Origin of the sequence: Treponema sp. C6A8, assembly GCF_000619925.1 — a bacterium.
Classification (GTDB): Bacteria; Spirochaetota; Spirochaetia; order Treponematales; family Treponemataceae; genus Treponema_D.
Genome location: NZ_KK211042.1, coordinates 197654 through 255235 on the forward strand (window position 1 = coordinate 197654; position 57582 = coordinate 255235).

Genomic DNA, 57582 nt, shown 5'->3' on the forward strand with positions numbered 1-57582 from the left:
CTTTTTTCCCAAATATCCGTGCCAATCCGCGTTCATCCGTGCTATCCGTGTCAAAAATATCTGTGTTCATCTGTGTGAATCTGTGGCTATTATTTACACAGTTACAGCTTCTTTAGCATGAGCTGAAACAATTTCCTTTACCTGCTCTTCTGTCATTTTAAGAGACTTGGCAATCAGTTCAATTGAAACGCCGTTTTCATAAAGGGAACGGGCGGCATCAATGGCTTTTTCCTGGGCACCTTCTTCTCGGCCTTCCTTTTTTGCCATCCTCATAATATCTCGATCATGTAAATTCATAGCGGCGTAATCACTCCTGAATTTTTCGTTTTCTTTTATCTTTTCAACGATTTCCGAAAGACGATTTGTAAAAGCATCTTTACCAGGCTCGTTCGTGCTTATATATTGCAGCAATGTTCTGATTTTTTCATCCTTTACTGACTTATATGCCTTTGAATTATAAATCACCTTTACACTTTTGTCATTCAAATTAACATCAGCGTTTTCTGCACAGGTGTTTTTGAAAGTATAGCACGGAAGTCCGTACGGCTTTTTCTTTTCTTCATCAGCAAAAAACGGCTCCTGCTTACAGATGAAAAGCACATAACTTTCTTTTAGTTCTGTATAATCCTGCCCCTTCATAAGGGTATCCATGTCTAACATCGATTGATAATATCTTGTACGTTTACCAAGTGCATCCTGCGGGTAGCATTGTAATTCTACGTCAATAACTTTTTCATTGTCTTTCAGATAAACATCCAGGCGGACACCTTTTGTCGTATAGAAAGGTTTTATCTGCTTTTCAAGTTCAGGGTATTCGACATGCCCTACTTTTATATGAAGGAGTCTTTCTATAAGCTCTGCACAAATTTGCGGCTCTCTCATTACTTCCTGAAACATTCCATCGTCTGCAAAAGTCAGTTCATCGACAGGCTTTCTGTCATAAATTTTGTTTGTCATTAAATAACCTCGTAATATAGTTTTAATGGAATGAAATTCCTTTACTATATACTTTCCACGCTTGTCAAATTTTGACAAAATTTTACGCTTAAATTTTGAAAAAATTTAAGCAGGAAAGGTTAATTACACTAACAACTGTAGAGTAAATTACGACCTTTCCAGTTTTGACAAAAATTCCGAAAAAAAGTTTAAGAATTTTGGAGAAAATTTTAAGATAAACTATACATTAATATCAGTTTTACGTCTGGGTCTTAGACTGGGGTAGCAAAATCCTTAAAAATGACTGAAGGACTGGTAAAAGAGATTGGTCGTCTTGCCCCACGTGTTTGAATGTACTTACGGACGCTTCGCACCACGCTGTGTGCGAGACAGGGTGGCCCACAATCCACGTTCATCCGTGCTATCCGTGTCAAAAATATCTGTGTTCATCTGTGTGAATCTGTGGCTATTGTCTTTCTATCCTGGCTAACCACTTTGTTTGACTTTTTGGTGGTATGTGGTATATTTAATAAATATAGGGCACGCGCGACATGCGTCTTGCCCCCAGTTGAAGATTTACGTCTTTACAGACGCCGCTCCATTCTGTGTGGGTCAATACGACAGGGTGGAGCTATTTTTATTACTCTTTTTTCCCAAATATCCGTGCCAATCCGCGTTCATCCGTGCTATCCGTGTCAAAAATATCTGTGTTCATCTGTGTGAATCTGTGGCTATTATTTTTCTTCTTAGATTAACCAACCTCAAGCTTTTCGCCCGTTCTGTGGTCTAGACAGAGTGGGCGTTTTTTTTACTATAGTTGATTATATTAAATTTTCAGAAATACAAGTGCATGCACTCCACTCGCTGAAATTATTTTATTTCTAAATCAATGCCATAAGTGCATCCTGCAAAATCTGTGAACAGTTAAAATGGCGCTTATCGGCAATCTTTGAAAGCCAGGCCGGAAGAGAAACATTTTTTCTGACAGATCTTGTATCTGTAAGCGCACGATATTTTAAGGTATCAGCATTAATAAGGGAGAGCTCTTCGCCACTGTTGTAAGAAATCTTTGCCTGTGGAGTTGGAGCGGGAATAGGCATACCCTCATCTTCAGCAACGCAAAGCCAGGCAGACATTGCATCAACTGTCTGTTCAATTGCATCAGATAAAGTTTTTCCAGTTGTAATGCAGCCAGCAAGATCAGGAACCCTGGCATAAAACTTTCCGTCTTTCTCTGTAAAAACTGCTGTATAGGTATATCTCATTTTTTTTCTCCCTGTTCAATTTCTTTTTCAATATAGCGTAAATCATCCTCATCAAAATCATGCCTTTTTAATGAAATCATTACTCCACGTTTCGAATTGAAAAAGATATCATGATTTGCACCATGTCTTCTAAATTCGTATCCAGCCGCTTTGAGCGCTTTCTCAGCCTTTTTGCGAGCGTTCATTCATACCTCCAATGATACACACTTTTACACAATAATTCAATTTTGAATTATCGTATTTCACATATATATACTTTCCACGCTTGTCGAATTTTGACAAAATTTTACGCTTAAATTTTGAAAAAATTTAAGCAGGAAAGGTTAATTACACTTACAACTGTAGAGTAAATTACAACCTTTCCAGTTTTGACAAAAATTTTGAAAAAAAGTTTGGGAATTTTTAATGTTTTTATCAGAGATACTATATTATTTACCAGGAAGAAAAAATCTGTGTTTATCTGTGTGAATCTGCGGTTATTACATAATTTCATTCGACCGGGGGAAAAGTTTCCTTCGGACGGGTGCAAAGTTGCACCAAGCCGATGTAAGGGTTGCCCATAAGTTAGCGGCAACTTTCCCATAAGTTATGGGCAACTTGCCCATAAGCGGATGCAGACTTTCCCATAAGCGGGTGCAAAGTTTCCCATAGCTTATGGGAAACTTTTACTTGCGACTTATATTACTATTCAATATGAGCGGCGCCGACTTTACGGATGTTCATCAGGTAAACGTTCTTTTCGCCAACGAATTTACCCATGTATTTGATGTATTCCTGAACGCTTTCACTTGGAAGAATTGCCATGATTACACCTGCAAAACCGCCACCATGAACGCGGCAAACACCCTTTCCAATCTTATTAATAAACTGAGTTGTAAGGGCAAGACAAAGGGAAATCTTCTGTTCTTCCGGATGAGCGTTTACATAGCAGTTCTGCAAGAGTTCAAATGATGAGCGGCCGGAAGCATCAACAAGCTTAAGAATCTTTTCGCCGTCGTCTTTTTCAATTGCGTCAGCCATCTGCTCTACGCGGTTAGTTTCATTAAAGAAGTGGAAGGCACGAAGAAGGGCACGATCGTTTTTAAGTTTTCCGATAAGCTCAGGTGTTTTTTCAAGCAGCTTTTCTACGTTTGATTCACAGAGATTTTTTACACCAAGTTCTTTTGCAACAAGGCGCATTTCACCAGGAACGCTTGAATATTCAGCGCTCAAATCTGCATGTCCCTTTCCTGTATTTACGATTACGATGTCATAGCCGTATTTCTTGAAGTCCAGGTCGATTTTTTCATAGTCTACTGTACCGTTGTTAAAGCTGTGAGAAAAATCAAGCTTGATTGCTCCGCCAGCCGCACAAGCCATCTGATCCATAAGACCGGAAGCCTTGCACCAGTAAACGTTTTCTGCGCTCTGTCCGATTTTTGCATAATCAACGATGCTGAGTTTACTGTCATTAAAGAAATAGTTGATTACAGAACATACAAGCATTTCAAATGCAGCCGAAGAGCTTACACCGGCGCTTGCAATTACAGTTGTAGAAGTATAAAGATTAAAGCCGCCAACCTTGTGACCAAAGTTCTGAATCGCCTTTACCATTCCGGCAACCAGAGAGAGGCTTCCCTGGCACTTAGGAACATTGTCTACGTCCTTAATATTAAATTTTACAACTTCATCAAAGCCTTCGCTCAGGATATTGATTTCATCACTTCCGTTTGGATAAGCGGCACCGATTGTATCAAGAGTGATGCTGCCGGCAATTACCTTACCGCCGTTGTGGTCTGTGTGGTTTCCGATAACTTCTGTACGGCCAGGAGCAGTAAAAAACTCCATTTTGTCTGAACCAAATGATTTAGTAAAAAGTGAAGAGAGCTTTTCAAAGCGGGCTTCTGCTTCAGCGGCATTGCCGTAAATATTTTCCAGTGCTTTTTTTGATGGTGTCATATAATCTCCTTTTTTTCCTGTCATTATTATTATAAGTGCAATCTTGCGCATTTCCATAATAAAATTAGTAAGAAAGGGGTATTATATTGAGAAAGTTATTTTGTAAGGGCTTTTTCTACCTGTTCAATGATTACGTCAGGGGTTGAAGCACCGGCGGTAATTCCTACCCTTTCAAAGGCAAAAAAGTCTGCAGGGATTTCTTCTGCACTCTGAATGTGGGCTGCATGAGGGCAGTTTTTCTGGGCAGTCTGAAAGAGTCTTATTGTATTTGCGCTGTTTTTTCCGCCTATTACAAGAACGCCGTCAACGCGGGAACACAAATCTATCAAAGAATCCTGACGTTCTTTTGTAGCCGGGCAGATAGTATTGTTTATTTTAAGGTTTTTATATTTCTGTCCCACAATCTGAGAGATTTTTTCAAACTGAACGGGACTGAAGGTTGTCTGGCTTAATAAAATTGCCTCACCATCATCTTCCGGCAGGGAGAGTGCATCAGCTTCATTTTCCAGAAGAATGAACTTTCCCTGGGCATAACCTGCTACACCTTTTACCTCGCCATGATTACTGTCGCCTGTAAGAATGATTGTTTTTCCTTTTGAAGAAGCCTTCTGAACTGTAATCTGATTGGCATTTACGCGGGGGCAGGTGGCGTTAATTATGACGCAGTCCTTATCTTCCAGAGCCTTTGTAACATCCGGGGAAACTCCGTGAGCCCTGATAATCACTACGCTTTTTGCTTCAACCTTTTCAAGTTCGTCTTCTGAAAGGATTTCCAGTCCCTTGTTCTTAAGATTCTGCAATACAATTTCGTTATGAATAAGCGGCCCCAGGGAATAGACCTTTTTACCGCTGTAATCTTCCAGCGCCTTTTCTGCATATTCCACGGCGCGGCGAACACCAAAACAAAAGCCTAATACGCTAGCTCTTTTTACTTCCATAAGTAAATTATAGCAAAAAAAAAGGGCAGAAGAAACATCTTCTGCCCTTTTCATTTTTTATCCGGCGATTACTCGTCTGCCTTTACGTTTTTAAGCGAGTGGTGAACACCAAACTCTGGGCGCCAAGTGCGGCGGAAGAGCTGGATGAATCCGCTTGAAATAAAGATAGAAGAGTACATACCACTGAGCAAACCAACAATCAAAGCCAAAGAGAAGTCTTTAATGCTTCCTGTTGTGAATACGTACAATGAAACTACTGCGAACAAAGTTGTAACAGTTGTCAAAATTGAGCGTACAAGAGTGTCAGAAAGTGACTGGTTCAAAATCGGTGTAAAGGATTTTACGTCATTCATGTAAGTAAGGTTATAACGGATACGGTCAAGGATAACGACTGTAGCGTTGATAGAGTAACCGATAATTGTAAGAACGGCAGCCAGAACAGTAGTTGTGAATTCCATCTGTGTCCAGACGATGAAAGTAATCATAATCAATGTATCGTGGATCAAGGCAATTACCGAACCAAGAGCGAAGTCCCAGTGGAAGCGGAATGCAGCATAAATCCAGATCAAAGCAACTGTAAGAACAAACATCAAAAGTGATTTGTAAGCAATTGAGTTTGACATGCTTGAACCGATGAAGTCAGTTTTTACGATTGCAACATTTGATTCAGTGAATGCAGTATAAAGGTGCTGATTTACAGCTTCCTGCATATCATTCTGAGAAGAACCTTCAGAAGTTCCCATTCGGATCTGATAACTTGCATCTGCACCCTGACCAAGCTGTTTTACATCAATACCCTGAAGATCTGACAAAGCAGAACGAACATCATCAGTTGTAATTTCAGATGTTCCTGCAGGATAAATGTACAAAACTGAGTTTGTAAGCTGGTTAGTAGCAGCTGAGTTCAAGAAAAGTTTTGTTGATGGGAAAGATCCGTTTTTAACAGCAACTTTTACACCAGAAACCTTGTTCATTTCGTTTGCAAGAGCTTCAACAGTTGTGAATTCAGCAAAGTTGAAAGAACGGGTTTCGTTTACAGCACCAAGACCAGAAATTACCAGGTCAAGCTGGCCAGCGCTGAGTTCCATAGCAACCTTTGCAGAACCACTGTATGTAACTTCCGCAACAGGAGGAGCTACGCGAACCTCTTCAATAAGACCAGGTTTAAAGTCGATACCAAAGTTAATTCCCTTTGTGATAAAGCCTGCAATTCCAAAAACAATTACGATAATGCTCAAAACTGCGCAAGGAATAAAACCTTTATTAAAATTCATTCTTTTCATTGTTTAATCCCCCAGCCGATGCTTACTTTTTTAGCATGCAGCACATCTGTATCAAAGTCGAACATAAGGCGTGATACAAACAATGCTGTAAATACAGAAGAAACAACACCGATTGCAAGTGAAACAGCGAATCCCTGAATAGCGCCAGTTCCTAACTGTGAAAGGAAGATAGCAGCGATAAAGGTTGTGATGTTAGAGTCCATAATTGCCCAGAAGGCATTGTCAAAACCGATAGAGATTGCAGCAACGCGAGATTTTCCCTGACGCAATTCCTCTTTAATGCGTTCAAAAATAAGAACGTTAGCATCTACTGCCATACCGATTGTAAGAATCATACCGGCAATAGAAGAAAGTGTAAGAGTCAAATTGAAAGCAGAAAGAACCGAGAACATGATGTAAAGGTTCAAAATCTGAGCTACTACAGCGTTGATACCTGACAAGTGATAGAAGAACAAAAGGAATACAAGAATCAAACCAAGACCAAGACAGATAGCAAAGATACCCTGATGGATAGCCTGCTCACCAAGGCTTGCGCCGATTACCTGCTGGCTTTCTACTTCAAGAGGAACTTCAAGCCAAGCTGACTGCAAAACTTTCTTGATGTTGTTAGCTTCTTCGTAGCTGAATCCACCGCTCAAAGAAACGCTTCCGCCTGTAATTGCAGTTTTGATTGTTGCGTTAGATTTTACTTTATTGTCGCTTACGATAGCCAGGTTCTGACCAACGTGTGCGCCTGTAAAATCTGCAAAGATTTCTGCACCTTCATCATCAAGCATGAATGCAACTTCAGGCTGATTTGTGATTGTGTCTGCGCGAACTTCTGCAGATTTAATGTGTTTACCTTCAAGAGCAATTTCCTTCTTTACAACAACGTAGTCATAGCGTTCATCAAGACCGTAAGCATCTTTTGTGTATTCACCAAATACTTCGCAGTCTTCAGGAATGATAGATTTGTCCATCAATTCACCAACAGCGTTGAATGTAGAAGTTGGGTGCTGATAATAGTAAGTTTTGAACATCTGAGTTGCTTCTGAATCAACAAGACGGAAGTTCAAAAGACCTTTACCCATAATCAATGTTGTGATTGTGTCTGCCTGAGCAGCACCAGGAATTTCAATATAAATGCGGTCTTCACCCTGCTGGCGAACAGTAGGAGAAGTAAGACCGAATTTGTCGATACGGCTTGTAAGGTTTTCAATAGCGTTAGCCATTGCTTCCTTTTTGAAATCAGCAACAGGCTGGTGAATGTTTTCAACGCCAGTTGCTTCTACAGCTGCATCCAGATCAGCGCGAACGATAACGTTCATACCACCAGAAAGGTCAAGACCAAGCTTTACAGAGTTTTCATAGTAAGACTTAGCTTTAAGAATTCTGTCGCGGTAGCGGGCCTGAATTACATTAAGGATTTCAAGTTCGCTGTCATAAGCAGAAACAACATCAATTACTGTCATTTCTGAAGGAACTTTCTTTCCAATTAACTTATATTTCTTAGCTGCGTCTTTTTCCAGCCAAGAGTATTCTTCAGGAAGTTTTGCTGAAGAATCGTTTGATGCAAGTGCCTTGATTGCCTTTACATCTTCACCAGCTTTAGCAGTTGCAAAGTCTTTGATGTTTTCTGTTGAACCAAGAGCCAGTGCCTGAACTTCTTTTGGAGTTCTTCCATACCAGCTGATAGATGGCCAAAGGAAAACAAAACAAAGAGCAAGTACTACAAGCAGGAGCAGTAAACGTGATCGTTTGTTCATTTTTTTATTTTCCCCACTTATTTATTTTCTTCAGAGCTTTCAGTTGCAGGAGCTTCTGCTGTTTCTGAAGATTTTTTACCTTTTTTTGCTGCCTTTGTGTCGGCTTCTGCTGCTTTTTCAGCATCAGTTTTTTCTACACTTGAGATTGCAGAGCGGTTGAATTCAAGTTTTACGTTTTCGTCAACTTTTACAATTACAGTCTTTTCTTTTACAGAAGAGATTGTTCCGTGAATACCACCGATTGTGATTACCTTATCACCCTTTTTCAATGCTGCGAGCATTCTTTCAGTTTCTTTCTGTTTCTTATTCTGTGGACGAATCAAGAAGAAATAGAAGATAACGATGATTAATAAAAATGGTAAGAGAGTGCCAGTTAAAGCACCTGTTGTTGAAGCACTTCCTGCAGTTCCTGCTGCCTGAAGCAATGAAACGAATGACATATGTCCCATCCTAAATTTTTAAAATATGACCCAATTTTGACAATTGTATCAGGATATAAAAATATCATTTATGGGCTATTTTATCAACTGAGTAAGGGCCTCATTCAAACGGCGGATTGAAGAATCGTTGGGTTTTATTGCAACTACCTGACGCAGGTAATACTGGGCCTTGCGGTAATCATTCTTTCCATAATACACCTCATAAAGGCGGAAAAGGGCGTCGCTGTTACGCGGGTTGGAAATCAAGGAAGAACGCAGGTCAGCAAGAACTGCATCCTCTGTAAGCTGAAGAAAGCTTCTGCGGTAATACAGATAACTTTTCATCTTTGAAGATGAAGAGTCTATGAGCGAATTAAGATATTTCAATACAAGTTCGCGGTTTCCGTTTTCACAATAGGCAAGAACATAAGCCTGCAGGATTTCGTCATCATTAGGAAACTGCATCTGCATTTTTTTTGCAAAATCAAAGGCTTCGCTTTTGCGGCGCAGCTTGATGCAGACATCTACATAATTTTTGATGATATCGGCGCTTGGATTTGGCATGGATGTAAGTTTCGAAGCAATTTCATATGCCGCCTGCCAGTTTTCGCGCTGAATAAGTCCCGAAAGTGCATATCGCATCGCAAGGCTATTTTCCGGCTCTGCAGCCAGGATTTTTGCGCAAAGTTCATCGGCATACTTTCCGGCAACCGGCGCGTCAGTTTCGGCAGAAATGCGGGCAGCCATCATAAGGGCTTCCGTGTTGTCCGGGTAAAGCTGCAGGGCCCGCTCAACGGTCTGAGTCGCGGTACTTGTATTTTTACTCCATTCAAGCTGAACCTTTGCGCGCAGAACAAGATAGTCGATTGAAGTGTCATTCTGCTTTGCGTACATATCAAGAAGGGAAACTGCGTGAATGTAGTCGTTCTTTTCGATAAGGATTTTTGCGCGGAAGAGTACGAACTCCAGGTTGTTAGGGGTCTGCTGAAGGACGCGGGCAACGTACTGCTCTGCCATAGGCAAATCTTTTTTGGCAAAAGAAACGTAGGCGTTGAGGCGCAGTACATCAATATCATTTACGTCAGAAGTCTGGGCAAATGAAGCAAGGATTTTTTCTGCCCCGGAATAATCTGCATAATGAATGAGAACCTTGGCGTAGGCAATTGCAATTTCCTTGGAAAAATCAGATGTTTCCCAGGCTTTTTTCAAATACTCCCCTGCACTCTGATAATCCGCTTTTTTGGAACAGGTAATTCCCAGAAGATATGTAGCGAGTACAGAAGATGAATTATAGGCAAGGGCTTCCTTGCAGGCCTGTTCGCATAAGTCGTAGGAGTCCTGGGTAACCGAAGGGCTGAGAATTACAAGGGCAGGAAGAATAATGCTCAAAAAATCAGATTTTCCGGTGCTCGAATCAAAAATACCGTTTCGGGCAGAATCAATTGCCCCAAGATAAAGGTTATCAGCCGGAGCCTGAACCGGATCCCAGGTGATTTTCTGAGAAGGCCATACAAGCTGCATGATTTGAGTTGCAATTTCTATAAGTGTGCGTTCGTTTTCGGCATATTCTCCGTTTGCATGATGAAGGGCCTGCATTGCCTTTCTTAAAGACTGGGGAGAACCGTTTTCTACTCCGTAAACAACGTCATTTTCGATTTTATAAAAATAAGTTCGCCTGGCAGAAGGAAGCTTTACGTTATCGGCACCCGAATAGGCTGTGGACGCAGCGCTCTTATCCTTGTCCTTTTTCTTTTTTGCAGAAAAGGCTGGTGACGCGGCAAAATACGACACCGCTGTTACGAGAATAATGAGCTTTTTAAAATAGAGTCCACTTTTCACTTAATCGCGTTATAAATCATCATCAGCGAAAGGATATTCTTCTGAGGTTAAATCATCAGAATCATCACCCTTCCAAACAAGTTCTTTGTGATCTTTTTGCAGGAAAAAATACAGTATGTATATCACAAGAATTCCAACTATCAGAGCCGGTGCGGCAAAATAACTTACAGTACGAAAAGGAATTTTAATAATGCGGGAAGAAAATAAGAAATAATAAGAGGCCATGAGGATAAGGACAAAGCCTGAAACACCGTAATTGAGGCGAATCTTTTTATATTTGTAGCAGCTTACACCTATCAAGCTTGCGCCCGGAAAGAATCCGTAAATCGGCCATACTGTTGAAAATTTAATCTCCGGAAAAAAGAAGAAAAGCATGGACATAATGGCGTAAGAAGCGATGAGAAGGCCCGAAAAAAGCTGGTAAGGCCTTCTTGTCTTTAAGAAGGTAAAGATTACAATAATGATTCCAATTACAGCCTGGGCAAACAGGAATGAAAAGAAAAGTGTTTCTGATTGAAAAAAGGCAAAGCTTGAAAGAAGAAAGAGAATTCCCGTTATCAGAAAAAGGAATCCAATTGAAATCAAAATATTTAAAACTTTTGTGCAGCGTCTGCTCATACTCTTTCCTAATTATTTTTAAAGTTTAAACGATTTCAATTTTTTAAATGCTATTATAATATACAGCCAAAAATCATTCTTTACAATAATATTCCGCTATGATAAATTTTGCTTATGAAGAGAAATCGTTTTCACATTGCCTTTTTTTTATGCTTTTTATTTACTATATTTTCGGCATGTAATCCGAATAAAAACAATAAAAACGACGATGATTTTTTTGCCATGCAGCAGAAATTTCAGGACATTCTGGATAACGCAAACCTCAATTCCCAGCAGAAATATTCCATCATAAATCAGATGGCAACTAACTACCTTTCCGCTAAGGACTATCAGGGTCTGGTACTTTTCCTTTCCGACTGGGTAGAACAGAATCCTGATGACATGTACAACTCTTACTGGCTTTTGATGACTGCCTATGCCTATCTTTCCATGCGGGCCGAGCCGGTTGCTGAATATTATTTTGACCGTATCCTGCAGCAGTATCAGGATTTGCTGGTAAAGGGAAAATCAATTCACTTTATGTGCCTGCAAAACCTTATTCAGATCAGTAAAAGCCCTGCCCACCGAATCAAATATTTTAATGAGCTTATTAACCGCTTCCCTAGCGAAGTAAACACAACAGAGCTTTACCTGCGTCTTGCAATGGAATACGAAAAAGACAGCCAGTGGACACAGGCCCTTCGCGCCTACACGGTTTTTCTTGAACAGCCGGACGCAACTACAATTCAGATTCCAGGCGAACCTGATGCCTATAAAAATGCCCGCCACCTTATTGATTATAATTCTTCAAGCAAGGACTGGACTTTTGAAAGCCTTGATGCCCTGGAAACAGCTGTTAAAAAAGCTATCCGCAATTACGACTGGCGTTCTCTTGATAAATACAAGGCAAAGGTAAATTTCTTTTCTATGTCCTGGAAGCAGGATGAAATGGATGCCAACTCCCAGGAAGAGTTCTCTATGAGAAGCTTCATGCGGGGTAACCGAATCCGTTTTGCAGAAAATCTTGATCCCTCTTCTACACCTAGCGAGGCATATCTTAGAACTACAGGCTGGTCTACCTACGTTCCGGTATGGTATCTTTATTTCAGAAAGGTAAACTTCCCGCTTGATTCCGACATTCACGGAAACTGGGAATGGGCTGGAATTTACATGGGTGAAAAACTCTAGTAAAAAATACATCAGACGATAATAAAAAAGTGATGAAAAAAAGGCTTTTTGGGGCAATTCTGATTTCTCTTTCCTTTTCCATCTCCTTGTGGGCAAATACACAGGAGCCGGTGGACGCATCCCAGGAAATTGTGCAGAGCCTTAAGGCAGAAATCCAGCTGCTTGCAAAAAAGAAGCCTTACATCCCTCTTGATATTCCCGGGGCAGACCGTCCTGAAGTAGAAAAATTCCGAAATCACTATCTTCATTCACCAAAGCTTGCAAAACGCCTTTACGATGATTTGGAAAGCGCCCAGGATTACAGGATTTTTGTAAGGAAGGCTGTGCTTGACGCAGAACTTCCACTTGTTCTGGAATATCTTCCCATGGTTGAATCAAACTATAATCCGAATGCCCGCTCAAAATCCGGCGCAATCGGGCTCTGGCAGTTCATGGAAAACAGCGTATCAAACTTTCTTGTCCTGAATGACTTTGTTGACGAGCGCTACGACCCCTGGAAAGAAACTGACGCCGCCATCAAAAAATTAAAGGAAAACTACAGATTCTTTAATGACTGGGCTCTGGCGCTGGGTGCCTATAACTGTGGGCTTGGAGCCATGAACCGGGCTTTGAAAAAATCTCCTGTAAAAGACTTCTGGTATCTTGCCAGCCACGGTTACATAAGCCGGCAGACAGCAGACTACGTGCCAAAGCTTCTTGCAATTGCTGACCTTGCAATCAACAGCGAATACTACGGCATTGACCTTCCGGACCACCACGAAGAATTTGAGCTTCTTGTAAACGAAAAAGAAGGAAACTTTGACTACATCAAGGTAAAAAAGGCCTACTCAATAAGCCAGCTGGCTCAGGAAATGAAGATGGACACTAAAGTTCTTAAAAGACTGAATCCATCTTATGTCCGCGGCATGACCCACCCTGCAAAAGAAAGCCTTATCCGCCTGCCTCTTGGCATGGAACAGTCTGCCCTGGACGCCCTAAAGCAGCTTACACCGATTGACTTCCCTTTCAAATACACTGTTGTAAAGGGCGATTCTCTCTGGTCAATTTCCCGCCGCTTTGGGGTCAGCCTTAAATCTCTTTGCGAAACAAACGACATTACCGAAAACGCGATACTAAAAATAGGAAAAATCCTTTATATTCCCTCAAAATAAGCCGAAATTCATATTATGAAAAAACTTGCCTTTTTTTTAACACTGGGACTTACACTGTCTGCATCATCAGTTTTTGCCCAGCATAAAACTCAGGAACACGACGGCGTTGTAAGCGCAAAAAGCAGAATCAACTGGGTAAACCGCGAGTTTGTAACAGACCTCTCTTTTGACTGCAAAAGCTCAAACCTGACAATGCCTTCCGGCAAAAAATCAGCCTCGGCAAAAATTTCGGGGAAGATGTGCCAGTTAACACAGCCTTTTCTTCTTTCCCTCTATAACGATTCAAAATATACACTTTCGGACATGGTTGTAAGCGGCCAGCTTTCACTGGACCAGGTCTATCACTTTATTAAAAACGGCTATAAAACTCCCGATGTTTTTTCAAAGGATTTGACGACCCTTGATTCAATCAACACCCTCAACGTAAATAACCTGGGAAAAGAGCTTGTAAAGCATTACTTCAGCTATACTCCTGAAAAACCTATTGATATCATCGCTTCAAGAAAATTTTCCGGCATTATTATTGATGCCCGCGGCGCCCAGCCTGTTCACGGTGAATACATTAAAAGTCAGGTTTATCCCTGCTTCTTCCCTACAATCTGGGATGACCAGATGAACATTGTTTATGAAAAAGGCATTGTTTCACCTGACACCGTAAAGAAAAACGGTCTTACAGGCTTTCACTACTCAGACAATATTGAAGAATATCAGGACAGGGTTGGAATTGACCCCCTTTACATCCGCGCTAATGAAGTTTTCGGCCGCAACCGAACTGACCCGATTATCAGCCGCAAGGATGCCCTTAAGATTTTTGCAGAACCTGAAAACATCAAGCTTTTGCAGGAAGGAAAGGTTGTAATCCTTCTTGATAAGGAAAACCTGATTTATGATATTGCTACTCCTCATAAAGACGAGGCCTACTACGTAAATTACAGCCGCGTAAAGCAGTATTTTTATGAAAATAAGGTTCAGGGCATTGAAGTAAGCGACACAGGAGACGGAATCCTCTTCTCTGTTGATTTGAAGTTCTATCCTGATTCAACAAAGCTTTTGCCAGGTGAAAGAGAGCGCATTAAGACAATTTCTGAGCAGCTTAAAAATATTTTGAAAGACGGCGGATACACTGTTCTTATTGAAGGACATACTGCGGACGTCGGAAAGCCTGTGGGTCAGCTTAATCTTTCCATTGACCGAACAAGCGCTGTTATGGCAGAACTTATAGCAGACGGACTTCCTGAAAAAATCTTTACCTACAAGGGTTACGGCGGAACAAAGCCGCTTGCAAGCAATGAAACTGAAGAAGGAAGAGCCCAGAACAGACGAGTTGATATTACGGCAAGACCTATTGCGACTTATATCCAGCGTACGTGGTAACGGCGAAGGTCGTAATTGCAGTTTTAAGGTTTGAGCTTTGCATACCTTCGCCTGACTTGCGCACGGCGCAAGTCTTTCAGAGTGATCTAAAGTCAGTTTTTGAGGATATCATTTCTTTGCTGACTTGTTTCAGCGTTTTTTGTCTCTTTTTGCCACATAGAGGTTTGCATCTGCTTCGGAAAGAAGAGGGGTTATCTGATAGCCTACTTTTTCTGACGGGAATTTTACATAGCCCATACTGATAGAAAGAGTGTATTTTGAATTATTCTTTTCTGTCCAAAGACGGCAGTCTTCATTAATGCTGTCACGGATTCGCTGGAAAGTTTCTTCTTTCATTCCAGGGCTTATAATTACAAACTCATCACCGCCGATGCGGGCAACAATATCATTAGAACGGAAGTTTCCTTTCAGGATAATTGATTCAGCAATAATCGCGCAGTCGCCTGCTTCATGGCCAAAGGTATCATTAATCTTTTTAAGGCCGTCCATATCGCAGTAAATAATCATTCCAGACTGGTTCATTGCCTTGGCAAACTGAAGTGTTGTCTTTCCAAAATCAAAGAGACCGCGGCGGTTGTAAAGGCCGGTAAGCTCATCAGTATTGGCAACAGCGTCAAGTTCCTTAAATTTCTTGTGGAACTTAGTCTTTTCGCTGGAAACTTCTGCATAAGAGAAGATTGAACTTACAAGAGAAGAAACAATCTTTATGATAAAGTCGTAAACAAAAGAGTCATCAGGATTTTCAATGCGGAATACAATATAGCCGTAATGAAGGGTATTGTGATAAAGGCTCATACAGATCGTTCCGCTTTCGCTGAAGTTTATGATTCCGTCCGGCAGAATTCGCTCATTAGGATTAAACTTTATGCGCTCCGGAAGAATTTCGCTGTCATAACCTGTACTTTCATCAAAGGCGCAGAAAAGGCTTGCCCTGTGAGGCATATTGAAATAATCAAAAGGAATTGTCTGCTCGATAGGGGCATCATAAACGACAACAGCCGCAGCCTTAATGCCAAAATCACGTAAATCTGAATTAAGGCGGCTTTTTAGCTGGTCAACGCTCATATCAAACTGGGTTTCTGAATAATAATTCATTACCTTTTGAATCTGGGCATTTCGCATGTATAAGCCAGAAAGAAGATTGCGGGCATTCCATACTTTTTCTGCATCAAGCTGAACCTGAACGTGCTTTTGATTAATCAGTTCTTCAGGATATGGAAGGCGGCAGGTACTTTCGCGGAAAACAGCAGAATTTATAAGAACGACCTTCTGCTCGAATTCTTCGTTATCAAAAATCTTTTTCAGCATGTAAACGGCGCGGCGGCCATGCTCATCAATATGCTGGCTGACACTTGTAACTGAAGGATTTGTATACTGAGACTGTTCAAGATCATCAAAACCTACAATCTGAACATCTTCCGGAACCCTGAGGCCGTGGCGTTTTACAAACTCGGTGGCAGCATAAGCCATTTCATCATTAAAGGCGATGATTGCGTCAAATTCTATCTTACCTTCGTTTGAAATTGCATAAGTTTCCAGATCTTTAAGGATTGTAAGATAGTCAAAAGACATGCGGAAGTAAGTGTAATTTTCAGGCGGAACATTTTTTTCTTCCAGAATCTGATTAAATGTGTTGCGGCGGATTCTTATTTCTGAAGAAGAAGATCTGAGGCCAAGAATGGCAATCTTTTTACAGCCCTGAACATCAATCAGATTATCAATGATTGCTTTATAGGCGTAGTAAGGGTCAGAAGTAATTGACGGACAGTCAGGAATATCAATTGCGACAGAAACTACAGGAATAGGATTAAAGCCCTTGATATAGGACATAATCTCGCTTTTTGTAACAAAGTGAAGCTGAACGCCCGTAGAAAAGATAATGCCGTCAATTGAATTTTTAGTGATAAGAGAAGCAATGGCGACGGCCTGATAGCCGAATGCAGTGCGAACACTATGAAGCGTACCTATTGGAAACACAAGAAGCTCATAATCAAGCTCCTTACATGCTTCATTTACTGATTCGAACAAACGCTGAGAATACTCTATGGTGATAAAATCTACTATAAGTGCAATTCTGAACTTACTGCGTGCCATCTATATATATAATTTTACAACTTTGGAGCCATTTTTGCAATTTTTTTTACAATAGAATAAAATACCTTTATGAACAAAATAAGTGAAAGTAAAGATTACACAAAGCGCCTTTTGGAACGTTTTGTAAAATATGTAAAAATCTGGTCGGAAAGTGACGGAAATGCAGCAGATAATGGAGTTTTTCCTTCTACAGAACGCCAGTGGGATATGGCACGCATTCTTGAAGAGGACATGAAGGCTCTTGGCATGAGCGAGGTGCAGCTTACAGACGGCTGCTACGTTTACGGACGCTTGCCGGGAAATGACGCCTTCTCAGAAAGCGTGCTCTTTCTTGCCCACATGGACACAGTGGATGAAGTTACCGGCAAGGACGTAAAGCCTCAGATTTTTGAAAACTACGAGGGACAGGAAATCAAGCTGAATAATGGCGTAGTTCACTCAGTTGAAAGTGACGAAGCTCTGGCAGAGGCAGCCACAAACCGGGAAACTATTATTACGACAGACGGCTCTACCCTTTTGGGCGGCGACGACAAATGCGGAATTGCGGCAATCTTAACAGCCATTGAATATCTGCAGGAACACAAGGAAGAAAAACACTGTAATATAGAAGTAATTTTCTCTCCTGATGAAGAAACCGGCCACGGCATGGATAAGGTTCCTATGGAGCTGATAAAATCTAAGCTTGCCTACACGGTGGATGGCGGAAATATCGGTGAGCTGGAAAGCGAATGTTTTAATGCATGGGCCGCTGACGTTACTTTTACAGGAAAAGCCTGCCACACAGGAGATGCTAAAAAAGGAAAGATGGTAAATGCGGTAAGCATGGCAGGAAAGTTCCTCAGCCTTTTGCCGCATACTATGACACCAGAAACTACGGAAAACTATGAAGGTTTTATTGCCCCGATGGAAGTGACAGGAAGCATTGACTCTTGTAAGGTGCAGCTGCTTCTGCGTTCATTTTCACCTGATGAGATAGAGCAGCAAAAGTGTATCGTCTCCGACTGTGCAGAAGCAGCTGCAATCAGCTTTAATGGAAAAAAAGAAATCAAGTTTAAGCAGCAGTACCTGAACATGAAGGAAAAGATGGACCAGCATCCTGAGGTTCTGGAAAAGTTGAGAAAGGCTTTCAGGGAAGCGGGCGTTGCAATTATGGAAAAACCGATTCGCGGGGGAACTGACGGCTCGCGGCTGACTGAGATGGGAATACCATGCCCGAATATTTTTACCGGCGGACACAAGTATCATTCCCGCTACGAGTGGGTTTCTCTAAACCAGATGGCAAAAGCTGCCGATATATTGGTTAATATAGTGAGAGTTTAAATTACATTAAAAACGTAAAAGGAAATGTATATATGCACGAATATGTAATTGAGGGTGGATTCCCGATTCAGGGGACAATTACAGCAAGCGGAAATAAAAATGCGGCGCTGCCTTGTATCGCAGCCTGTCTTTTGACAGCAGAACCTGTAATTTTACATAACATTCCTGAGATTCAGGACACAAACGTCATGCTCCAGATTCTTGAAGCACTTGGAGCAAAAGTAGAAAAAATATCAAAACACAACTGGAAGATTCACTGCGAAAAAGTGAGCAAAAAAGAACTTCCCCGTGATTTGACTAAAAAGGTTCGCGGTTCCATTGTCTTTGCAGGACCTCTTCTTGCCCGCAACGGAAAATGTGAAATGATGCCGCCGGGAGGTGACGTTATCGGCCGCCGCCGCGTGGATACCCACTTTCTTGCATTAAAGGAGCTTGGCGCAAACATCGTTGTAAACGGACACTTCCAGCTGAGCGCAAATAAGCTTGTGGGAGCCGACATCTTTTTGGATGAAGCTTCGGTTACCGCAACAGAAAACGCCGTAATGGCCGCAAGCCTTGCAGAAGGCGAAACAATCATCCAGAATGCGGCAAGCGAACCTCACGTTCAGGACCTCTGCAACATGATTAACAAAATGGGCGGTCAGATCAGCGGAATCGGCAGCAACATTCTTCGCATTCAGGGCGTAAAACAGCTTCACGGCTGCGAATTTACAATCGGCCCTGATACAATTGAAATCGGTTCATTTATCGGAATGGCAGCAGCAACCCGCGGAAAGATTACTATTAAGGGAATCCGTCCCCAGGAAATGAGACCTCTTAAAAACAGCTTTGCAAAGCTTGGTATTTCATGGCGTCTGGACGGCGACGAGCTTACAGTGCCAAACACCCAGGAATTAAAGGTAAACAACGACCTTGGAAACGCCATTCCTAAAATTGATGATATGCCTTGGCCGGGATTCCCAGCCGACCTCACTTCCATTATGACTGTGGTTGCCACACAGGTAGAAGGCACTGTTTTGATTTTTGAAAAGATGTTCGAAAGCCGAATGTTCTTTGTTGATAAGCTGATTTCCATGGGAGCAAAAATTACCCTCTGCGATCCTCACCGCGCCGTTGTTTCGGGACCCAGCATGCTGCACGGAGACCACCTGGTTTCCCCTGACATTCGTGCCGGAATGGCCATGGTAATTGCCGCTATGTGCGCGCACGGTGAAAGCCGAATCAGTAACGTCTACCAGATTGAGCGCGGCTACGAAGATTTAGTAGGCCGCCTGCAGGAGCTGGGGGCACATATACGCACCGTTGAAGTTGAGTAGTTAAACTTTACAATATAACAAGACCAGATCCCCGGAGTTTTTGGAGTGATTTCTGAAGATCCGGGGATTTTTTTATGCCTGAAAGGGCTGCAGTACGTTCTTCCTGGCTTGCTGCGGGGCGAAGGCTCCATAAAATTGCGGAAGTCTCCAGCGGGAGTTTTTCTTCAAGCATTTCCTGCATGTAAAACCAGGTCAGGCGGGATGGATTTTTTCCGGCAAGTACAGGCTTGCTTCCAAGCCAGTAGAGTTCACGAGAGGCGATTTCCTTCGCCGGCGCTGACTTGCGCTTTTCATAGCGTTCGATTGCACGCTCAATCAAATCTTTTGGAACAGACGGATTGGGAACTTCAAAATCAAACCATTTACGTACCGGCATTTCAAGTTTTTTACCGTGCATCCAGGCAGTCAGGGCATTATCCAGGGCTGCTCCCCACTTTGCAAAACGCCTTTCTCCTTCAAAGTGTAGGCAGTTACCGGCGAAAATGCTTTTTCCCTGTGGGAAGATTGGTTTAAGCTCGGGGTGAAACCCCTTGTTCCATTCTTCCATTACGCGGGAATTTTTTGTGAGTATGAACTTGTGCCAGAAGGCTGAATCCAGAAGGCCGGAAGCAAAGAACTGACGCAGAGTTTCCATTGAGTTGATGATATTCTGGGCTGTGTCGTTCCAGAAGCCGTAAATCATATAGGCGTGAACAAGTATTCCGTTTTCCTTAAAGGCGGCGCAGGCAGACACAATTGAGTCTATGTCGGTGCCTTTGTTGATGTTTTTAAGGCCGTCGCCGGTAGCAACTTCAAGACCGGCACTGACCCCGCCAAGGCCGCCATAGGAAAGCAGGGCTGCAAGGTCGTAGGTAAAGGATTTTTCAAAGCGGACGTTACCCCAGTAGTAGAGGGGCTGTCTGATGGCGCTGCCACCTTCCCCAGCTGCAGTGCCGCTTACCCCGGCATTCAGCAGGGCAAACTTTTTCAGCGCCGTCGGAGGCAGGGCTTCGTCAACAAAATGAAGTCCGTAGACCTGCTTCTGGCGGGCTGTTTCTGCAAGGCGCTGGTAAAGCTTTTCCACATCTGTCATCTGATAGCCGCAGACATAATCAAGCTGGGTGTCACAGAAGGCGCACTTGTGCCAGTAACAGCCGTGGGCAAGATAGGCTTTAATCCAGGCGCCGTCCGACCACATGCGCTGCATAGGGTTTTTGTCATCGCAAAGGCGGGGATACAGGGAAAAATCTATGTCGGAAAAATCCGGGACAATTTCCCGGGTAAAATTATTCTCAATTTCTAGTGTTTCTTTAGAACCGCTCCAGTCTGGTTCGATTACGCGGTCAGAAAAGAACTGGCGGAATTTGTAGATTGGGGCGGAAGGGGCACCGGAGCTGACAGGAGGCACTACCCCACCGGCAGCGTCGCCTTCCACCCGCTTCAAAAACTCGTAAAAGCCGCCGTAACCGCGGTCATATGAAATTGCATCAATATAATTGTAAAGCCGAGGCTCGGAAACTTCACGAAGCTCTGTATTAACAAAGCCGCCGCCAAGAACGACGTAAGCACGCGAACCAAACTTCTGCTTGATAAAGCGGGCTGTGTACAAGGCAGACATAAAGGTGCCGGCAAAAGGCACTGAAATGCCCACGAGGAACTTTTCGCCGCCGGAAGACGGCACTGCCACTTGGGAAGATTCCCCTGTCCCCGGGAAGACGACACTTTCACTTGCAAATGCCTCCTCCAGCAGCTCCCGGTAAAATTCCTTCATCACCGGAGAATCCACCTTCTTTTCTATATCACTAAAGCTGGATTCATCAACAGTAAGGCTTTCCGCATATCGCACAAGAGAAAAGTTTTCGTCAAAAACAGCGGTAATATAATCGGCTAAATCTGCAAGAGCGTAAGAACACAAAAAGCGAACGTCGTCTACAGTCGGCTCCCTTCCCAGCCCGCCAATAAAGTTTTCCATGCGGTTTCCCCGCGGCGCATAAGGAGAAAACAAAAACTCGTGTTCCTTTTCACGGCTGGCGCCCCGTAAGATTCCCGTAATAGTATCAATCCAATTTATCCATGAATCTGCAGAACTGACATAGCGGCGTAAATTAAAGGAAGTTCCTTCATCACCTGCCCTCTCAGCCTTATCTGCCAGCTGCAAAGCCTTTTCAGAAGTTAAAGCAAAAAGCTTTTGCAGACCTTTAGAAGAGAAAATCTTATAAAATAAAGAAATGCTTAAATCAAGCCAGCGCACCTGGCAGCCCATTTCCTTAAAGAAGGCAGAAAGATATGCCCCCGAAGGATATGGGGAATTAAGCTGTACAAGAGGCGGCTGAATAAGAAGAACTTTCATTAAAAACGAAGGTTTACAACAGTGATGTCATCCGGAAGCATTGCGTGCTGTTTCCAGCGTTCAACTGTACGACCGGTAAAGCGTTCCATGTCGGCAACGTCTTTATCATACAAATCCATAAAGAATTTCTTTGTATTGTCATCGTCAAAGCGAACGCCATCATCATCCTGCATGTCAGGAAGACCGTCCGAATACATATTAATCTGAACACCAGAAGCAAGGGCAAGCTTATAGCCTGCTTTTCCTGAAGTTTTCAGGGCATCGGCAACGGCACCCATACCAAAAGGAGGCAGGGTCGGCTTCATTGTTGCAACCTGAATCTCACCTTTATCATTTTTCTTGCAGGCATAAACGTCTGTATGACCGCAGTTCAAGATTTCAATCTGATTATCCAGGGCATCTATATAGCAGATTGCGCCGGTAATAAAGTTGCCCACAGGAACTACCGTTGCCAGGAAGCGGTCAAGCATTGTTGCAATCTGAACGGCAGAAAGAGTTGACTGAACCAGCTGCTTTAAGGTTGCAAAATACGAACCGATTGTTACAGTAAGTAAAGCGGCAGAAACGTTTTTACCGGAAACATCAAAGCTTCCGATTACAAAAGAAGTCTGAGAAACTCTCTGGGCAATATAAAAGTCACCACCTACGGCATTTGCCATCTGATTGTAAATTGCAACATGGAAAGGAAAATCCTTTGTAGCTTCATCATCCGGCAAAAGGTGCTGCTGAATTACCTTAGCCTTTTCCAAATCATGAAGGCGAACAGAACGAATCTGGCGGCGAACATCATCAGCAGAAACAATTCCAAGATAAGAGCGGTTATTAAGAAGAACTACAAAGTTCTGAACGCCGTTTGCTTTTACGGCTTCATCAACCTTATCAACTACAAGTTCGCAGAAGTCGCGGGCATTCAAAGTCAATTTAGCGTCAACAACATAATCGCGGCAGTTTTTTGCAATGAAACGCTTAAGGGCAGTACTTGTGGCAGCTTCAACAGTCTTTCGCTCAATAACACCGATTACGGAACCTGTTTCTTCAATAGGAACAGCTTCAAGATCTGACTGGTTGTAGAACATTTCGACTACAACATCGAGGGAACTTTCACCACTTACAGGCTCAATTGACTTTGTAATGGAACCAATCTGGCGTTCGGTGTAAGTGTTTTCAAGACCAGTTTTCTGAAGCTCAATATCAGGGGTATTGCTGCCGGCATCTTCAATAAAAAATGACTCGTCTACAACTTCTTCATCCATAGTTTTTTTACTCCATTTTTTTTAAATCAATGTTTTATTTTAAATCCAGAATGGGTAAAAGTCAAATCATTCTTAGAAGGCTTATTCCTTAAAAGCCTTTCCCAAAAGAACAGGTACAATCATAGAAGAAACAATAATCAGAAGAATTACAGGAGCAAAATATTTTGAATCAACCATGCCAACACTAAGGCCTTTCTGAGCAACAATCAGGGCAACTTCGCCGCGAACCATCATTCCAAGTCCGATTCTGTAACTGTCCTTCCAGTCAAAACCAAGAAGGCGGCTGATTCCGGAACATCCGATGATTTTTGAAAGGCAGCCGACAATTACAAAGGCAATTGCAAACCACAAAAGGCTCATATTCATGCCGGAAAGGTCAGTTTTAAGACCAATACTTGCAAAGAAAATCGGGCTGAAAATCATATAAGAGTTGATGTCGATTTTCTGTTCCATGTAAGGAGCGTCTGTAAGGCTGCAGAAAACAACACCTGCGATATAGGCGCCGGTAATATCAGCAATGCCAAAGAATTTTTCTGCGGCGAAGGCATAAATAAAGGCGATTCCAAGTCCGTAAATAGGGATTCTGCGTGAATGAGGATGCTTTGTATCATACCAGCGGAAAACGCGGAAAATGATATAGCCGAAAACAATGGCACAGATAAAAAAGAGGATGGTTTTAAGAATGACGCTTGTATAGCCGCCGCTTCCTGTGCTTACGCCAAGCACAACAGTAAGAACGACAATTCCGATTACATCATCAATAATTGCCGCACTTACAATTGCCTGACCTACATCAGTTTTGATTTTTCCAAGCTCTTTTAAAGTTGCAACGGAAATACTAACCGAGGTAGCTGTCAGAATAGTTCCGATAAACATGGCCTGATAAAATTTTGCAGTTCCAAAGCCGTCAAAGCCCCAGAAGCAGAGAGCCATTACAGCACCCATAAAAAGAGGTACAAAAACGCCGCAGCAGGCAATAAGGGTTGCCTTAAAACCCGATTTAATCAGAGATTTGAGATTTGTTCCAAGTCCTGCCGAATACATAATCAGAATTACACCGATTTCCGACATATAGGTAATAAACTGATTTGCTTCGCGATAAATTACATTTGTCTCGCCACCGCCAAAATTCTGAAAAAAGGGCAGAAAACGAAGAAGAAGACCGGCAACAATCTGCCCGGCTACAACAGGAAAGCCGATTTTTTTTACCTGAGTTCCAAGGAACTTAGCCGCAATAACAATAATTCCAACGGAAAGCAAAATCTGAAGGATAATTTCCGTATTTGGTAAAGAAGACATACCTAGCCTCTTATATATAGTGATATTAAAATAAGACTATATAACAAAAGCAGGAAGGTGGCAATTACATAATTTTATAGAAGATTTTCTATTTTTGAAGCAAGATCATAAGAAGTCTGAAGGTTTCCTATCTGAACAAGGAAGTTTACAGTATCTTCCAGGGAAGCAATATCCTTATCAGAAACAGTAACGGAAAAATCATATTTTTTAGAAATTTCCCTTACCTGGGCACCTGTCAGTTTCAGGACTCCGGCAAGTTTTGTAAGAGTTTCATCATCAAGTGTAGGAATAAGTTCAACAGCTCGCTTGTACTGCTCAAGAATTACCTTAATCACATCTTTGTTATTCAAAAGATATTCGCTGCGAACGACAAAAGCATTTGTGCCGCGTAAATCAGTATCAGAGCCCTTTGCCACAATTTTTGCAGTCCCCTGATCAATAAAGCGCATTACATTAGGCTCCCAGATTACAACTGCATCGGCAAGGTCAGAGATGAGGGCGTTTTCTGCGTCACCAGCCTTTATGCTGACTAATTCAATATCTTCAAATGTCAAATTATTCTGTTCAAGAAGTTTTGTAACAAGGTTGTGCCCCGTAGAACCAAAAACAGTAGCAATACGTTTTCCCTTCATGTCTTTTACAGAATTCAAGGAAGTGTCACTTTTTCTTGCAAGCATGGCATAGGCATCCGGGCCACGGGCTGGAACACCGACAATTTTCATCTGAACTGCCCCGGCAAGTGCGCTGACTGCAGGAACATCACCAAGAAGGCCAATATCACTCATTTCAGCAAAAAGAGATTCATTAATTGGAGGACCGGCTTCAAAATCCTGCCAGTTTACTTTTACCCCGGAAGGCTTAAGTGCTTCTTCAATAAAGCCCTGATAGCGGGCAATGTAAAGGGGAATAAAGGCAGCGGAAGGCTGGATTGCAATATTTACACTAGTCTGAACTGTATTTGCATTTTTACTCTTACAGGCTAAAAAAAATAATGGCAAAAATAAAATAAATAAAAGCCTAAAAATCCGCTTCATAGTGATATTATTATATCACTCTTTATTTTTTTGTGCGAAAAATTTTTCTTTACATGACGGATTTACGGTACTACTATTTTAAATATGACAAAGAATAAAGTTCTGAAAAATCTTACTATTACCGGCGGAATCATAATACTGGGACTTGCCGTTACCGCCCTGCTTTTTTCTTTCCAGCACAAGATGAGCCATCTTCTGATTAACATGGCTCTTCAGAATATTTCTGAGGTTGAAGAATTGTATGCCGAATCTCTCAGAAGTAAGTTTTTATCCCAGCAGGATCTTCTTAAGATTCAGACCAGCTATTTTTCTGATATCGATATAAAAAATTCAAATGAAATAAAGGCTAGAGCCGCAGGCATGAATAAAATAGAAGGATTTAAAAGAATTGCCCTTGTAAGCTCAGATGGAAGTGCGATTGATTTGAAGGGAAAATCGCTTCCAAGCATGAAAAACAAGCAGTATTTTTCTGACACAATGAGGTCAAAGAAATGGAAGATTGCAAACGGAATTGAACTTGACTCCAGCCTTGAACCAACCCTTACAATCACCTGCCCTTTTACTGCAAAAGACGGCAGCCCCGCAATGATAGCAGGAATTACTTCATATAATATCCTTAAAAATAACTTCTCAACTTCAGTTTTTTCAGGACAGAGCTATTCCTACTTGATTGCAGAAAACGGAAACATCATCCTTTGTAATAAGGACCGTAAAAAGGTCATTTACAACGTTGATTTTTTTGATTATGTAAATAAATCTTCCGGAATGGAAAATCCTGAGCTTCAGACCTTAAAAAGAGACATTATTAACCAGCGTTCAGGAAACATCATGATGAATGGTGTTGAGCATAAAAAAATCTTCTCCTACACACCGCTTGGTATTAACGGCTGGTACATTATTCAGGTTCTTCCTTATTCGTACATTCAGAATCAGCTTGCAAAGATTAACACTCTTGTCTTCGTTCTGATTGGCGCAATTGCAATTGTAATCCTGCTTTTCTGGCTGGTTGTATACATTCTTTCCCGCAAGAATTTTGAAATTACAAAGGATAATGAAAAGCTTGTAATGGCAAACAGTCAGGCTCAGACCCTTATTTTTGAATATGACGCTGTAAAGCGGAAGGTTGATTTTTCCGGTGATTCAAAGCTTATACTGGGCGCCCACAAAAAAATCGTTTCGGCTGAATTTATTACCTCGGAATGTTTTAAGCGCATTCACCCGGAAGATCAGAATATACTTAATCTTTTAAAAAATACTTTGGAAAACGGAAAGAAGAATTTTTCTGCCGAGTTCCGCTATAAAAACTTTTCCAATAAATACATATGGCTTAAAATGACAGGCTCTACAATTTTTGATGAAGCGGGGAAGGTCCGCCAGTTTATTGGAAGCATTACAAACGTAAACAGTCAGGTTCTTTACGAGCAGGAGCTTAAAAACATTGCCGATAAGGACAAGCTTTCAGGTCTTTTGAACAAGGCTGCCATGGAAAGAAACGTAAAACAGTATCTTTCTGCGGAAGGAAAATACAGGCAGAGTGCCCTTATAATAGTAGATTTGGATAACTTTAAGGATGTAAACGACAACCTTGGACATATGACAGGCGACGCCGCAATCAAGGACGCCGCAAAAAAGATTTCCCTTATTTTCTCGGACAGAGACTTCCTTGGACGCTTCGGCGGAGACGAATTCTGTATTCTCATGCGTTTTGGCACAAACATCACGACAGAGGAACTGCTTAAGATTCTGACTGTTAAGGCTTCAGACTTATCTTCTTCACTCCGCGAAGATTATTCCAACGGCGAAGAAAAAGTTTCTGTAAGTGCCAGCATAGGAATTTCAATATTTCCGGATAACGGCAGCACTTACGAAGAGCTTTTTGAAAAGGCAGACAGCGCCCTCTACGAAGTAAAGCAGCACGGAAAAGATGGCTTTAAGATTTTTGGAATCTAAAATGTAATAAGGTAGTCAAAGGTCTTTATTATCTTCCCAGACTCCGGCTCTGTCCAGTCAGCGTCAGAATTGTTTACCCAAACGCGAACTTTTTCTCCTGCCCCGTCGCCTTCCAGCCAGCGCTCGTATGCAAGCACATTTTCGTTTGCAGTCGGAATGAAGCGAACGCGGCCTTCTGTAAGGGCCTTGTGGGAACGGCGCAGGGCAATCAGTTCTTTGTAGAAAGCAGTCATATCGCCAGGACGGCAGGCAATGTAATCACAGCCGGCCCCGTCATCATTCCAGACAAAAGGACGACGATATTCGTCTTCTGTAATTCCTGTCATTGCCCGCTCGTCACCTGCAAAAATACCAGGCATACCAGGAAGAGTCATCTGCACGACTGCAGCCAGCTTCAAAAGTTCAGGGCGGTCGCCACACAAAGAAATAAAACGGGAAACATCGTGGCTGTCCAGCAGATTCATCTGGGCATAGCTTACAGGACGCGGATAACGCATTAGGCTTTCATTGAAAGTCTCGCCAAACTCTTCAGCCGTAATAGAGCGCTCAGCAAAAAAATCACGGCAAAGATTTACAAAACGATAGTTCATTGCAGAATCAAACTGGTCGTAAACCTGCCAGTTCTGGGCGTCTTCCCAGACTTCTGCCAGCATGATTGCGTCCTTTTTTACGCTGCGGATAGCCTTTTTATATTCGCGCCAGAAGTTCTTGTCAATTTCGTTTGCGACATCAAGGCGCCAGCCGTCAATATCAAATTTTTCAATCCAGTATTTGCCCACCTCGCAGAAATAGCGGCAAACCTCTGGATTTCCTGTATTCAGTTTTGGCATCTGCTTTACATAGGCAAAGCAGGCATAATCAGATTTCATATCAGGAAGCAGAGGAAGAGGCATGTCGTAATACCAGTCGCGATAAATAGACTTTTCCTGATTTTTCAAAATATCCTGATAGGCAAAAAAGCGGGTTCCGGTATGATTGTAAACGCCGTCCAGCACCACGCGGATTCCATTTTTATGAAGAAGCCCAACTAATTCAGCAAACTCCTCGTCTGTGCCAAAATCCGGGTCGATATGCTTATAGTCAATTGTGTCATATTTATGGTAAGAATGTGCAACAAAAACAGGATTCAGATACAAAACATTGATTCCCAAATCCACAAGATAATCAATATTTTCTATTATACCGCGGATATTTCCGCCAAGCTTAGATTTTAGGGTAAAGCCTTCCCACTCGGCAGTTTTAGCAGTCTTATCGTGAAAGCGGTGGCCAGTAGCAAAGCTGTCCGGGAAAATCTGATACATTACGGCATCTTCCGCCCAGGCAGGCACATTGTAAGTTTCTTCCCGCCTCATGTAAGGAAGCTGGAAAAAAGCATACCAGTTTTCAGGAAGATCGCGGCGGACAGCCCCCTGATAATAGTAGTATTTTTCTCCTTCCCCGCTGCCCTCCAGCTCAAAATAATAAAAAACACGACGGAAGCCAGGCTGCAGAGTAACCTCGTAATAATCATGATAAAGCCCCTGACAAACCTTTTCCATTTTAACGGTATGACGAACTGCCGGCTGAGCCCTGTCAAAACGGTTTCCATAAACCACCGAAACAGATTTCAAATCGCCCTTAGCGCATCTCAGTCTCAAAACCAGAGTCTTGTCATCCAGAAGATAGCAGTATTCGCTGTCCACTCTATGAAAAATTGCGGCTTTATTCATAAATAATATCGCTCCTGCCGTTTATAACAAAGTTTATCGATAAACTCCAAATACATAAAAAAAGCACAGGACAAATCTGCCCTGCGCTCTCTCAGCAAAAATCAATTATTTTGCGCGTTCAAGGAAAGAACCGTCGCGTGTATCGATAACGATTTTGTCATCTGTATTGATGAACAATGGAACGCGTACTTCAATTCCTGTATCAAGTGTAGCTGGTTTCATAGATTTTCCAGAAGTATCACCTTTAACACCTGGTTCACAGTATGTTACAACGCGAGTAACGCGAACTGGCAAATCAATACCTACTGGTTTTCCTTCATAGAATGTCAAAGCAACTTCAAGATCATCCTCTGGAGTGATGTATCCGGCATAGTCGCCCAAGTCTTCTTTTGGAAGTTCGAACTGTTCGTATGTATCCTGATCCATGAATACGTATGTATCACCGTCGATGTAAGAAAGTTTTGTTTTGTGTGATTCAAGGTCTACATCATCAAATTTTTCACCTGCATCCAATCCCAAATCCATAGTTGAGTTTGTAACAAGGTTCTTTACGCGGAGGTTTGTAACCATTCCGGCACGACCTGAACGCTGACCAAGCATCTTCTGAACGATAAGGGCGTTTCCCTCATACATGAAAGCAGTTCCAACTTTCAACTGTGATGTCATTAACATAAAAAATACCTCTATTTTCTAAAAGGGCAGACGCCCCAAGTTTCAAAATTCATTTACATTATACAAATTTCTTCAATAAAAGTCATCAGGTTTTGCCCAAGGTCTCCGTTTTTCCGTAAATCAAGAGCAAAGTCCCTGAATCCCCCTGCAAGATGATTCTGCATGGCAAGCATGGTCGAAACGCTGTCCTGCAGCATGCGCTTATTTTCTCCACTTTCCGGCGAATTGATGGCTTGCCACGCAGCGGCCACCTTCCCAAAATCTTCCTCGCTAAAGTGCCGCCTCATGCGCTCAAGCAGGGCATTTACCTTTACAAGCTGGTACTCATCGCTCTGGGGGTATGCGTGCCAGATAAATGGAATTCCAGTAAGACAGGCCCGGCTAAGGCTTTCTTCCCCGCGTATAAAAAGGAAAGAGCAATTTTTCATCATCTTATCCCAGTCAGTCTGGTTCATAAAAGGAAGTATTTCTAATATGCCCCCTTCCCCCTCACCGACATTTTTCTTCCAGGCCTTAACAAAACTTTCCTGCCCTGCCCCCGCCGCACACAAAATCTTCTTTCCGGCGCAGGTTCCCGCCCCTTTAATTGCCTTTACAACCGGAGTCCAGTCGCGGGCGTAAGTAAAAAACAAAATGTCACCACTTTCATTGCGCGGAGTAAGCTTTTCCCAGCCGTCATCAATAATCAGTCCGCCGGTTTTTGCCGTAAAGCCCGGCATAAAATTCACTTTTTTTACCTTTCCCCGCCGGGTCAAAGACTGCAGTTTATGAAAGCTTTCCGCATAATCTTCAGCACTCAGATAATCAATCATAATTATCTGAACCGTATGGTTTAGCTCATCATCAAAAAGGATTTTTTCCATCCAGTCAGGGCGGCCGCACTGAAAGCACTCTAAAATCACCTGAAGACGGCGGTTATTTTCTCCTGCAAACTGACCGTAACAAAAATCGTAAGCATTCCAGTCGTAAACTTCTATGCCGCAGACAGACTGCAGGGGTAAACCTGTCTTTACATCTGCACAGATTTTATTAAAAGAGGAAAGATTATCTACTATTAAATTGATTTTACTGGCCGGATTAAGGCTTTTGAGTTTTTTTGCAAGGCGCCAGTTAACTCCTATATCACCGAAGTTGTCTACAACCTTGCATAAAATTGTAATTTCCATGCTTTAATTTACTTTGCTGTACAAAGTGCTGAATTCTTCGCGCCATTCAGATTTTTTATCGCGCTCTTCCCATTCAATAATTTTTTTGATTGTAAAATGACGCTGGTCACGGATATTTTCATAAGAAAGAACGGCAAAACGTCCCTGCCCGATATAGGCAACTTTTTCGTTTTCTGCAGTTGGTTCAGCTCCCTTTACTTTTTCAAGGGCGCAGTCAAAGTGAACAGGCTTTCCGCTGGCTTTATCAGCAAGACAAGAGGCAAGATCTGTAATAGGCTGGTTACACATAGGACAGATATTTTCACGGTTTTTAAGTTCATCAATAGCCTGAAGACGCTGACTTTCGGCTTCGCTATTTTCGTAAAGGCTTCTGTTAAAATGGAAGGTTTCTTTTTTTTCAAAAACACCTGAATTCTGATTTTTGTTTTTATTCTGGTTCTGATTCTGTCCTTTCCAGTTCCCCTGATGTCTTTTGTTACGTCGTCTGTCCATAAAATCTCCGGAAAACCCGGCTATTCCTTCCGGATTTTCAGTTCGTCGGAATTTTCCATAAGCTTATTGCTTATCACCTGAGCAATGCGCATTATGGCATTGTCAATATATTCCGAGCTTTGTATTTTTTTACGCAATTCAAGAATGCGTGGTGACAAGTCTGCCTCGCTGGTCTTTTCCAGAACCATTGTGGCGGTTGCCGAAGAAGCTCTTGCTCCGTAGATCATAAAATGTTACTCCGTGAAAGCATTTTCAATATGATAAGCCGGCGGTAAGCCCTGCATATCCAGAACAATCGCATCAAATCTGATGTAACTGTTACTATATTGTCGATGTTTTAACAGGAAGTGTTTAGCAGTTTTTACAATCCTTTTTTGTTTTTGTATCCCCAGAACTGAAGATAACATATCGGAAGTGGCATTGGGAAAGGTCTTAACCTCCACAAATACCAGAACTTCATCTTTCATCGCTATTATATCAATTTCACCGCCCTTTGTCCGCCAGTTGCGCTCAATAATTTTGTAGCCCTTTGAAAGAAGCAGGTCAGCAGCGCGGTTTTCTCCTTGATTCCCGGTATCTTTTGAAGTCATGCTTTTCCCTCGCGCTCAAGAATAAAGGCAAAGATTACCGCAAGGGCAGAATAAGCTTCTTCAGGAACGGCGGCATTTACTTCTTCTGCGTTCAAAAGATTTACTAGAGTTTCATTTTCTTCCATATAAATATTATTTTCCTGGGCGGTTTCGATGATTTTCTTTGCAAGCTCCCCCTTCCCCTTTGCAGTGATAAATGGCACTTCTGCACCTTCAGGATATTTTAAGGCGACTGCCTGCAGGGGAGTTTTAATCTGCATGAATTCTCTGGCCCGGGCATTAAAAATCTGATTTTTCATACCATGCCCCCGACCATTAAAAGTTCTTCCGAATCGCAGCCACTGCCTTCTACATCTTCCTTTTCTGCCCAAGAAGTTTCAGGCTTTCCAAAAGGAAGCAATTTTTTCTGTAAGGCTGATATAAATTCTTCTTTTTCTGCTTCTGAAGGTTCCGGGCTGATATTTGCCATAAGCTTTGAAAGGTGTTTCTTTTCAAAATCAAGATTAAAGATGTATTCTTTTTGATTAAGCTTTACGTTAAAGTTTGTTTTTTTAAGCTGATTTGCAGAGTCAAACAAAAGCCTGATTACGCCGGTTCCTAAAACTTCATTTCCCGCCCGCACAATTTCGTAAGGAAGGAAAATCCAGCCGTTTTTGTGATTGATGATTTTTAGGATTTGGTCTTTTTTTTTATCAGTGCTGTCTTCCCCCGCCTGCTCATCATACAAAAGCGAAAGCAGGGCATTAATTAATTCTCCGTCTGGCTCAATTCCCTTCTGCTTTAATATGGAAGCAATTTCCCCTGCAGATTTTTCTTTTCCGTTAAAGCGGACAGAAAGCCCGCGAAGCTTTCTCAGTAAGCTGCCGTCGAACTTCATTTCCAGCTGCTTGAACTGCATGGCAAGGTGTTTGTTGATTTCGTCAGCGGGAAGTCCCAGTGAGTTCAAAAGATTTTCCAGATGGGCCGCACCGGCATTTTCAAAAATAAGCTTACCGCTTGTAAAAGTAATTCCTGACTCTGTTTTCGGGCTGACTTCAATTTTGCCGTTTTTAAGATTAACGGTTGCGGTAAAAACATCACCGGGCTTTAATGGATTTTGAGAGCGAAGGTTTACGCGAACTCCGGCAACTGAACCTTCGTACTGTCCGCCCCCCTTATCTGCAATCACGCGGACTAAAACGCTGCTTCCGTTTTGCAGGACTTTTACGTTTTTAGGAGAGGGAATTTGCTGCTGGGCATGAATGGCGGCCAGATTCATACCATAAAGGTAAAAAAAAATCGCGAAGAAATCAACCTTCGCGATTTTATAATTGCTAAATAAAATAGTGCTTATTCAAGTAATACTGGCGTAGGGAGCAGAGCATGGGGCAAAAACATTCTATTTTTGTCTGCCGCGCTAGCGGCGTGTTCAATAGTTTCCTAACAAAAATAGCATGTAGCGCGGTACCGCGCGGTTTTGAACCATGCTCTGTGACCGTAAGCCACAGATTTAGTTGAAATCAGCTTACTTTGCAGCAGGTTTGTTAGCAGCAGCTTCTGCTCTTTCTGCCTTGATACGTGCTTCCTCAGCAGCAGCAAATGCTTCTGCACGAGCGTTACGTGCGTTAAGTTCTTCAGTGATTTTTGCACCAACCAAAGCCTTAACTTTAGCAGCCTTACCGATTCTGTCGCGGATGTAGTAGAGCTTAGAGCGGCGTACTTTACCAGGACGAACGATATCAACCTTTACGATACGTGGGCTGTTATAAGGGAATACGCGTTCAACACCTACACCGTAAGAAATCTTACGAACAGTGAATGTTTCGCGAGCACCAGAGTTCTTCTTGCAAAGAACGATACCTTCAAATACCTGGATACGTTCTGTTTTACCTTCAATAATTTTGAAGTAAACTTTTACTGTATCACCAACATTGAAACCCTGAGCACCAACGCGTTTCTGTGTTTCTTCAATAGTCTTAATAATATCCATAATAGTCTCCTATTCGGTCTTAGTTTTATGCTTTCTCTTCTTTTTAGGTTGAGTTTTAGCAAAAAACTGTTCGTTTATTTCCTCAATCATCTTTTCGGCTTCTAAAGAAAGCTTTCCGTTTCTTCTTGCTTCCCAGATTAAATCAGGGCGATTTGCAAGTGTCTTCATCAAGCGTTTTTTAAGCCGCCACTTCCGGATTTCTTCGTGGTTACCACTCAGCAGAACATCAGGAACTTTCATTCCATTGTATTCAACCGGGTGAGTATACTGCGGATACTCCAGAAGCCCGTCGCAATAACTTTCCTCTTCAAGCGATTCATGATTAATTACGCCGTCTACAAGTCTGTAAACTGTATCAATCACTACAGTCGCTGCAACTTCTCCGCTGGACATTACATAGTCTCCAATGGAAACTTCCATGTCAACGTAGCTGTCGATTATCCTCTGATCAATACCTTCGTAACGACCGCAGATAAAAACAAGTTCGTCTTTGCAACTTAATTCCTGAGCCAGATTCTGTGTCAAAGGCCTTCCGCTGGGTGTAACATAAATTACAAACTTTCGCTTAGCCTTAACGCTATCAAGGGCTCTTCCCAGAGGTTCAGGCATCATTAACTGACCTGCTCCACCTCCATACGTTCCGTCATCACAAGTTCGGTGCTTATCAAGAGCAAAATCTCTGATGTTCACCAAATCGTAAGCAATAATTTCCTTTTCTACTGCCTTGGCCATGATTGAGTTTTCAAAAAAAGCCTTAACAATATCTGGAAATAAGGTTAGCACAGTAAATTTCATGGAATTACTCCAGAATCCAGAGGTGCATCAATTGTACCGTACCGTTTACAACATCAACTTTACCAACGTGTTCATTATTGAATGGAACCAGGACAGTACGAGGCTTTCCCGATGCCGTAAACTTAATGTCATCACTAATACAAGTGCAACTCTCGGAGAGAGAAACTTCTAACAAGTAACCTGCTCCGCCTTCCAATACGTCTGTGATTGTTCCTACAACTTCTTCAGCTGCAGGCGCATCTGACAGTGCCGGATCGCCGTTCCACACAAGGGAACAATTTTGTAAATCTGTAATGTACCACTCGTCTTTTTTCAAAGGCTTAGCGTACTTGCGGGGAACCACTAACTCCCAGCGGTTAAACTTTTTAATCGCTTCGTCGGAATCAATTCCCTTAAATTTAAGGTACACAGTGTTATGTGCCAAAGAAGCCGATTCAACCTTTACTTCCTTAGTCTGATCACCATGACGCAAAGTAACCTGTTCAAGTTTAGCAATATGCTCGTACTCGCCTGAGCTACTTTCTACTTTACATTCACCCTCAAAGCCGTGAGACCCGCGGATAAATCCAACCACTAATTCTTCTTTTAACATCTACCCTTCCAGATTAGTCCAGAATATCAAGACTGTAGCGTTTACCGTCTTTTACTGCAGATGCGCTCAAAACTGTACGCATAGCTTTGGCAATACGGCCATACTTTCCGATTACCTTACCAATGTCGTTTTCAGCAACTTTAAGCTGAAGAACCATGCCTTTCTCGCCTTCAGTTTCATTTACAGATACAGCTGACGGATCATCGACCAATGATTTTGCGATGTATTCAATCAGGTCTTTTTCCATTTTCTGCTCCTCTGTAAATTAGTTTGCTTTTGCCTGACGGTTCAAAAGTTTCTTAACGATGTCAGTAGGCTGAGCACCAACACCAATCCAGTACTTTGCACGTTCTGCATTGATAGAAACCTGAGCGTTTTCTGCAGCGATTGGCTGGAAAGTTCCGATTTCTTCGATACAAGCTCCGTCGCGTGGCTCACGTGAGTCCTGAACAACTACACGGTAGCATGGGCGCTTTTTAGTACCAAATCTCTTAAGTCTGATTTTGACCATTTATTCCTCCATGGCGGCATAATGCCACCAAATTTAATCATAGTTGAGTGAATAATATATTACAAAATCAAGAGATATTCAAGATAGCAGAAGCCCTTTGTAAGCTTCCTCATTCAACCACAGACCTGAACCAGTCCAAAAAAGACAAATCAGAATCCGAGATTTTATCATCAATTTCCACCCAGCAGTGCTCGCGGGATTCAAGTTCAATGTTTACGGAATTCTTACAGAAGCGCTTTAGTTTCCTTCCAGTTTTATAGCCCTGCTCATAAATTCCTTTATCATATTTTGAAATTTTCCAGTAAAAATTAACGTTACGGACACGCAAAACTTCACGCATTGAAGGCTGATAATAGCCGCTTCCGGAAATTACAGCCTTAAACAAAGAAGGCTTATAGCAGGCAAGCTTTACTACAAACTCTGCTCCCTGGGAATGCCCGAAGCCGATTATGCACTTTCTATCAATACATTCATTTTTAGAAAGAAGATTTCCTATTAAAAGGCATACATCGTAGCAGTCTGTAAAATAATCTCCTCGTGAATGAAGGACAAGCACGGCGCAGTTTTTGATATCCTGAATCTTTTTATCTATAAACATGCGCCCAAAACGCCCGCGTGAAGAATATTTATCATTTGAACCATGAAAAGTAACAATTAATGGAAGCCTGGCATTTTCGTTATGCCTGTCCTTACGGAACTGAGGCGGAATATATAGATAATATTCAAAGCCCGCCGCAACAGTTTCATAAAACCAGACTGAATCATCAAAAGTTTTGGTAGTCCAGTAATAATCAGCATCAAAGGGAACTGAAAACTCTTTATGAGAATTAGCCTTTACAAAAAGCAAAACTGCAAGCAGGATAATTACAAATCCTGCTGCAGAAATGCCAGTTTTCTTCCATATATTATACTTTTTCATTTGCGCTTATACTGCTTCAAAAGCTGCTTGTATTCATCACCGATTACCTTAAGCCGTTCTCCGTCACTTTCAGTCCATTCTGAAGAACGTTTTAAGGCCGGAAGCATTTTATCAAGCTGCTTCTTTTCATCTGCAATTACCTGATCCAGTTCTCTTGCAGCATCCTCATCTTCTTCGTTTATTGCCGCATACAAATCTGCATTAAGCTGACCTGCAAGGGAAAACATTGTATCAATCTGCTCGCGGGTGATGATTTCTGTCTCATCAAATTCAACGCCATCCACATTCAGATAATCATCGGCTTCATCGAGCTTATTATTTTTTTCAATCTTTTCTATTTTATTCTTGTTTTTTGGAGCCTTTTTACTTTTTTTAGACTTTTTTTCTTTTGCAATTGCGGATGAAGAAGCAAGCAGCAGAACAAACAAAACAAAAAGAATTTTTCTCATAAGTATTCCTCCAATACATTATATTATAGCACATCTTTAAAAGTTGCGGTAAGAAGATTTTTCAGATAGAATGAATACGATATATACTACAGATTAATCTGTTTGAGGTGTGCCATGTACAGCAGGCCATTTACAAATCCGCCTGAACACATAATAAGGAAACATAAAGCCATATTCGGCACTTTTTCAGGAGTATCACCGCACCTGGACATACGCGGAATGAGGGCGCCTTATGCCGGCATCCCATTTCCGACATTTCTTACAAAACTCAGAATTAAAAGCCGCATAAATTACGTATTTGCAATTGACGGATTTATCGGCCTTGCAGAAATAATGGATTTTAAAGTTCTGGGACTTTCTGAAATCATTTTCTGGAACACAAAGACAGGCAAGCGTTACGTTTATCACGCCGTTATGCCTCCGCGCAGACGTTTTATCCCCAACATCACAAAAAGAGGAATCTGCGCCTGCTACCGAAAATCGCGCTTTTTGAAAATTTCCTGGGGACGTAATCACAAACACGGAGCAATGAGTTTTTCCGTAAAGGGCAACTCTGTACGCCCGAATGCAGAAGGATATTTTTATTCCAAAATTGATGATGATTTTCACACAGACTGCATGTTTGTAAATCCTTCGCCTACGTCTTCACGCTGCTCGGCAACCTGGTTTAACACAATGGAAATCAAGGGACATATTGCGCTCAATAAGGAAGAAGCCGCAGATTCAGCAGGACTTGCAATCATGACTTTGAACCGAACTTACATCAAGGTTCATTCAAAAATCAAGATTGCTTACGGACTTGGCATTTATAAGGAAAGAAAAATTGCTTTTCTGCTGAAAAACTCAAATCTTGATGCCGCTGATTCTGACCGCTACAACGATAATGTTCTTGTTGTGGACGGAAAGCAGACAGCCCTGCCTCCTGTTTACATGACTCATCCTTTTGGCATCGATCAGAAGTGGATTATTCAGGACACGGAAAGTATGGTAGATTTGACCTTTACGCCAATTTCCAAAAACTCCAGGGTTTTGAACATAATTGCCCTTCGTTCCAGCGATAACACTATCTACGGAACTTTTGAAGGCGTTCTTATTACTGCGGACGGAGAAAAAATATCGCTCAAGGGATTTCCCGGCATTCTATATAGAAACTTAATCAGATTCATATAAAGAGGTTGCGCTTATGAATGATGATATTAAAACAGCTGACTGGGCACCAGGAACTTTAGACAATACCAGAAAAAATATCGGTGACATTGACCGCGAAGAAGCTAAAATGATGGCAAAAAAACTTGGCGGTCAGGTTATGTACGAACGCTCTAACAACACTCTTACGGGCTCGAGCGCTTCTAAGACTGGCGGAAAGCTGGTTCGTGCTGGCGGCACTTCAAGCACTCCGGGCGGAATGGCCGGGGGTGCAGGCGCAGGGGGCAACACAAGAAGCAGCAGGCCTACCGGCGTACCGACGGCGCCTCAGCCAAAACACAAGAAGAACAATGAATCTCTTCCAAACATCTCAAAAAAAGTTGCAATCGCTTTTGACAAGATGATGATGTCGCCGGAGTACAAAATCAAGCCGAACTACGGATTTTTTAACTTTGTACGTTCCTGGCAGAAAAACGGAGCTGAAAAACTCAATCCTGATTTTATAACCTACGACTTAAAGACAATGATTGACCACATGGAAGGTTTTATCACAGTTATTAAAACCCTTATCCAGATGGCGCCGGCAACCTACAAGGCAAAAATTGCAGCCGATACAGAACCTAAGTTCAAGCTTTTGCGTATGGTTGCAGGCTGGACAATGCAGAATATCCGCGTTGAGTATGTAAACGTTACGTCTTCAGCCCAGCCATGGATTGTTGCAGATTTAATTCCATTTATCAGGACAATCTATAAAAACCTGATTACAGTTTACTATTACGGAAACAATAAAATTCCAAAGCTGATAAAAGAGATTTACACAGATGAATGCGCCTACCCTGAAGCGCCTCGCGACAAGCTTTCAGGACTTGCAAAACATGCCATTACAGAATGGCTTTATCTGGATACAGAAGTCATCAAAAAGCTCTACCCTCTTTTAATGCGAATGAGCTGTGATTCTATCGAACAGTATCCGGCATTTTTCAACATCAAAGTTGCCGACATTCTTAAATTCCTGGGACTTCATAAATTTGACCTGCTTCTGCCTGAAAAACCAAAACCACAGGAAGAAGTAAAAAAAGAAGCGCCTAAAAAACCGGAAGCTCCTCAGCGCGGCCTAAAAGACCAGACTGTTCTTACAGGACTGAAACTCCTGGAACAGCTTTTCCCACAGTCGGGACTTGATAAACTTGAAAGCAATCCTGACCTTTATCCTTACTTCCAGCCTCTTTTCCGCTATGAAGACGGTTTCAACGTACTTTCGCCGAATAACCCTATTCAGAAAATTGTTGTTCTGCAGACAATCATTGAATACTGCTTCCAGGGCTGCCGAAACATCAACTTTACAATAGAGGATGAACACAAAAAAGATGATGGTGATACAATCTTTAAGGTTCTTGATGACTGGTCAGCTTACCGTGAATACGTATTCGGACGCCTTTACTGCGAACCTCTTCTGGATTTAACAAACTCAATCTACTCTCAGCCGGATTTTGGAAAATCTCACATCGGTAAGAGAACAATTACAAACCTTTTGTGGCAGAATACCTACCACTTTATGCCGATGTTCAAATTTGATAAACTGATACTTGAACATCCGGCTGATGACAGCAAGTATAAACCATTATTTAATAGAACAGACTTTGTTCGAAAGTTCCTTACTACTGTCGTAAACCAGTGTGATCAGGCTGCCAAAACAAAGGGCAAAGTAGAATTGGTAGAAGACCCATGGCAGCATTATAAATTTGACGTTCAGAATGAGGTTTCTAAACGCCTTGACGTTCTTTTGGGAGCGCAGAACCACGGTCCGAACACAAACGCAACAAATGCTAACCTTTTGAAGTATACCTTGTGTTTTGTGGCAGTTCTTGACTGGTACATCAACAATCAGGACAGTCCTGCATATCAGACAGATCCAATGGATATTTTCCGAGTTTCTGAAGCAGACGGAAAGCCTCAGTTCACCGTAAAAGAGCGCAACGACCAGAACAAACTTTTTGCCGATGCAATCAAGGCAAACTACCAGAAAGGAGCAAAGTAAAAATGAAGCTTTCAAAAATTTTTGCAGCCGCAATCATCCTCGCATCTGCCGCTTTTACAGGCTGCAATCTGGATTTTTCTAACTTGTGTGAAGATAAATGGGTGGTGACGAATTATTATACAGAAGCACTCAATATTAAATTCGGAGACTCAACAACAGCAGAAACAATAGCTGCTGCAACATTAAATGGAACTACACTTACTCCAGCAACTGATACTTTTTCTCACAAGGCTGATACATCAATCACAATAGAAAATGACTACATAGCTTATACAGAGTCATTCTCTTATTCAGACTCTAAGGCAAAAAGAACTCTGGTGATTAAGGATGCTAAAAAGTATGAGTATAATGTTACAACAACAAAAGAAGTAACGTTTATTTTGAATAAAAAAACATATCCGAACACACTTACCGGTGAAACAGCAACTGAAAAAGAAAATGAAATGAAATATACTATTACTACTGCATCCACTGATGCAAATAAAAGTTTCATCATCTACAAAAACAAGCCAACACTCACATTCTACGACAGCACTTCAAAATCCGTTGGTTACACAGCATCAGAAGACACAACAGGCAAAATCTGTATCACGATACAATAGCCACAGATGGGACACAGATTTTCACAGATAAATTCTATCTGTGTCTCTGCGTTTATCTGTGACTAATTATTCTTCTTTTCTTTTAGACTCAATTTCATTATATTTACAGTGATTAATTTTATTAAGGAAGTCTAACATGTCAGATAAGAAAATTCCAATCACATTGTTGTGCGGCTATCTTGGTGCGGGAAAAACTACCCTTTTGAACCGCGTACTTACAAATCAAAAAGGCTATAAGGTTGCCGTAATTGTAAACGACATCGGCGAAGTAAACGTTGACGAACGCCTTATTTCAAAAGAAGCTCAGATTACAGACTCTTCAAGCCTTGTTCCTCTTACAAACGGATGTATCTGCTGTACCCTTAAGAGCGACATGGTTCAGCAGATTGAAAACCTGATGAAAACAGGTAAATTCGACTACATTATGGTAGAAGCAAGCGGTGTATGCGAACCAATGCCAATTGCCCAGGCAATGGAACAGATTGAAATCGGTTATGTTGATAACGTAGTTGGCGTTGTAGATGCCAGCCGCCTTGTAGATGAATTTGATTCAGGTCACGCACTTGAAGAAACCCTTAAAAAAGATGCAGAAGAAAGCGAAGAAGATATCGAATCACTTTTGATTCAGCAGATTGAATTCTGTTCAACCCTCATCATCAATAAACGCGACCTTGTAACAGACGAACAGATGAAGGTTGTACGTGCCGTAATCAACAAGATTCAGCCAAGCGTAAAAGTAATTGAAACATCACACTGCGAAGTTCCAGTAGAAGACGTAATCGGAACAAACCGCTTTGACTTTGAAACAGTTTATGCTTCTGCCGGCTGGGTAAAAGCCCTTGAAGAGCATGACGAAGAAGATGATAATGACGACCACGACGAGCATGAGCATGGTGAACATCACGACGAACATGGACACCATGACCATGATGACGATGACGAACATGAGCACGGACATCACCACCACCATGAACACCGCCACGAAGGTGAAAGTGAAGACGAATACGGAATCGGAAGCTTTGTTTACTACCGCCGTAAGCCTTTTGACCGCGTAAAACTCGACCAGTTTGCTTCAAAATGGCCTCGCAACATCATCCGTTCAAAGGGTGTTGTATGGTTCAGCGATGAAGAAGAAATGGCATACGTTCTGGAAACAAGCGGACGCCAGATTTCTGCAGGATATTCAGGCCAGTGGCTTGCTGCCTGCCCTAAAGACGAGCAGGAACGCGTACTTGCAGAAGAACCTCAGATGAAAAAAGACTGGGATGAAAAGGTTGGCGACCGCATGATTAAAATGGTAATCATCGGACAGCACCTTGACCGCGAACAGATTGAAAAGGATCTGGACGCTTGTCTTGCAAAATAAGTCAACAATACGTTCCTATCAATAGAAACTCTTTGATTTTTTTGTTATTATTGCATCAACATTTTCATTTTACTTGGAGGAGATTATGAAAAAAGTATTGCTTGGTGTGTGTGCCGCTTTGATGGCTGCAGCATTCGTGTCTTGCGGCGGAGAAAAGGCTGCCGTAGTAAAAATCGGTGTTTTTGAACCAGCTTCTGGTGATAACGGAGCCGGCGGAAAACAGGAAACTCTGGGTATTCAGTACGCAAACAGCGTTACTCCAACTGTTGAAATCGGTGGAAAAGAATACAAAGTTCAGCTTGAAATCGTTGATAACGAATCTTCAAACGACAAGGCTGTAACAGCAGCTTCTGAACTTATTTCAAAAGGCGTTTCTGTAGTTCTCGGATCTTACGGTTCTGGCGTTTCAATCGCTGCCAGCGATACTTTTGCAGCAGCTAATGTTCCTGCAATCGGCGTTACCTGTACAAACCCACAGGTAACTCTTGGAAACGAACACTACTTCCGCATCTGCTTCCTCGATCCATTCCAGGGAACTGTTCTTGCAAACCTCGCAGCTGATAAATTCACTGCTAAAAAAGCATATTGTCTTTCTAAGCTCGGTGATGACTACTCGGGCGGTCTTGTAAAATACTTTGTTGATGCATTCAAAAAACTCGGCGGTGAAGTTGTAGAAGAAACTTTTCCGGACGGAACTTCTGACTTTGCAGCATACGTTGCAAACGCTAAAAAAACTGGTGCAGACGTATTCTTCAGCCCAGTTTCAATTGAAGCTGCAGCCCTCATCATTGAGCAGGCTAACACTCAGGGTATGACACTTCCTATCCTTGCAGGTGATACATGGGACTCTAACGTTGTTCTTGCCCAGGCTAAGGGAACTAAAGTTCAGGTTTACGTAACAACCTTCTTCGTTGAAGGTTCTACAGATTCTAAAGTTACAGCTTTCGTTGACGGTTTCCGCGGATATTTGAACGCAAACGCAACTGCTAAGACTAACAACGGTGGTGACGATGAAATCGCTGCAGTTTCTGCAATGGGATTCGACGTTTACTACACAGCCCTCGAAGCACTTAAAACTGCCGGCAGCACAAAAGGCGCTGACGTAATCAAGGCTCTTCCAGGCGTTACTTACGAAGGCGTTTCTGGTGCAATCGCATTCGACCAGAACGGCGACGCTGTTCGCGACGTAGCTTACGTTAAAAAAGTAAACAACGAAAACGGCAAATGGGACTTCGTAGCTCAGCAGTCGGTCAGATAGGTTAAAGGTGCCAGGTTTTAGGTTATAGGATAAGGGGGAAAGCCTTCCCCCTGGACTCAACCCGCAGACGGTTTTCGCCACACCCCCATCTCCTAGGGAGCTTCGCCCCCTAAAACCCCTAAAACCTGTCACCTAATACCTATCACCTATATCCCCCTTTTTTTCATCATCATTTTTCTATATAATTACAAAGATATTTTAAAATTATAGGAAAAAGTGATGGATTTTTTACAAAATAACCTTCCTTACATTCTGGCAGGCATTTCTACGGGCGGACAGTACGCGCTCATAGCAATCGGTTACACAATGGTTTACGGCATCCTCCGCCTTATAAACTTTGCCCACGGTGATGTTTTTATGGCAGCGGGTCTGATTATGATTTATTCATACAGCGTTATGCCTCTCTGGGTTTCAATTCCATTTACAATCATTCTGACAGTTTTACTCGGCTTTGCAGTTGAGCGAATTGCCTACAAGCCTCTGCGCAATGCACCACGAATGTCTATCATGATTAGTGCAATCGGTATGAGCTATCTTTTACAGAACCTTGCCCTTTATGTAACAGGCGGTCTTCTTAAAAAGTACCCTACAATTCCTTGGATCAGCGATTCAATCACAATCGCAGGTGCAATCACAAAACGCGTTACAATCATCACACCGTTTTTGACAATTCTCTTGGTTGTTGCTCTTGTTCTTCTTATTAATCATACAAAAATCGGAATGGCAATGCGCGCCGTTTCTAAGGATTTTGAAACAGCCCAGCTTATGGGAATTAAAATCGACTCGGTTATCTCTATGACCTTTATTATCGGTTCCTTCCTTGCCGCTGTCGGCTCAATTCTTTTCTTCTCAAACTATCCTGGTGTTACCCCTACAGTCGGCGGTATGCCTGGCCTCAAAGCCTTTGTTGCGGCAGTATTCGGGGGAATCGGTTCAATTCCTGGCGCTGTAATCGGAGCCTTTTTGATTGGTATCTGCGAAAACATCATCAAGGGTGTGGGCCTTACAACCTTCAGCGACGCCTTCACCTTTGTTCTTTTGATTTGTGTCCTTATGTTCATGCCGACCGGTATCTTCGGTGAAAAAGTTACCGACAAAGTTTAATCAAACCGGAGAAATCAGATGGAAAAAATAAGTTTAAAAGATAAAAAATATCAGATAATCAGCTGGGGACTGCTGGTTCTTCTTTTTGCCTTTGTTGCAATTCTGGAAGCCGTCGTGCCCCCTACCCACATCCTCTTCACCGTTCTGAAAAAAGGTGCAATTTACGCCCTTGTTGCCGTTTCGATGAACCTTCTGAACGGTTTTACAGGACTTTTCAGCCTTGGTCAGGCAGGCTTTATGCTTTTGGGAGCCTACACTTACGCAATTTTTACAATCCCGGTTTCGGCCCGCGCCCAGGTTTACCAGTATTTTGACGGAGGCGCAATTCAGTTTACAATTCCTGTTTTTGCAGCCCTGATTCTTGCGGGCCTTGTTGCGGCCTTTTTTGCATATTTAATCGGACTTCCAGTTCTTCACTTAAAGTCAGACTACCTCGCAATCGCAACTCTGGGTTTTGCAGAAATCATCCGTGCCATTTTCCAGTGGGATAAGCTTGGCGTAATTACAAACGGTTCAAACCTTCTGCGTAAATATCCTGTTTTCCGCTCAACCCTTTTTTACTTTGCAGTAAGCGGACTTTGTATTGCAATCATCATGCTTTTGATTAATTCAACTTACGGACGCGCCTTTAAGGCAATCCGCGATGATGAAGTTGCGGCAGAAGCTATGGGTATCAACCTTGCCCACCACAAGCAGCTTGCCTTTACAATCAGTTCTTTCTTTGCAGGAATTTCTGGCGCCCTTCTTGCTATGTTCCAGACAACAATTCAGGCAAGCCAGTTCAAGTCTGCAATGACTTACGAAATCCTTTTGATTGTCGTAATCGGCGGTATCGGAAGCGTTACAGGAAGCTGCATTGCATCCTTCCTCTTTATTGCCTGCTCAGAATGGTGGCTGCGCTTTTTGGACAACGCAAACCTCAACTTTACTTCAATTCAGATTTTGCGCCCGGGCTTCCGCAAGGTTGTATTCTCGGTTGTAATCATGCTGATTGTACTTTTCTACCAGAAAGGAATTATGGGCGAGCACGAATTCTCTCTTAAGGGAATTATAAATCGTCTTAAAAACATCAAACCTCTTAAAGCTAGAAAGAATCCTGATTTTAAGGAGGTTCGCTAAATGTCAGCTACAGAAAAAGTTCTTGAAATGAAAAACATCACAATGCAGTTTGGCGGCGTTGTGGCTGTAAATAATCTTTCTCTCAATGTAAATAAGGGCGAAATTGTTTCGCTGATTGGTCCTAACGGGGCCGGAAAAACAACTGCCTTCAACGTTGTAACCGGTGTTTACGCTCCTACAAACGGTGCGGTTTACTTTAACGGTAAGGAAATTGTAGAAAACTTCCCTGCCGGAAAAATGAAAAAGCTTTACGCAGGAACAAACCGCGGCGACTACACAAAACGCCTTGAACCAACTCCTGATGTAATTACAAAGCTTGGAATTGCCCGTACCTTCCAGAACATCCGTCTTTGGAAGAGTCAGACTGTATTTACAAACGTTCTGATCGCAAAACACATGCGTAAGACAAGCAATATCTTTTCTGCAACCTTCCGCCTTAACCACAAGGAAGAAAAAAAGCAGCGGGAAGAAACAGAAGAACTCTTGAAGATTCTGGGACTTTACGAGGTTCGCAACGAGCTTTGTACTTCTCTTCCATACGGACTTCAGCGCCGCCTGGAAATTGCCCGCGCCCTTGCCACAAATCCAAGCCTTCTTTTGCTTGATGAACCGGCAGCCGGCATGAACCCTCAGGAAACAGCAGAACTTACAGACTTTATCAGAAAAATCCGCGATGATTTCCACCTTACAGTCTTTATGATTGAACATCACATGGACCTTGTAATGGATATTTCTGACCGCATTTACGTTTTGAACTTTGGAGCTTTGATTGCTCAGGGAACTCCGGAAGAAATTCAGAATAATCCTGAAGTTATTTCGGCATATCTTGGAGAAAGCGAGGAATAATATGCTTAGAATTTCTGATTTACATGTATCATACGGCGGAATTAAGGCACTTCGCGGAATCAACCTTGAAGTTCCTGACGGAAAAATCGTTACTCTGATTGGCGCAAACGGTGCCGGAAAGTCTACCCTGCTCCGTTCTATCAGCGGACTTGTAAAACCTCAGGAAGGTTCAATCAGACTTGATAACAAGGAACTCATCTGGAGTCCTATTAATAAAATCTGTGCAGAAGGAATTGCCCTTTCGCCTGAAGGCCGCCACGTCTTTTCTGATTTGACAGTTCTTGAAAATCTGATGATTGGTGCCTACCTTAGAAAAGACAAGGAAACCATCCAGGATGACCTGGCATGGATTTACGAACTTTTCCCACGTTTGAAAGAAAGAAGCTGGCAGTTTGCAGGAACCCTTTCCGGCGGTGAACAGCAGATGCTGGCCCTGGGTCGTGCCCTTATGAGCCGTCCAAAGGTTCTCATGCTTGATGAACCTTCACTTGGACTTGCACCCCTTATTGTTCAGCAGATTTTTGACATCATCCGGGAAATCAACAAAAAGGGTGTTACAATTCTTCTTGTTGAACAGAACGCAAACATGGCCCTTAAAACTGCCGACATTGCCTACGTTCTGGAAACAGGCGAAATCGTACTGCAGGGAAGCGGAAAAGAGCTTCTTGAAAACCCGACAGTGCGCGAAGCATATTTAGGAAAGAAAAAGTAGTGTCTTTAAACTGTAACGAAATCAACCTTGTTTTGTCTGAACTGAATCTGGAAGGGGCCTTTATTCAGGACATAATCCAGCCGGGTTATGATACTCTGGCCCTTTACACCTACAAGGAAGGAAGTGCAAAAACTCTTCTGATTTGTACTGCCCAGAATTCGGTACGCATAAACGAAACAAGGCGCAAAATTACCAAGAATCCCAAACCGCTCAGGTTTATGGAATTCCTTAAGTCAAAAATAAAGGGATGCCGCATAAACACCTGTGCCCAGATTGGGCTTGAACGCGTTATTAAAATGGAGCTTTCTCATTCGGATGATGAGCGTTTTAATATGTACATCCGCCTCTGGAATAACGCGGCCAACGTAATTTTGTGCGACGAAAATGATTTTGTTTTAGATTCCATGTTCCGCCGCCCGGAAAGATATGAAATGAAGGGCGAAACTTTTATTCCTCCGGCTGTAATTGAAGAAAAACTCAAGGATGCGGAAGAGAGATTCCCGATTCGTAATTGGTCTAAGGGGGTTTTAGGGGGAGAGCGAAGCGCCCCCCTAGGCGAAGGGGTAGCGGAGAAAGCCGAAGGCGTTCGCAGCGAGGGGAAGGCTTTCCCCTCATTTAACGAGTATATCGACTGGTGGTACTCCGAGCATGCGGACAACCTTAGCCGCGAATCGCTTCTGGAAAAGGCTGAAAAATGGTACGAGGGTGTAAAATCCAAGCGGGAAAATGCCCTCAACAATCTTTTGAACAAGCAGGAAGAGTTTAAGAACGCGCCTCAGCTCAAGCATCAGGGCGATTTGATTATGTCTTACGCCCATCTGATTGACGGCACTTCAAAATATCTGGAATGCGAGGACTATGAAAGCGGAAAAAGAGTTCGCCTTTTGATTGACCCGAAAAAATCGGGGCAGGAAAATGCGGCTGAATACTATAAAAATTACAAAAAGGCTGTGAGCGGGGCGGAAGAGCTGGAGCACGACATTCAGATTGCCCGCCTGCAGCTGGAAAAGCTTGAAAAACAGTATGCGGACATTCTGGCGGAAAAAAATCCGGTCAAAATCGAACAGATGCTGCGCCGCGATTCAACACCAGCCCAGAAGCAGAAGAAATCTCACCCGGGCCTGGACTATACTGTAAACGGCTGGCTGATTTATGTGGGCCGGGATGCTAACGAAAACGATGAGCTTTTGCGTCATCATGTACGCGGGGAAGATTTGTGGCTTCACGTGCGGGATTTTGCTGGCGGCTACGTTTTTATCAAGGCTCAGAAAAACAAAACCGTGCCTCTGGATATTCTTCTGGATGCGGCAAACCTTGCGGTTTACTATTCAAAGGCGCGTACTAACACAAAAGTTGATTTGTATTATACTCATGTTAAATATCTTCGCCGTGCAAAAAACGGACCAAAGGGTCTTGTCATTCCGACTCAGGAAAAGAACCTTTGCGTTACGCCGGATAAGGCCCGTCTCAGCAGGCTGGACTTTTTGCACGAAGAGAGTATGATTTAAGAAAGAGGTGGGGAAAAACTAAAGTGACACAACAGGAACGCAACAGGAAGTATTCTCAAAAATCAACCTGGGATTTTTCAGCAGTTTCTCCATATTTTAATCTGCTTGGACGGGGACGAACTTTTTTCCGGGCCTGGCAGTTTATCTTTAACGTTACCCACAACTTTTTCTTTTTGCAGCAGCGTCAGGTTCTGCATCTGACCCACCGTCCGGTCATCAACGTTCAGACAGACTTGGACGATAAAATTCCTTTTGAACCTTCAAAGGTAAACACTTATCTTGGCTTTATTCCATTTTTTGTAAAGCCTTTTGACATGATGATTAAGCGAATGGGCTACAAAAAGGCCGCCCCTTACATCAATAAAAATCTTTATGTGCTTTCAAAAACTTACAAAAGCGCCTCCTCAATATACCGCTTTTCAATGACGACAACTTCGCGGCCCCATTACCTGCAGGATGCCGCCTTCAAGGCAATTCATGCCGCAGACCCTCACCTTCTATGCGTACCAAGCCTTCACGTCTCAATCTGCGCCGTCACCTATGCCTGGTACACCCAGTTCTTTAAAGAGACAAGTGCTCTGGGCCTTTTTACAAAGGAAGAGGCCGACCGCCGCATGGAAGAAATCAAAAAACAGGCAATCGCAATCATCGAAAGCGTGCTTTTTGTAAAGCAGCACAGCGTAAACTGCATTCCAACAGCCCTTTATATGATAAGCGCCGTTTTCGGAAATGATTTCTTTTCTGCAAAGGATGCCGTAAACTTCATCGAAGAGCTTTTTAAGAACTCTACCGAAGTTGATGAAAAAACCCGTCTGGAAATTGCAGACCACTTTACCTCACTTTACGAACGCACACTCCTGGAAAACAGTTTCAACGACCACTGGCAGGATTCCATCAAAAACTGGCTGACAGAATACGCCGAGCAGACAGGACAGGAAATCTAAAGGGGGCGTCACAGCACGCTCAACTGCAATTTCGCAATTTTCATCAACTTTTTTCTATATACGATTTTCGTTTTTTAATGTATAATTGTAGAGTGCAAACTAATACTTTAGGCGAAATTAAGGCTGTTGCATTCGATATTGACGGCACCCTTTACCGCACCTGGAAACTAAACATTCGGATTATTTTTCACTTTCTGCTTCACAACCAGTTCTTCTTGAAGTATGGCCTTGTGCGCGCAAAAATCCGTAAGATTCCATTAACAGGCACATTCAAAGAGGCCCAGACTCAAATGATGGCAGAAAAACTTCACTGCTCTCCTTCAGAGGCAGAACTTCTGCTTACAAAAATCGTTTACGCAGGGCTTTCTTCATATTTTTATAAAATCAAGCCTTACAAAGGCTCTGTTGAACTTATTAAGGATCTAAAAGAAGCCGGATTCAAAATCGCGCTGCTTTCAGACTTTCCGCCGGAACAGAAGGGCGATGTCTGGGGCGTAAAAAATTTATGCGATGTTGTACTCGGAACAGAAGAAACCGGAGCCCTTAAACCGTCTCCGATTCCTTTTAATGTACTTGCAGAAAAGCTTGGTCTTCCACCGGAGCAGATTCTTTACGTGGGAAACAGCCACAAATATGATGTGGTTGGAGCAAAGAACGCCGGAATGAAAGCAGCCTGGCTTGTTCAGCCCGAAAAAGGCATTTTAGGAAAAAAATCAAAGCTGGCAGATATAACCTTCTGGAAATACAGTCAGCTTAGAGAATTACTTCTGGGGAAACAATAAACACATAAAATAAAAATTGTGGGTGGGGAAAAAAAATGGAAATCGCAATCGCTGTTTTAATTTCAGTCGTTATTTCATTGGCAATTTCAATGTACTTTCATGGTCTTGCAAGAGACAACAATTCAATGGAAAAAGTCCGAAAGTATGCGGATAAACGAACTGGAGATTTAAACGATCTTTACAAAGCAATTGAAGATAAATTCAGACTCCTGATTACAGAATTTCATACACAGCAGTCTCAGGCAAATGCAGCCATCAAGCTTCTTAAAGGTCAGAACGACGAATTTTCAGAAAAAATCAAATCTTTTGAAGCAAACATCAACTCAATCAAAAAGATGGAAGCAGAAATCGACAACTATTCCCGTCTTTTGAATGATTTGAACGACATGACCGGAAAAGTTGAAGAAAACCTTCTCCGCATCCAGAACGAAAGCGTTATCGTAGACAAGCTTACAGACAGACTTGGAAAGCAGGATCAGCTTGTCGATTCCATCGAAAAGAAAATTCCTCAGCTTACAGAAAACTTTTCAAAACACAACGCAGAACAACTTAAGGCAATCGGCACTACCCTGCTCGACCAGTACAAGAATTATGCAGAAAATCTTGATAAGGAAGTAAAGGTTGCCAAAGACCAGGCAGAACAGCTTCTTACAGACCTTACCCAGACAATCAGAAGCTCTTATGACGACGCCGCCAACCGCGCCCGCACTCTTGAAGACACAGCCTTTGCAAACCTTAAGGAACAGGCACAGGGCCGCGCAGAAGAATACCTTAAAACTCTGCAGGACAAAATGGCAGAACTTCAGGCTGATCTGGAAACTCAGACCGCTTCACTTTCTTCAAACATCAACAATCAGACAAGCGACGTTCAGACAAGCCTTGAAAATCAGTCTAAACTGGCAGAAGAATCAATTCTTGCAAAATTTGCCGACCTGACAACCCTTGTAAACACAAAATCTGAAGAACTTACAGCAAGCTTTGAAGAAAAAACTGCAAATACAAACCAGAATTACAAAAACGAGGAAGAAAAACTTGTTGCTCAGATTAAGACAAACCTCAGCGGAATCAACGAAAAGCTTAATGCTAATCTGACGGCGCTTACAAATACCTTCCAGGCAAAAATCCAGCAGACTCAGGATAAATATGCAAAGCTTCTGGAAAGCGTTACCGCAAAGGACGACAGCATTTTTGCAAAGCTTCAGGAAAAACTGGACTCAGACAACGCACGTTTCAATCAGAAATACACAGAAATTCTTGCAAACGTGCAGTCTAAAAATCAGAACGACTTTACTTCACTTACAGCTAAGTTTAAGGCAGACTACGAAAAGCTTGTCAGCGAATATTCAAATACATTTGACCGCGTAACTGCCGTAAATACAAAGAAAATCAGCGACTTCAACCAGAACTTTGAAGAAGAACATGCAAAGCTTCTTGAAAAATTCAATTCAATGCTTACTCAGTATGATTCTGAAACAACAAAGAAGATTTCAGACTTCACTTCTTCACACGATCAGAAACTGGAAGAATTCATCAGCCAGAATACAGAAAAGTTCAACTCTTTCACCCAGCAGAATGAAAATGTTCTTTCAACCTTTACACAGGAACACAAAACTCAGCTTGATGAACTTGTAGCAGACACAAGCCGCAAAATCGAAGAGATTACCCAGAACTACGACCGCCAGATTAAAGACCTTGCTCAGGAAGACCTTTCCAGAATCGAAAGCTTTTCTAAGCAGAGTGATGACAGAATTGAAAACGCAACTGAAGCATGGAAGACAAAACTTTCTGACTTTGAAAACACCTTCAATTCAAAAATCAGCGAACTCAATCAGATTCAGACAACTTACCAGACAAAAATCACAGGCATTAAGGATGAGCTTGATTCCGGTATCAAAGAATGTACAGACCGCACAGCTCAGTTCAAGCAGGAAATCTTTGACCTGCAGTCTTCTCTTACAACTACTCTGGACACTGTTTCTCAGCAGACAACTGACACAATCGAAAAGGCAGAATCAAGCCTTCGCGAAATCAAGCGCCAGTGCGAAGATGCAGCTCAGAGAACAGAAAACCTTCAGCCTGAACTGGAAGGCAAAATCAACAAAATCTCTTCAAGCATTGAAGCCCTTGAAGAAGAAACAAAAGACCGCCTGAACGAACTTTCTCAGCGTGTTTCTGATTCAATCCGCAAGGCTCTTGAGCAGAACGAGGCAAAACACCTCAACATTCTGGAGCAGGCAGACCAGCAGCTTGTTGCCTACAAAAAAGACATTGATAATAAGCTTTCAAAGATTCAGTTCAGCCAGAGCGACATCGACTCTCTTGAAAAGAGCCTTAAGGGCGCAATGAGCGAAGTTCAGGCAAGAGTTCTTCGCGACTTTGAAAACTTCACAGCCCTTCAGAAGGAAAAACACGACCAGTTCTCTAAGGCAATTGAAGACGATTCAGCCGCAGTTGAAGCAAAACTCAGCGAAATCAACACAAATCTTGATGATTTGAAGCAGACTGCAACCGGAAAGATGAGCATCAAGCTTCAGGAATTCGAAGACGCCTTCAACAAAAATCTTTCTCAGAAAAACCAGCAGATTGATACAGAAATTGCAGACTGGAAACACGATTTTGATACAAAGCTTGCAACCCTCACAAACAACTACGAAGATTCCCGCAAGGCTCTGGAAGAACAGTACTATGATGACCTCAAGACTGAACTTACAGCCATTCAGGAACGCACTGCAAGCCAGCACGAAAAACTCAACGAATCAGTTGAAAATGCCCGCGCCAAGACTCAGGCTGCCGTAGACGAAGTTCAGAAGATGGTATCTGCATTCAAGGCAGATACTTCTGCAACAATCAATTCTGTTACCCAGAACACCCAGAACGAATACAAGCGCGAAATTGAACGCAATGTTCTTGCAATTCAGAGCGCCCTTGAAAAGACACAGACAGAACTTATGCAGGATTTGAAGGCCTTTGAAGAGCAGGTTCAGAGCCGCCAGCAGACAGGTTCTTCAACAATCGACGCTGCCCTTTCTGAATTCAACACCTGGAAACAGCAGATTCGCAGTCAGTTTGACGAATCAAGCAGCGTATATAAGGAAGAAATTGAAACCTTCCAGGCTCAGACTCAGGATAAGATTGAAGCCCTTGGCCAGTCACTCCTGCAGAATATGAAAACTTACGAGCAGGCAGTTCGCGAACAGCATGAAGCCTTAAACTCTCAGATTTCTGACCTTCAGAATAAGACACAGGCTTCTGTAAGCGAATACGAAAACCGTTCAGAGCAGATTATCAAACAGCTCAGCCAGATGTACGAAGAAATGCTTACAACAACAGAAAACCGTGTCCGCGAACAGAATGAAGATGCAACTGCAAAGATTGAAACTCTCAAGACAGAAATCCAGCAGGCCGCAGAAAATAACCGCGCAAATCAGTCTAAGATGATTATGAAGATGCAGGATGACGCAAACACCTTGCAGACTCACTTGAGCGAGATTTCAAAGGAACTTCAGAACGTACGCGCCAACATTCAGATTTTCGAAAAGGCTGACCAGATGAAACGCCAGCTTGAAGAAAACATCCAGAACCTGAACGATGGCTTTGACCGCCTTGAAGATTTTGGAGCAACAGCAGACCAGTTCAAGAGACAGTTCGGAACTCTTGTAAAAATGAACGACGATATTGCCAACCAGATTACAGTATTTGAAAGCCAGAAGGCAAAACTTGAAAGCCTGGGCGCTTCATTTGCAAACGTAAGCAATATGGCAAATCAGATTGATAATCAGGTTCATCAGCTTAATGCAACAAAAGATGAACTGCAGACAATGGAAGTTACAGTCCGCAATTACAACGAAAAGCTTCAGTACCTCACAGAACAGTATGAAAAGCTGGACCGTAAGGATGAAGTTTTGAACCGCATCACAAAGGATGTTGATACTTCTTTTGACCGCCTTAAGGAACTTGAACAGCGCCTTACAAACGCAAACCGCCAGATTGTTTCACTTCCAAACGAAATCAAGGAAGTTCAGACAAACGTTGACCGCATCCTTCAGAATGGTCCAAGAATTACAAACGCCGTTACTCAGCTTGAAAAACTTGATGATTTGATTACTCAGACTAACGAGCAGATTGAATCAATTCAGTCAACAAAGGGCGGAATTGATAAAACTGTAATGAACCTGAGCGCTATGAACCGCGAAGTTGAAGACAAGTTCAAGACTTTGCGCCAGATTACAGAAAACCAGATTAAGAGCGAACCTGCCAGCGTAAAGAGCAGCTCAGGAATTGCTCCTGCAAAACGCGATATGGTCCGCACACTTAAACGCCAGGGCTGGACAACAGTTGAAATTGCAAAACGTGTCGGCATGACAGAAAACGAAGTTGACTTGATTTTGCAGCTTCCGGAGTAAAGGAGGATTTGAAAGCGGTAAAAACTAAAAAACTTTTCTGATGAAAAGTTTTTCTTAACGTTTTTTCTATCAACGCAGGAAATGGTTTTCATGATGAAAGCTAAAAACTATTTTTCTGCGGAAAAACAGTTTTTTTAACGCTTTCTTCTATTATCATTATGATTCGAACAGGCTTAGGTTACGACTTACACAGACTGATTGAAGGAAGAAAACTTCTGCTGGGCGGCATTGAACTGCCATTTGACCGCGGAGAAGACGGCCATTCAGACGGCGACGTTCTTTTCCACGCAATTACAGATGCAATTCTGGGAGCAAGCGGACTTGGAGACATAGGTTCTTTCTTCCCGCCAGAAGAAGCTAAATGGAAGGATGCTGATTCTGCCCTTCTTTTGAAAACTGTAATGGAAAAAGTTTATGCTGCAGGCTGGAAAATTGAAAACCTGGACTGCGTGGTAAAACTGGAAAAACCTAAGTTTATTCCTTTCCGTCCTCAGGTTATAGAAAACATTGCAAAAGTTCTGGAAATAGAGCCGTCACAGGTTTTTGTAAAGGCAAAGACCGGAGAAAAACTGCCGCCGGTAGGTACCAGCGAAGCAGTAGAAGCCTGGGTTACCTGCCTTTTAAGCAAGTAGGCATTTACCTTTTCAAGTCGCCCGGGTAGGTAATCTTAATATTTGAAGCATCGCCCGGGTAAACTTTAACTGCCCCGCAGAACTCGCCCCAAATCTGAGTATCATCTGTAAATTCTTTTTTTATCCCCTGCCCCGCAAGCTCTTCTATCTGAGCAGTAGCTTTTTTATGAGCATCAAGCAGACGGGTAAAATCAAAATTCTGTGGAGTCTGAACCGCGCAGAGATTTGCCCGAACCAAATGACGTACAATAAAGCCGTTTTCATCAATTTCTTTCTGGGTATCGGTTGGAGTGAGGCCCGGAACGCTGGCCCCGAATTCAAGGGCGGTTTCAATTCCTTCTATTATAATCTTCTCGCTGACAAAAGGACGCGCTCCGTCGTGAATTAAAACAAGATCAGGACTATTTCCCCGCCTTTCAATTTCAAGCAGCCCCTTAAAAACGGATTCCTGTCGCGACGCCCCGCCCCTTACAAAATTGAAGCCGGCATAGCCGAGTGAGCTGACGGCATCCCGCGCCTCATCTTGGCTTCCCGCCTTACAGGTAATAATAAAATCTGTAATGAGATATTTCTTCTGTCGGGAAGAAGCCCCGTCCAGAGCCTTTAAAAAAGCGCCAGCACAGCATGAAAGTACTGTGCCGTCTTTTAGTGGTAGGAATTCTTTTTTAATACCGCCGCCCATTCTTGTAGAAGAACCGGCCGCAGTAATTATAATTGCAATTTTAGAAGTCTGAATCGTCGTCGTCAAAATCTTCTTCCGCATCCATTCCGTCAGATCCTTTTGAATCTTCCGAATCATCATCGTCATCATCAGAATCTTTACGTTTATCAGAACCATCCAGATCGTTCATCAAATCATCATCTTCGTCATCATCAAGAATAACAGGATGCTTGATTTTTGGAGTTGATCCAGGTGGCTCAAGCTTTGTATGGATTTCATCGCTGATTTCTTTGTCAGTTTTTCCAAGTGCAAGCGCTACTTCATCTTCAAGAAGCTTCTTCGCAGAATCATAAAGCTTGCGCTCAAGAATAGGAAGTTCCTTCACCTTACTGCGGTTGTAAAGACAGCGTACGATAGTCGCAATATCCTTTACGGTTCCCTTCTTAAGCAGGTCCAGGTTCATCTGATAGCGGAGTTTCCAGTCAGAAGTAATCGGTTCAAAATCATCAGAAAGAAGATTAAGAGCTTCCTGCGCTTCTTCTGCTGAAACAATCTGACGGATTCCCAAATCATCAGCTTTTTCAACCGGCACCATAACAATCATGTCCGATGCTTCAATATAAATCTTGTAGTAGAGCATAGTCTTGTCTTTGAAAGACTTTTCAAAAATCTCTGTAACTCTACCTACACCCTGGCTAGGATAAACGACCTTCTGGTCTACACTGAATTTTGTTTCCATAAGTAAGATATTATAACACAAATTTTAAGAAAGTTCAAATTGAGAATTCGGGCGCAAATAAAACTTCCCAGTCGCAATTGAACTGAACCCAATTTTTTGGACAGTTTTTATGCTACCAGTTTTTCATTACGAACTTCTACAGGTGTCCGATAATTAAGGACACCAGAATCTCTTTCATAATTAAAATAATAAATGTAATGTTCTAGTTGTTCCAGAAATATTTCAACTGAAGTAAACTTATTAAGATAAAACCATTCTGATTTCAAGGTCCCCCAGAAGTTTTCAATTACTGCATTATCAAGGCAGTTTCCTTTTCTGGACATACTTTGTACAGCGCCTTTTTTTCGCAGAAAGTTTTTGTATGAAATATGTCTATAATGCCAGCCATGATCAGAATGAATAATTATACCGTTCGGATTTCTGATTTTCTTGAAAGCAATTTTTATCATACTCATTACAAGTTTCAGGTTAGGACTGAAACTCACAGAATGCGCAATGATTTCTTTTGAATGCATGTCCATAACGGCGGAAAGATAAATCTTTTTTCCACATACCTTGAACTCCGTAACATCCGTCGTCCATTTCTGATT

Annotated in this window: 53 protein-coding genes; 20 read left to right on the forward strand and 33 right to left on the reverse strand. The window is 42.4% G+C overall.

Features of this window, described 5'->3' with window-relative positions; translation table 11 throughout:
• Positions 1–93: 93 nt before the first annotated feature.
• From T530_RS14445 to T530_RS0112825, 10 genes are all read right to left on the reverse strand, one after another.
• Positions 94–957 (reverse strand): Rpn family recombination-promoting nuclease/putative transposase, encoded by an 864-nt coding sequence (locus T530_RS14445; protein WP_051537992.1) that lies wholly within the window; start codon positions 955–957, stop codon positions 94–96.
• Between the two features lie 860 nt (positions 958–1817).
• On the reverse strand, positions 1818–2201 hold the full coding sequence (locus T530_RS0112780; protein ID WP_027729350.1) for a type II toxin-antitoxin system HicB family antitoxin: 384 nt from the start codon (positions 2199–2201) through the stop codon (positions 1818–1820).
• A complete protein-coding gene (locus T530_RS0112785; RefSeq protein WP_027729351.1) occupies positions 2198–2386 on the reverse strand; it encodes a hypothetical protein in 189 nt (62 codons plus the stop codon). Before T530_RS0112785 ends, T530_RS0112780 begins: the two co-directional genes overlap by 4 nt.
• A gap of 499 nt (positions 2387–2885) precedes the next feature.
• Entirely contained in the window at positions 2886–4139 is a 1254-nt protein-coding gene (locus T530_RS0112795; protein ID WP_027729353.1) for a galactokinase family protein, read from the reverse strand.
• 95 nt (positions 4140–4234) lie between these two features.
• Complete coding sequence (gene ispH / locus T530_RS0112800) at positions 4235–5077, reverse strand: 4-hydroxy-3-methylbut-2-enyl diphosphate reductase (protein WP_027729354.1); 843 nt, start codon at positions 5075–5077, stop codon at positions 4235–4237.
• 68 nt (positions 5078–5145) lie between these two features.
• Positions 5146–6360: a protein translocase subunit SecF gene (gene secF / locus T530_RS0112805; protein ID WP_027729355.1), complete on the reverse strand. Its 1215-nt coding sequence runs from the start codon at positions 6358–6360 to the stop codon at positions 5146–5148.
• A complete protein-coding gene (secD, locus tag T530_RS0112810) occupies positions 6357–8105 on the reverse strand; it encodes a protein translocase subunit SecD (protein ID WP_027729356.1) in 1749 nt (582 codons plus the stop codon). Before secD ends, secF begins: the two co-directional genes overlap by 4 nt.
• Before the next feature lie 17 nt (positions 8106–8122).
• A complete protein-coding gene (gene yajC / locus T530_RS0112815) occupies positions 8123–8545 on the reverse strand; it encodes a preprotein translocase subunit YajC (RefSeq protein ID WP_027729357.1) in 423 nt (140 codons plus the stop codon).
• A gap of 75 nt (positions 8546–8620) precedes the next feature.
• Complete coding sequence (locus tag T530_RS0112820) at positions 8621–10363, reverse strand: lipopolysaccharide assembly protein LapB (RefSeq protein ID WP_027729358.1); 1743 nt, start codon at positions 10361–10363, stop codon at positions 8621–8623.
• 9 nt (positions 10364–10372) lie between these two features.
• A complete protein-coding gene (locus T530_RS0112825) occupies positions 10373–10981 on the reverse strand; it encodes a hypothetical protein (protein WP_027729359.1) in 609 nt (202 codons plus the stop codon).
• 222 nt (positions 10982–11203) lie between these two features.
• Between T530_RS0112825 and T530_RS0112830 the strand changes: the two genes are divergently transcribed.
• The 3 genes from T530_RS0112830 to T530_RS14935 are packed head-to-tail and all read left to right on the forward strand — an operon-like array spanning position 11204 to position 14673.
• Positions 11204–12148 carry a tetratricopeptide repeat protein gene (locus tag T530_RS0112830; RefSeq protein ID WP_215904676.1) on the forward strand — a complete coding sequence of 315 codons (945 nt, stop codon included), beginning with the start codon at positions 11204–11206 and terminating at the stop codon, positions 12146–12148.
• Positions 12149–12180: 32 nt separating this feature from the next.
• Positions 12181–13299 (forward strand): lytic transglycosylase domain-containing protein, encoded by a 1119-nt coding sequence (locus T530_RS0112835; protein WP_027729361.1) that lies wholly within the window; start codon positions 12181–12183, stop codon positions 13297–13299.
• Positions 13300–13314: 15 nt separating this feature from the next.
• On the forward strand, positions 13315–14673 hold the full coding sequence (locus tag T530_RS14935; protein WP_051537993.1) for an OmpA family protein: 1359 nt from the start codon (positions 13315–13317) through the stop codon (positions 14671–14673).
• Positions 14674–14802: 129 nt separating this feature from the next.
• Here the strand turns inward: T530_RS14935 and T530_RS0112845 are convergent, their stop codons facing one another.
• Complete coding sequence (locus tag T530_RS0112845; protein WP_027729362.1) at positions 14803–16767, reverse strand: diguanylate cyclase; 1965 nt, start codon at positions 16765–16767, stop codon at positions 14803–14805.
• A gap of 69 nt (positions 16768–16836) precedes the next feature.
• On the opposite strand from T530_RS0112845, the gene pepT reads away from it, so the two are divergent.
• Together pepT and murA are read left to right on the forward strand one after the other, a co-directional pair.
• Positions 16837–18087 (forward strand): peptidase T, encoded by a 1251-nt coding sequence (gene pepT, locus T530_RS0112850; RefSeq protein WP_027729363.1) that lies wholly within the window; start codon positions 16837–16839, stop codon positions 18085–18087.
• Between the two features lie 32 nt (positions 18088–18119).
• Positions 18120–19403 carry a UDP-N-acetylglucosamine 1-carboxyvinyltransferase gene (murA, locus tag T530_RS0112855; protein WP_027729364.1) on the forward strand — a complete coding sequence of 428 codons (1284 nt, stop codon included), beginning with the start codon at positions 18120–18122 and terminating at the stop codon, positions 19401–19403.
• A gap of 7 nt (positions 19404–19410) precedes the next feature.
• Here the strand turns inward: murA and T530_RS0112860 are convergent, their stop codons facing one another.
• The 4 genes from T530_RS0112860 to T530_RS0112875 all read right to left on the reverse strand — a co-directional run bounded on the left by T530_RS0112860 (position 19411) and on the right by T530_RS0112875 (position 25318).
• Positions 19411–21732: a hypothetical protein gene (locus T530_RS0112860; RefSeq protein ID WP_027729365.1), complete on the reverse strand. Its 2322-nt coding sequence runs from the start codon at positions 21730–21732 to the stop codon at positions 19411–19413.
• Complete coding sequence (locus T530_RS0112865; protein ID WP_027729366.1) at positions 21732–22985, reverse strand: SpoIIE family protein phosphatase; 1254 nt, start codon at positions 22983–22985, stop codon at positions 21732–21734. Before T530_RS0112865 ends, T530_RS0112860 begins: the two co-directional genes overlap by 1 nt.
• An 81-nt stretch (positions 22986–23066) precedes the next feature.
• Complete coding sequence (locus T530_RS0112870; RefSeq protein ID WP_038074733.1) at positions 23067–24284, reverse strand: cation:proton antiporter; 1218 nt, start codon at positions 24282–24284, stop codon at positions 23067–23069.
• Between the two features lie 74 nt (positions 24285–24358).
• On the reverse strand, positions 24359–25318 hold the full coding sequence (locus T530_RS0112875) for an ABC transporter substrate-binding protein (protein ID WP_081773750.1): 960 nt from the start codon (positions 25316–25318) through the stop codon (positions 24359–24361).
• A gap of 84 nt (positions 25319–25402) precedes the next feature.
• On the opposite strand from T530_RS0112875, the gene T530_RS0112880 reads away from it, so the two are divergent.
• Positions 25403–27268: a diguanylate cyclase gene (locus tag T530_RS0112880; protein ID WP_027729369.1), complete on the forward strand. Its 1866-nt coding sequence runs from the start codon at positions 25403–25405 to the stop codon at positions 27266–27268.
• Here the strand turns inward: T530_RS0112880 and T530_RS14455 are convergent.
• The 15 genes from T530_RS14455 to T530_RS0112960 all read right to left on the reverse strand — a co-directional run bounded on the left by T530_RS14455 (position 27265) and on the right by T530_RS0112960 (position 37132).
• Positions 27265–28977 (reverse strand): glycoside hydrolase family 13 protein, encoded by a 1713-nt coding sequence (locus tag T530_RS14455; protein WP_038074735.1) that lies wholly within the window; start codon positions 28975–28977, stop codon positions 27265–27267. The two genes, T530_RS0112880 and T530_RS14455, sit on opposite strands and share 4 nt — an antisense overlap.
• A gap of 105 nt (positions 28978–29082) precedes the next feature.
• A complete protein-coding gene (gene efp, locus T530_RS0112890) occupies positions 29083–29649 on the reverse strand; it encodes an elongation factor P (RefSeq protein ID WP_009102843.1) in 567 nt (188 codons plus the stop codon).
• 53 nt (positions 29650–29702) lie between these two features.
• Complete coding sequence (earP, locus tag T530_RS0112895) at positions 29703–30815, reverse strand: elongation factor P maturation arginine rhamnosyltransferase EarP (protein ID WP_027729370.1); 1113 nt, start codon at positions 30813–30815, stop codon at positions 29703–29705.
• Between the two features lie 3 nt (positions 30816–30818).
• Entirely contained in the window at positions 30819–31307 is a 489-nt protein-coding gene (locus tag T530_RS14940) for a hypothetical protein (protein WP_051537994.1), read from the reverse strand.
• Between the two features lie 20 nt (positions 31308–31327).
• Positions 31328–31534 carry a hypothetical protein gene (locus tag T530_RS0112905; RefSeq protein WP_009102835.1) on the reverse strand — a complete coding sequence of 69 codons (207 nt, stop codon included), beginning with the start codon at positions 31532–31534 and terminating at the stop codon, positions 31328–31330.
• A 6-nt stretch (positions 31535–31540) separates the two neighbouring features.
• On the reverse strand, positions 31541–31897 hold the full coding sequence (locus tag T530_RS0112910) for a YraN family protein (protein WP_027729371.1): 357 nt from the start codon (positions 31895–31897) through the stop codon (positions 31541–31543).
• On the reverse strand, positions 31894–32196 hold the full coding sequence (locus tag T530_RS0112915; RefSeq protein ID WP_081773751.1) for an EscU/YscU/HrcU family type III secretion system export apparatus switch protein: 303 nt from the start codon (positions 32194–32196) through the stop codon (positions 31894–31896). Before T530_RS0112915 ends, T530_RS0112910 begins: the two co-directional genes overlap by 4 nt.
• A complete protein-coding gene (locus tag T530_RS0112920) occupies positions 32193–33155 on the reverse strand; it encodes a hypothetical protein (RefSeq protein WP_027729373.1) in 963 nt (320 codons plus the stop codon). The genes T530_RS0112915 and T530_RS0112920 overlap by 4 nt, the downstream gene beginning before the upstream one ends.
• A gap of 246 nt (positions 33156–33401) precedes the next feature.
• Positions 33402–33866, reverse strand: a complete 465-nt coding sequence (gene rplS, locus T530_RS14465) for a 50S ribosomal protein L19 (RefSeq protein WP_027729374.1) — start codon at positions 33864–33866, stop codon at positions 33402–33404.
• 9 nt (positions 33867–33875) lie between these two features.
• The gene (gene trmD / locus T530_RS0112935; RefSeq protein WP_027729375.1) at positions 33876–34661 is read right to left on the reverse strand and encodes a tRNA (guanosine(37)-N1)-methyltransferase TrmD; all 786 of its coding nucleotides are present in this window, start codon (positions 34659–34661) and stop codon (positions 33876–33878) included.
• 4 nt (positions 34662–34665) lie between these two features.
• Positions 34666–35235 carry a ribosome maturation factor RimM gene (gene rimM / locus T530_RS0112940; RefSeq protein WP_252507376.1) on the reverse strand — a complete coding sequence of 190 codons (570 nt, stop codon included), beginning with the start codon at positions 35233–35235 and terminating at the stop codon, positions 34666–34668.
• 31 nt (positions 35236–35266) lie between these two features.
• Positions 35267–35500: a KH domain-containing protein gene (locus T530_RS0112945; protein ID WP_009102815.1), complete on the reverse strand. Its 234-nt coding sequence runs from the start codon at positions 35498–35500 to the stop codon at positions 35267–35269.
• A gap of 18 nt (positions 35501–35518) precedes the next feature.
• Complete coding sequence (gene rpsP, locus T530_RS0112950) at positions 35519–35764, reverse strand: 30S ribosomal protein S16 (protein ID WP_027729377.1); 246 nt, start codon at positions 35762–35764, stop codon at positions 35519–35521.
• A 109-nt stretch (positions 35765–35873) separates the two neighbouring features.
• On the reverse strand, positions 35874–36683 hold the full coding sequence (locus T530_RS0112955) for a hypothetical protein (protein ID WP_027729378.1): 810 nt from the start codon (positions 36681–36683) through the stop codon (positions 35874–35876).
• The gene (locus tag T530_RS0112960; protein ID WP_027729379.1) at positions 36680–37132 is read right to left on the reverse strand and encodes a hypothetical protein; all 453 of its coding nucleotides are present in this window, start codon (positions 37130–37132) and stop codon (positions 36680–36682) included. Before T530_RS0112960 ends, T530_RS0112955 begins: the two co-directional genes overlap by 4 nt.
• Before the next feature lie 219 nt (positions 37133–37351).
• Here T530_RS0112960 and T530_RS0112965 point away from each other — a divergent pair, with 219 nt between their 5' ends.
• The 14 genes from T530_RS0112965 to ispF all read left to right on the forward strand — a co-directional run bounded on the left by T530_RS0112965 (position 37352) and on the right by ispF (position 55592).
• The gene (locus T530_RS0112965) at positions 37352–38302 is read left to right on the forward strand and encodes a DUF2804 family protein (protein ID WP_027729380.1); all 951 of its coding nucleotides are present in this window, start codon (positions 37352–37354) and stop codon (positions 38300–38302) included.
• Between the two features lie 13 nt (positions 38303–38315).
• Positions 38316–40316, forward strand: a complete 2001-nt coding sequence (locus T530_RS0112970) for a hypothetical protein (protein ID WP_027729381.1) — start codon at positions 38316–38318, stop codon at positions 40314–40316.
• Between the two features lie 2 nt (positions 40317–40318).
• Entirely contained in the window at positions 40319–40918 is a 600-nt protein-coding gene (locus tag T530_RS0112975) for a hypothetical protein (RefSeq protein ID WP_027729382.1), read from the forward strand.
• Positions 40919–41054: 136 nt separating this feature from the next.
• Positions 41055–42284 carry a GTP-binding protein gene (locus T530_RS0112980; protein ID WP_027729383.1) on the forward strand — a complete coding sequence of 410 codons (1230 nt, stop codon included), beginning with the start codon at positions 41055–41057 and terminating at the stop codon, positions 42282–42284.
• Positions 42285–42369: 85 nt separating this feature from the next.
• Positions 42370–43542 (forward strand): ABC transporter substrate-binding protein, encoded by a 1173-nt coding sequence (locus T530_RS0112985; protein ID WP_027729384.1) that lies wholly within the window; start codon positions 42370–42372, stop codon positions 43540–43542.
• Between the two features lie 219 nt (positions 43543–43761).
• Positions 43762–44646, forward strand: a complete 885-nt coding sequence (locus T530_RS0112990) for a branched-chain amino acid ABC transporter permease (protein WP_027729385.1) — start codon at positions 43762–43764, stop codon at positions 44644–44646.
• 18 nt (positions 44647–44664) lie between these two features.
• Positions 44665–45765 carry a branched-chain amino acid ABC transporter permease gene (locus T530_RS0112995; RefSeq protein WP_027729386.1) on the forward strand — a complete coding sequence of 367 codons (1101 nt, stop codon included), beginning with the start codon at positions 44665–44667 and terminating at the stop codon, positions 45763–45765.
• Entirely contained in the window at positions 45766–46611 is an 846-nt protein-coding gene (locus T530_RS0113000) for an ABC transporter ATP-binding protein (protein WP_027729387.1), read from the forward strand.
• A gap of 1 nt (position 46612) precedes the next feature.
• The gene (locus tag T530_RS0113005) at positions 46613–47323 is read left to right on the forward strand and encodes an ABC transporter ATP-binding protein (protein ID WP_027729388.1); all 711 of its coding nucleotides are present in this window, start codon (positions 46613–46615) and stop codon (positions 47321–47323) included.
• Entirely contained in the window at positions 47323–48831 is a 1509-nt protein-coding gene (locus T530_RS0113010) for an NFACT family protein (RefSeq protein ID WP_027729389.1), read from the forward strand. The genes T530_RS0113005 and T530_RS0113010 overlap by 1 nt, the downstream gene beginning before the upstream one ends.
• A 23-nt stretch (positions 48832–48854) precedes the next feature.
• Complete coding sequence (locus T530_RS14470) at positions 48855–49775, forward strand: hypothetical protein (protein ID WP_051537995.1); 921 nt, start codon at positions 48855–48857, stop codon at positions 49773–49775.
• Between the two features lie 92 nt (positions 49776–49867).
• Positions 49868–50557 (forward strand): HAD family hydrolase, encoded by a 690-nt coding sequence (locus T530_RS0113020; RefSeq protein ID WP_027729390.1) that lies wholly within the window; start codon positions 49868–49870, stop codon positions 50555–50557.
• 35 nt (positions 50558–50592) lie between these two features.
• Positions 50593–54960: a hypothetical protein gene (locus T530_RS0113025; protein WP_027729391.1), complete on the forward strand. Its 4368-nt coding sequence runs from the start codon at positions 50593–50595 to the stop codon at positions 54958–54960.
• A gap of 158 nt (positions 54961–55118) precedes the next feature.
• Positions 55119–55592 carry a 2-C-methyl-D-erythritol 2,4-cyclodiphosphate synthase gene (ispF, locus tag T530_RS0113030; protein WP_038074740.1) on the forward strand — a complete coding sequence of 158 codons (474 nt, stop codon included), beginning with the start codon at positions 55119–55121 and terminating at the stop codon, positions 55590–55592.
• Positions 55593–55596: 4 nt separating this feature from the next.
• Here ispF and T530_RS0113035 read toward each other — a convergent pair whose 3' ends face one another.
• From T530_RS0113035 to T530_RS0113045, 3 genes are all read right to left on the reverse strand, one after another.
• Positions 55597–56340 (reverse strand): 2-C-methyl-D-erythritol 4-phosphate cytidylyltransferase, encoded by a 744-nt coding sequence (locus T530_RS0113035; RefSeq protein WP_027729393.1) that lies wholly within the window; start codon positions 56338–56340, stop codon positions 55597–55599.
• Positions 56315–56992, reverse strand: coding sequence for a CarD family transcriptional regulator (locus T530_RS0113040; RefSeq protein WP_027729394.1), 678 nt, complete (start codon positions 56990–56992; stop codon positions 56315–56317). Before T530_RS0113040 ends, T530_RS0113035 begins: the two co-directional genes overlap by 26 nt.
• 107 nt (positions 56993–57099) lie before the next feature.
• On the reverse strand, positions 57100–57582 hold a 483-nt coding region (locus tag T530_RS0113045), incomplete at its 5' end, for an IS3 family transposase (RefSeq protein ID WP_027729395.1).

Bases quoted from the DNA above. Each gene is read 5' to 3' on its own strand.
- T530_RS0112945 (WP_009102815.1), bottom strand. From the start codon at position 35,500: ATGGAAAAAGACCTGATTGAATACATCGCAAAATCATTGGTCGATGAT.
- T530_RS0112970 (WP_027729381.1), top strand. From the start codon at position 38,316: ATGAATGATGATATTAAAACAGCTGACTGGGCACCAGGAACTTTAGAC.
- ispF (WP_038074740.1), top strand. From the start codon at position 55,119: ATGATTCGAACAGGCTTAGGTTACGACTTACACAGACTGATTGAAGGA.
- T530_RS0112965 (WP_027729380.1), top strand. From the start codon at position 37,352: ATGAGGGCGCCTTATGCCGGCATCCCATTTCCGACATTTCTTACAAAA.
- T530_RS0113005 (WP_027729388.1), top strand. From the start codon at position 46,613: ATGCTTAGAATTTCTGATTTACATGTATCATACGGCGGAATTAAGGCA.
- T530_RS0112785 (WP_027729351.1), bottom strand. From the start codon at position 2,386: ATGAACGCTCGCAAAAAGGCTGAGAAAGCGCTCAAAGCGGCTGGATAC.
- T530_RS14445 (WP_051537992.1), bottom strand. From the start codon at position 957: ATGACAAACAAAATTTATGACAGAAAGCCTGTCGATGAACTGACTTTT.
- T530_RS14455 (WP_038074735.1), bottom strand. From the start codon at position 28,977: ATGAATAAAGCCGCAATTTTTCATAGAGTGGACAGCGAATACTGCTAT.
- T530_RS0112960 (WP_027729379.1), bottom strand. From the start codon at position 37,132: ATGAGAAAAATTCTTTTTGTTTTGTTTGTTCTGCTGCTTGCTTCTTCA.
- T530_RS0112830 (WP_215904676.1), top strand. From the start codon at position 11,204: ATGCAGCAGAAATTTCAGGACATTCTGGATAACGCAAACCTCAATTCC.
- T530_RS0112835 (WP_027729361.1), top strand. From the start codon at position 12,181: ATGAAAAAAAGGCTTTTTGGGGCAATTCTGATTTCTCTTTCCTTTTCC.
- T530_RS0112955 (WP_027729378.1), bottom strand. From the start codon at position 36,683: ATGAAAAAGTATAATATATGGAAGAAAACTGGCATTTCTGCAGCAGGA.
- T530_RS0113025 (WP_027729391.1), top strand. From the start codon at position 50,593: ATGGAAATCGCAATCGCTGTTTTAATTTCAGTCGTTATTTCATTGGCA.
- pepT (WP_027729363.1), top strand. From the start codon at position 16,837: ATGAACAAAATAAGTGAAAGTAAAGATTACACAAAGCGCCTTTTGGAA.
- T530_RS0112995 (WP_027729386.1), top strand. From the start codon at position 44,665: ATGGAAAAAATAAGTTTAAAAGATAAAAAATATCAGATAATCAGCTGG.
- secF (WP_027729355.1), bottom strand. From the start codon at position 6,360: ATGAAAAGAATGAATTTTAATAAAGGTTTTATTCCTTGCGCAGTTTTG.
- T530_RS14935 (WP_051537993.1), top strand. From the start codon at position 13,315: ATGAAAAAACTTGCCTTTTTTTTAACACTGGGACTTACACTGTCTGCA.
- T530_RS0112780 (WP_027729350.1), bottom strand. From the start codon at position 2,201: ATGAGATATACCTATACAGCAGTTTTTACAGAGAAAGACGGAAAGTTT.
- T530_RS0112795 (WP_027729353.1), bottom strand. From the start codon at position 4,139: ATGACACCATCAAAAAAAGCACTGGAAAATATTTACGGCAATGCCGCT.
- T530_RS0112990 (WP_027729385.1), top strand. From the start codon at position 43,762: ATGGATTTTTTACAAAATAACCTTCCTTACATTCTGGCAGGCATTTCT.
- ispH (WP_027729354.1), bottom strand. From the start codon at position 5,077: ATGGAAGTAAAAAGAGCTAGCGTATTAGGCTTTTGTTTTGGTGTTCGC.
- T530_RS0112910 (WP_027729371.1), bottom strand. From the start codon at position 31,897: ATGACTTCAAAAGATACCGGGAATCAAGGAGAAAACCGCGCTGCTGAC.
- rplS (WP_027729374.1), bottom strand. From the start codon at position 33,866: ATGGATATTATTAAGACTATTGAAGAAACACAGAAACGCGTTGGTGCT.
- T530_RS0112870 (WP_038074733.1), bottom strand. From the start codon at position 24,284: ATGTCTTCTTTACCAAATACGGAAATTATCCTTCAGATTTTGCTTTCC.
- T530_RS0112860 (WP_027729365.1), bottom strand. From the start codon at position 21,732: ATGAAAGTTCTTCTTATTCAGCCGCCTCTTGTACAGCTTAATTCCCCA.
- T530_RS0112845 (WP_027729362.1), bottom strand. From the start codon at position 16,767: ATGGCACGCAGTAAGTTCAGAATTGCACTTATAGTAGATTTTATCACC.
- secD (WP_027729356.1), bottom strand. From the start codon at position 8,105: ATGAACAAACGATCACGTTTACTGCTCCTGCTTGTAGTACTTGCTCTT.
- trmD (WP_027729375.1), bottom strand. From the start codon at position 34,661: ATGAAATTTACTGTGCTAACCTTATTTCCAGATATTGTTAAGGCTTTT.
- T530_RS0112980 (WP_027729383.1), top strand. From the start codon at position 41,055: ATGTCAGATAAGAAAATTCCAATCACATTGTTGTGCGGCTATCTTGGT.
- T530_RS0112875 (WP_081773750.1), bottom strand. From the start codon at position 25,318: ATGAAGCGGATTTTTAGGCTTTTATTTATTTTATTTTTGCCATTATTT.
- T530_RS0112905 (WP_009102835.1), bottom strand. From the start codon at position 31,534: ATGATCTACGGAGCAAGAGCTTCTTCGGCAACCGCCACAATGGTTCTG.
- T530_RS0112915 (WP_081773751.1), bottom strand. From the start codon at position 32,196: ATGAAAAATCAGATTTTTAATGCCCGGGCCAGAGAATTCATGCAGATT.
- efp (WP_009102843.1), bottom strand. From the start codon at position 29,649: ATGTTAATGACATCACAGTTGAAAGTTGGAACTGCTTTCATGTATGAG.
- T530_RS14940 (WP_051537994.1), bottom strand. From the start codon at position 31,307: ATGGACAGACGACGTAACAAAAGACATCAGGGGAACTGGAAAGGACAG.
- yajC (WP_027729357.1), bottom strand. From the start codon at position 8,545: ATGTCATTCGTTTCATTGCTTCAGGCAGCAGGAACTGCAGGAAGTGCT.
- T530_RS0112865 (WP_027729366.1), bottom strand. From the start codon at position 22,985: ATGGATGAAGAAGTTGTAGACGAGTCATTTTTTATTGAAGATGCCGGC.
- T530_RS0112880 (WP_027729369.1), top strand. From the start codon at position 25,403: ATGACAAAGAATAAAGTTCTGAAAAATCTTACTATTACCGGCGGAATC.
- T530_RS0113040 (WP_027729394.1), bottom strand. From the start codon at position 56,992: ATGGAAACAAAATTCAGTGTAGACCAGAAGGTCGTTTATCCTAGCCAG.
- murA (WP_027729364.1), top strand. From the start codon at position 18,120: ATGCACGAATATGTAATTGAGGGTGGATTCCCGATTCAGGGGACAATT.
- T530_RS0112985 (WP_027729384.1), top strand. From the start codon at position 42,370: ATGAAAAAAGTATTGCTTGGTGTGTGTGCCGCTTTGATGGCTGCAGCA.
- T530_RS0113000 (WP_027729387.1), top strand. From the start codon at position 45,766: ATGTCAGCTACAGAAAAAGTTCTTGAAATGAAAAACATCACAATGCAG.
- rpsP (WP_027729377.1), bottom strand. From the start codon at position 35,764: ATGGTCAAAATCAGACTTAAGAGATTTGGTACTAAAAAGCGCCCATGC.
- T530_RS0112920 (WP_027729373.1), bottom strand. From the start codon at position 33,155: ATGAATCTGGCCGCCATTCATGCCCAGCAGCAAATTCCCTCTCCTAAA.
- T530_RS0112975 (WP_027729382.1), top strand. From the start codon at position 40,319: ATGAAGCTTTCAAAAATTTTTGCAGCCGCAATCATCCTCGCATCTGCC.
- T530_RS0112825 (WP_027729359.1), bottom strand. From the start codon at position 10,981: ATGAGCAGACGCTGCACAAAAGTTTTAAATATTTTGATTTCAATTGGA.
- earP (WP_027729370.1), bottom strand. From the start codon at position 30,815: ATGGAAATTACAATTTTATGCAAGGTTGTAGACAACTTCGGTGATATA.